Annotated in this window: 54 protein-coding genes, 4 tRNA genes and 4 pseudogenes (2 of these 62 cut by a window edge); 16 read left to right on the forward strand and 46 right to left on the reverse strand. The window is 59.9% G+C overall.

Annotated elements, in window-relative coordinates; translation table 11 throughout:
* On the reverse strand, window positions 1–737 hold the 5' portion of the coding sequence (locus AC515T_RS19160) for a LysR family transcriptional regulator (protein WP_496529619.1). Its footprint begins 166 nt before the window's first position; 737 of the gene's 903 nt are visible here — the first part of the coding sequence; it begins with the start codon at window positions 735–737; the stop codon falls past the left edge of the window.
* Between the two features lie 130 nt (window positions 738–867).
* Between AC515T_RS19160 and AC515T_RS19165 the strand changes: the two genes are divergently transcribed.
* From AC515T_RS19165 to AC515T_RS19175, 3 genes are read left to right on the forward strand one after another with little or no spacing between them, the layout of a single operon-like run.
* Window positions 868–1,566, forward strand: a complete 699-nt coding sequence (locus tag AC515T_RS19165; protein WP_072406964.1) for a CoA transferase subunit A — start codon at window positions 868–870, stop codon at window positions 1,564–1,566.
* 35 nt (window positions 1,567–1,601) lie between these two features.
* On the forward strand, window positions 1,602–2,267 hold the full coding sequence (locus AC515T_RS19170) for a CoA transferase subunit B (RefSeq protein WP_003180355.1): 666 nt from the start codon (window positions 1,602–1,604) through the stop codon (window positions 2,265–2,267).
* 11 nt (window positions 2,268–2,278) lie between these two features.
* Window positions 2,279–3,460, forward strand: coding sequence for an acetyl-CoA C-acetyltransferase (locus tag AC515T_RS19175; RefSeq protein WP_496529620.1), 1,182 nt, complete (start codon window positions 2,279–2,281; stop codon window positions 3,458–3,460).
* 1,006 nt (window positions 3,461–4,466) lie between these two features.
* Here the strand turns inward: AC515T_RS19175 and ltrA (AC515T_RS19180) are convergent.
* The 7 genes from ltrA (AC515T_RS19180) to AC515T_RS19210 form a co-directional block, all read right to left on the reverse strand.
* On the reverse strand, window positions 4,467–5,834 hold the full coding sequence (ltrA, locus tag AC515T_RS19180; protein ID WP_496529475.1) for a group II intron reverse transcriptase/maturase: 1,368 nt from the start codon (window positions 5,832–5,834) through the stop codon (window positions 4,467–4,469).
* A 432-nt stretch (window positions 5,835–6,266) separates the two neighbouring features.
* Window positions 6,267–8,009, reverse strand: coding sequence for an ABC transporter substrate-binding protein (locus AC515T_RS19185; protein ID WP_122568455.1), 1,743 nt, complete (start codon window positions 8,007–8,009; stop codon window positions 6,267–6,269).
* A 46-nt stretch (window positions 8,010–8,055) separates the two neighbouring features.
* Entirely contained in the window at window positions 8,056–8,328 is a 273-nt protein-coding gene (locus AC515T_RS19190) for a DUF2160 domain-containing protein (protein WP_053184018.1), read from the reverse strand.
* A 10-nt stretch (window positions 8,329–8,338) separates the two neighbouring features.
* Window positions 8,339–9,139: a carbohydrate ABC transporter permease gene (locus AC515T_RS19195; RefSeq protein WP_092167007.1), complete on the reverse strand. Its 801-nt coding sequence runs from the start codon at window positions 9,137–9,139 to the stop codon at window positions 8,339–8,341.
* 10 nt (window positions 9,140–9,149) lie between these two features.
* Window positions 9,150–10,016 (reverse strand): carbohydrate ABC transporter permease, encoded by an 867-nt coding sequence (locus tag AC515T_RS19200; protein WP_496529621.1) that lies wholly within the window; start codon window positions 10,014–10,016, stop codon window positions 9,150–9,152.
* On the reverse strand, window positions 10,013–11,122 hold the full coding sequence (locus AC515T_RS19205; protein ID WP_496529622.1) for an ABC transporter ATP-binding protein: 1,110 nt from the start codon (window positions 11,120–11,122) through the stop codon (window positions 10,013–10,015). The genes AC515T_RS19200 and AC515T_RS19205 overlap by 4 nt, the downstream gene beginning before the upstream one ends.
* Complete coding sequence (locus AC515T_RS19210) at window positions 11,122–12,216, reverse strand: ABC transporter ATP-binding protein (protein WP_496529623.1); 1,095 nt, start codon at window positions 12,214–12,216, stop codon at window positions 11,122–11,124. Before AC515T_RS19210 ends, AC515T_RS19205 begins: the two co-directional genes overlap by 1 nt.
* Before the next feature lie 421 nt (window positions 12,217–12,637).
* On the opposite strand from AC515T_RS19210, the gene AC515T_RS19215 reads away from it, so the two are divergent.
* Entirely contained in the window at window positions 12,638–14,482 is a 1,845-nt protein-coding gene (locus AC515T_RS19215; RefSeq protein WP_496529624.1) for a sigma-54-dependent Fis family transcriptional regulator, read from the forward strand.
* A 228-nt stretch (window positions 14,483–14,710) separates the two neighbouring features.
* Here the strand turns inward: AC515T_RS19215 and AC515T_RS19220 are convergent, their stop codons facing one another.
* The gene (locus AC515T_RS19220) at window positions 14,711–15,223 is read right to left on the reverse strand and encodes an anti-virulence regulator CigR family protein (protein ID WP_496529625.1); all 513 of its coding nucleotides are present in this window, start codon (window positions 15,221–15,223) and stop codon (window positions 14,711–14,713) included.
* A 127-nt stretch (window positions 15,224–15,350) separates the two neighbouring features.
* On the opposite strand from AC515T_RS19220, the gene AC515T_RS19225 reads away from it, so the two are divergent.
* Both AC515T_RS19225 and AC515T_RS19230 read left to right on the forward strand, forming a co-directional pair.
* The gene (locus AC515T_RS19225; protein ID WP_496529626.1) at window positions 15,351–16,562 is read left to right on the forward strand and encodes an MFS transporter; all 1,212 of its coding nucleotides are present in this window, start codon (window positions 15,351–15,353) and stop codon (window positions 16,560–16,562) included.
* A gap of 233 nt (window positions 16,563–16,795) precedes the next feature.
* Complete coding sequence (locus AC515T_RS19230; protein ID WP_192260888.1) at window positions 16,796–17,002, forward strand: hypothetical protein; 207 nt, start codon at window positions 16,796–16,798, stop codon at window positions 17,000–17,002.
* Window positions 17,003–17,055: 53 nt separating this feature from the next.
* On the opposite strand, the gene AC515T_RS19235 is transcribed toward AC515T_RS19230, so the two are convergent.
* Window positions 17,056–17,364, reverse strand: a complete 309-nt coding sequence (locus AC515T_RS19235; protein ID WP_496529627.1) for an AzlD family protein — start codon at window positions 17,362–17,364, stop codon at window positions 17,056–17,058.
* Complete coding sequence (locus AC515T_RS19240) at window positions 17,361–18,071, reverse strand: AzlC family ABC transporter permease (protein ID WP_496529628.1); 711 nt, start codon at window positions 18,069–18,071, stop codon at window positions 17,361–17,363. The genes AC515T_RS19235 and AC515T_RS19240 overlap by 4 nt, the downstream gene beginning before the upstream one ends.
* A gap of 204 nt (window positions 18,072–18,275) precedes the next feature.
* Between AC515T_RS19240 and AC515T_RS19245 the strand changes: the two genes are divergently transcribed.
* Window positions 18,276–18,704 carry a GTP pyrophosphokinase gene (locus tag AC515T_RS19245; protein WP_496533164.1) on the forward strand — a complete coding sequence of 143 codons (429 nt, stop codon included), beginning with the start codon at window positions 18,276–18,278 and terminating at the stop codon, window positions 18,702–18,704.
* Between the two features lie 220 nt (window positions 18,705–18,924).
* Window positions 18,925–19,353 (forward strand): DUF2628 domain-containing protein, encoded by a 429-nt coding sequence (locus AC515T_RS19250; protein WP_496529629.1) that lies wholly within the window; start codon window positions 18,925–18,927, stop codon window positions 19,351–19,353.
* A 98-nt stretch (window positions 19,354–19,451) separates the two neighbouring features.
* Here AC515T_RS19250 and AC515T_RS19255 read toward each other — a convergent pair whose 3' ends face one another.
* Together AC515T_RS19255 and AC515T_RS19260 are read right to left on the reverse strand one after the other, a co-directional pair.
* On the reverse strand, window positions 19,452–19,604 hold the full coding sequence (locus tag AC515T_RS19255; RefSeq protein ID WP_496529630.1) for a hypothetical protein: 153 nt from the start codon (window positions 19,602–19,604) through the stop codon (window positions 19,452–19,454).
* 252 nt (window positions 19,605–19,856) lie between these two features.
* Window positions 19,857–20,306 carry a PACE efflux transporter gene (locus tag AC515T_RS19260; RefSeq protein ID WP_496529631.1) on the reverse strand — a complete coding sequence of 150 codons (450 nt, stop codon included), beginning with the start codon at window positions 20,304–20,306 and terminating at the stop codon, window positions 19,857–19,859.
* Window positions 20,307–20,415: 109 nt separating this feature from the next.
* Between AC515T_RS19260 and AC515T_RS19265 the strand changes: the two genes are divergently transcribed.
* A complete protein-coding gene (locus AC515T_RS19265; RefSeq protein ID WP_496529632.1) occupies window positions 20,416–21,354 on the forward strand; it encodes a LysR substrate-binding domain-containing protein in 939 nt (312 codons plus the stop codon).
* A 90-nt stretch (window positions 21,355–21,444) separates the two neighbouring features.
* On the opposite strand, the gene AC515T_RS19270 is transcribed toward AC515T_RS19265, so the two are convergent.
* The 3 genes from AC515T_RS19270 to AC515T_RS19280 all read right to left on the reverse strand — a co-directional run bounded on the left by AC515T_RS19270 (window position 21,445) and on the right by AC515T_RS19280 (window position 23,042).
* Complete coding sequence (locus tag AC515T_RS19270) at window positions 21,445–21,657, reverse strand: hypothetical protein (protein WP_305490812.1); 213 nt, start codon at window positions 21,655–21,657, stop codon at window positions 21,445–21,447.
* Between the two features lie 157 nt (window positions 21,658–21,814).
* Window positions 21,815–22,321 (reverse strand): P-loop nucleotide/nucleoside kinase family protein, encoded by a 507-nt coding sequence (locus tag AC515T_RS19275; RefSeq protein ID WP_496529633.1) that lies wholly within the window; start codon window positions 22,319–22,321, stop codon window positions 21,815–21,817.
* 109 nt (window positions 22,322–22,430) lie between these two features.
* Window positions 22,431–23,042: a hypothetical protein gene (locus AC515T_RS19280; RefSeq protein WP_496529634.1), complete on the reverse strand. Its 612-nt coding sequence runs from the start codon at window positions 23,040–23,042 to the stop codon at window positions 22,431–22,433.
* A gap of 175 nt (window positions 23,043–23,217) precedes the next feature.
* Here AC515T_RS19280 and AC515T_RS19285 point away from each other — a divergent pair, with 175 nt between their 5' ends.
* Both AC515T_RS19285 and AC515T_RS19290 read left to right on the forward strand, forming a co-directional pair.
* Window positions 23,218–23,433, forward strand: coding sequence for a DUF6434 domain-containing protein (locus tag AC515T_RS19285; RefSeq protein WP_496529635.1), 216 nt, complete (start codon window positions 23,218–23,220; stop codon window positions 23,431–23,433).
* 146 nt (window positions 23,434–23,579) lie between these two features.
* Complete coding sequence (locus tag AC515T_RS19290; RefSeq protein ID WP_496529636.1) at window positions 23,580–23,798, forward strand: hypothetical protein; 219 nt, start codon at window positions 23,580–23,582, stop codon at window positions 23,796–23,798.
* 70 nt (window positions 23,799–23,868) lie between these two features.
* On the opposite strand, the gene AC515T_RS19295 is transcribed toward AC515T_RS19290, so the two are convergent.
* The 8 genes and pseudogenes from AC515T_RS19295 to AC515T_RS19330 form a co-directional block, all read right to left on the reverse strand.
* Window positions 23,869–24,069 (reverse strand): hypothetical protein, encoded by a 201-nt coding sequence (locus AC515T_RS19295; RefSeq protein ID WP_207966820.1) that lies wholly within the window; start codon window positions 24,067–24,069, stop codon window positions 23,869–23,871.
* Between the two features lie 111 nt (window positions 24,070–24,180).
* A complete protein-coding gene (locus AC515T_RS19300) occupies window positions 24,181–24,606 on the reverse strand; it encodes a hypothetical protein (RefSeq protein ID WP_496529637.1) in 426 nt (141 codons plus the stop codon).
* Window positions 24,607–24,954: 348 nt separating this feature from the next.
* Window positions 24,955–25,263 carry a hypothetical protein gene (locus AC515T_RS19305; RefSeq protein WP_496529638.1) on the reverse strand — a complete coding sequence of 103 codons (309 nt, stop codon included), beginning with the start codon at window positions 25,261–25,263 and terminating at the stop codon, window positions 24,955–24,957.
* 115 nt (window positions 25,264–25,378) lie between these two features.
* Entirely contained in the window at window positions 25,379–25,597 is a 219-nt protein-coding gene (locus tag AC515T_RS19310) for a hypothetical protein (protein ID WP_496529639.1), read from the reverse strand.
* A gap of 61 nt (window positions 25,598–25,658) precedes the next feature.
* A complete protein-coding gene (locus tag AC515T_RS19315) occupies window positions 25,659–26,204 on the reverse strand; it encodes a hypothetical protein (RefSeq protein WP_496529640.1) in 546 nt (181 codons plus the stop codon).
* 482 nt (window positions 26,205–26,686) lie between these two features.
* The gene (locus AC515T_RS19320; protein WP_496529641.1) at window positions 26,687–27,451 is read right to left on the reverse strand and encodes a hypothetical protein; all 765 of its coding nucleotides are present in this window, start codon (window positions 27,449–27,451) and stop codon (window positions 26,687–26,689) included.
* A 994-nt stretch (window positions 27,452–28,445) separates the two neighbouring features.
* Window positions 28,446–28,970: pseudogene (locus AC515T_RS19325) on the reverse strand (putative metallopeptidase); the annotation flags it as partial.
* A 72-nt stretch (window positions 28,971–29,042) separates the two neighbouring features.
* The gene (locus AC515T_RS19330; RefSeq protein WP_496529642.1) at window positions 29,043–29,480 is read right to left on the reverse strand and encodes a GNAT family N-acetyltransferase; all 438 of its coding nucleotides are present in this window, start codon (window positions 29,478–29,480) and stop codon (window positions 29,043–29,045) included.
* A gap of 407 nt (window positions 29,481–29,887) precedes the next feature.
* Here AC515T_RS19330 and AC515T_RS19335 point away from each other — a divergent pair.
* Together AC515T_RS19335 and AC515T_RS19340 are read left to right on the forward strand one after the other, a co-directional pair.
* Window positions 29,888–30,057: pseudogene (locus AC515T_RS19335) on the forward strand (type II toxin-antitoxin system HicA family toxin).
* Window positions 30,058–30,109: 52 nt separating this feature from the next.
* Window positions 30,110–30,526: pseudogene (locus AC515T_RS19340) on the forward strand (type II toxin-antitoxin system HicB family antitoxin); the annotation flags it as partial.
* Window positions 30,527–31,040: 514 nt separating this feature from the next.
* Here AC515T_RS19340 and AC515T_RS19345 read toward each other — a convergent pair.
* The 3 genes and pseudogenes from AC515T_RS19345 to AC515T_RS19355 form a co-directional block, all read right to left on the reverse strand.
* Window positions 31,041–31,360: pseudogene (locus AC515T_RS19345) on the reverse strand (DUF2388 domain-containing protein).
* Between the two features lie 160 nt (window positions 31,361–31,520).
* Window positions 31,521–32,888: a group II intron reverse transcriptase/maturase gene (gene ltrA / locus AC515T_RS19350; RefSeq protein WP_496529475.1), complete on the reverse strand. Its 1,368-nt coding sequence runs from the start codon at window positions 32,886–32,888 to the stop codon at window positions 31,521–31,523.
* Between the two features lie 442 nt (window positions 32,889–33,330).
* Window positions 33,331–33,407, reverse strand: a tRNA-Val gene (locus tag AC515T_RS19355).
* Between the two features lie 183 nt (window positions 33,408–33,590).
* Between AC515T_RS19355 and AC515T_RS19360 the strand changes: the two genes are divergently transcribed.
* Window positions 33,591–34,874, forward strand: a complete 1,284-nt coding sequence (locus tag AC515T_RS19360) for an NAD(P)/FAD-dependent oxidoreductase (protein ID WP_014337463.1) — start codon at window positions 33,591–33,593, stop codon at window positions 34,872–34,874.
* Window positions 34,875–35,082: 208 nt separating this feature from the next.
* Here the strand turns inward: AC515T_RS19360 and AC515T_RS19365 are convergent.
* The 19 genes from AC515T_RS19365 to leuC all read right to left on the reverse strand — a co-directional run bounded on the left by AC515T_RS19365 (window position 35,083) and on the right by leuC (window position 54,180).
* A tRNA-Asp gene (locus tag AC515T_RS19365) sits at window positions 35,083–35,159 on the reverse strand.
* Between the two features lie 89 nt (window positions 35,160–35,248).
* Window positions 35,249–35,325, reverse strand: a tRNA-Asp gene (locus AC515T_RS19370).
* Window positions 35,326–35,383: 58 nt separating this feature from the next.
* A tRNA-Val gene (locus tag AC515T_RS19375) sits at window positions 35,384–35,459 on the reverse strand.
* Between the two features lie 103 nt (window positions 35,460–35,562).
* Window positions 35,563–36,336, reverse strand: a complete 774-nt coding sequence (locus tag AC515T_RS19380) for an SDR family oxidoreductase (protein WP_063320321.1) — start codon at window positions 36,334–36,336, stop codon at window positions 35,563–35,565.
* Window positions 36,333–37,544: an O-succinylhomoserine sulfhydrylase gene (locus AC515T_RS19385; protein WP_305481880.1), complete on the reverse strand. Its 1,212-nt coding sequence runs from the start codon at window positions 37,542–37,544 to the stop codon at window positions 36,333–36,335. The genes AC515T_RS19380 and AC515T_RS19385 overlap by 4 nt, the downstream gene beginning before the upstream one ends.
* A 56-nt stretch (window positions 37,545–37,600) precedes the next feature.
* Window positions 37,601–39,106 (reverse strand): amidophosphoribosyltransferase, encoded by a 1,506-nt coding sequence (gene purF, locus AC515T_RS19390; RefSeq protein WP_053123453.1) that lies wholly within the window; start codon window positions 39,104–39,106, stop codon window positions 37,601–37,603.
* 40 nt (window positions 39,107–39,146) lie between these two features.
* Window positions 39,147–39,707 carry a CvpA family protein gene (locus AC515T_RS19395; RefSeq protein ID WP_030142022.1) on the reverse strand — a complete coding sequence of 187 codons (561 nt, stop codon included), beginning with the start codon at window positions 39,705–39,707 and terminating at the stop codon, window positions 39,147–39,149.
* Between the two features lie 89 nt (window positions 39,708–39,796).
* Window positions 39,797–40,468 carry an SPOR domain-containing protein gene (locus AC515T_RS19400; RefSeq protein ID WP_496529643.1) on the reverse strand — a complete coding sequence of 224 codons (672 nt, stop codon included), beginning with the start codon at window positions 40,466–40,468 and terminating at the stop codon, window positions 39,797–39,799.
* Complete coding sequence (gene folC / locus AC515T_RS19405; protein ID WP_496529644.1) at window positions 40,452–41,759, reverse strand: bifunctional tetrahydrofolate synthase/dihydrofolate synthase; 1,308 nt, start codon at window positions 41,757–41,759, stop codon at window positions 40,452–40,454. Before folC ends, AC515T_RS19400 begins: the two co-directional genes overlap by 17 nt.
* Window positions 41,756–42,676 (reverse strand): acetyl-CoA carboxylase, carboxyltransferase subunit beta, encoded by a 921-nt coding sequence (gene accD / locus AC515T_RS19410; RefSeq protein WP_496529645.1) that lies wholly within the window; start codon window positions 42,674–42,676, stop codon window positions 41,756–41,758. The genes folC and accD overlap by 4 nt, the downstream gene beginning before the upstream one ends.
* 265 nt (window positions 42,677–42,941) lie before the next feature.
* Entirely contained in the window at window positions 42,942–43,565 is a 624-nt protein-coding gene (locus AC515T_RS19415; RefSeq protein WP_496529646.1) for a phosphoribosylanthranilate isomerase, read from the reverse strand.
* 63 nt (window positions 43,566–43,628) lie between these two features.
* On the reverse strand, window positions 43,629–44,453 hold the full coding sequence (gene truA / locus AC515T_RS19420; protein WP_003203852.1) for a tRNA pseudouridine(38-40) synthase TruA: 825 nt from the start codon (window positions 44,451–44,453) through the stop codon (window positions 43,629–43,631).
* 371 nt (window positions 44,454–44,824) lie between these two features.
* Window positions 44,825–47,407 carry a FimV/HubP family polar landmark protein gene (locus tag AC515T_RS19425; protein ID WP_496529647.1) on the reverse strand — a complete coding sequence of 861 codons (2,583 nt, stop codon included), beginning with the start codon at window positions 47,405–47,407 and terminating at the stop codon, window positions 44,825–44,827.
* A 210-nt stretch (window positions 47,408–47,617) separates the two neighbouring features.
* Entirely contained in the window at window positions 47,618–48,628 is a 1,011-nt protein-coding gene (locus AC515T_RS19430) for an aspartate-semialdehyde dehydrogenase (RefSeq protein ID WP_496529648.1), read from the reverse strand.
* 252 nt (window positions 48,629–48,880) lie between these two features.
* On the reverse strand, window positions 48,881–49,993 hold the full coding sequence (gene asd / locus AC515T_RS19435; RefSeq protein WP_024779161.1) for an aspartate-semialdehyde dehydrogenase: 1,113 nt from the start codon (window positions 49,991–49,993) through the stop codon (window positions 48,881–48,883).
* A gap of 54 nt (window positions 49,994–50,047) precedes the next feature.
* Window positions 50,048–51,130, reverse strand: a complete 1,083-nt coding sequence (leuB, locus tag AC515T_RS19440; RefSeq protein WP_060741441.1) for a 3-isopropylmalate dehydrogenase — start codon at window positions 51,128–51,130, stop codon at window positions 50,048–50,050.
* A 66-nt stretch (window positions 51,131–51,196) separates the two neighbouring features.
* Window positions 51,197–51,961, reverse strand: coding sequence for a class I SAM-dependent methyltransferase (locus AC515T_RS19445; RefSeq protein WP_496529649.1), 765 nt, complete (start codon window positions 51,959–51,961; stop codon window positions 51,197–51,199).
* Window positions 51,962–52,105: 144 nt separating this feature from the next.
* Window positions 52,106–52,750 carry a 3-isopropylmalate dehydratase small subunit gene (gene leuD, locus AC515T_RS19450; RefSeq protein ID WP_003203864.1) on the reverse strand — a complete coding sequence of 215 codons (645 nt, stop codon included), beginning with the start codon at window positions 52,748–52,750 and terminating at the stop codon, window positions 52,106–52,108.
* Between the two features lie 11 nt (window positions 52,751–52,761).
* Window positions 52,762–54,180, reverse strand: coding sequence for a 3-isopropylmalate dehydratase large subunit (leuC, locus tag AC515T_RS19455; protein WP_496529650.1), 1,419 nt, complete (start codon window positions 54,178–54,180; stop codon window positions 52,762–52,764).
* A 157-nt stretch (window positions 54,181–54,337) separates the two neighbouring features.
* On the opposite strand from leuC, the gene AC515T_RS19460 reads away from it, so the two are divergent.
* Window positions 54,338–55,228 (forward strand): LysR family transcriptional regulator, encoded by an 891-nt coding sequence (locus tag AC515T_RS19460; protein ID WP_207966795.1) that lies wholly within the window; start codon window positions 54,338–54,340, stop codon window positions 55,226–55,228.
* 70 nt (window positions 55,229–55,298) lie between these two features.
* Window positions 55,299–55,759 carry the 5' portion of a PAS domain S-box protein gene (locus AC515T_RS19465; protein ID WP_496529651.1) on the forward strand. 2,818 nt of this gene lie beyond the right edge of the window, so only the first 461 of its 3,279 coding nucleotides appear in the window; it begins with the start codon at window positions 55,299–55,301; its stop codon lies off the right edge, out of view.

A 55,759-nucleotide genomic window follows, 5' to 3' on the forward strand; every position in this document is an offset into this window, starting at 1 on the left:
CCGACGCACAGCGCCGGCACGGCACTCACCCCCAGCCCACTGGCGACCATTCGCCCGACGGTCGCCAACTGGTGACTCTCGAACTCCACGGGCAGTTTCATCCCTCGGGCCTGCAGATGCTCTTCCAGCATCACCCGTACGGTGGAGGGCCGTTGCAAAGTGATGAACGGTTGCTCCAGCAGGGTCTCCCAGTGGATTTCGTCGCGCTGGGCAAAGGCTGAATCCAGCGGCACCACCGCGACGAAGCGATCGAGGTACAAAGGCGTGAACGCCAGTGACGAACCCTGCATCGGCTCGAACGCCACGCCCAGTTCGACATGGCGATCACGGACCATTTCCAGCACCTGTTCATTGATCACATCGTTGACCGTGACGTTGACATTCGGATAGCGGGCGCGGAAGGTCTTGAGGATTGGCGGCAACAGGTTGCCAGCAAACGAAGGCATCGCCGCCAGCGTCACGCGGCCACGCTGCAAGGTGAAGCGCTGGCGCATTTCGTCCTCGGCGTTGTCCCAGTCGGCCACCAGCCGGCGGGCCAGTGGCAGCAGCGACTCACCTTCGGGGGTCAACGCCACGTTGCGGGTATTGCGACTGAATAGGCGGCCACCGAGGCCTTCTTCCAAGGCCTTGATGGTCAAGCTCAAGGCCGATTGGGACAGGTGCAGCCGCTCGCAGGCCACGGCGAAGCTCAGGCTCTGGGCCACTGCGAGGAAGGCGCGGATTTGCTTGAGGGTCATGCTCGCTACGCTCCGAGGGCTATTGTTGAGTTTTATCAATCAATCCAATCTAAAAATCAACTTAACAAATATATGACTTGACGCAACACTGCATTCCATTGCGACCCCATCAAGAATAAAAGAGGTGTCTATGGCTGGTTTCGACAAACGTGTGAGCTCTTATGAGCAAGCGCTGGAAGGCTTGAAGGATGGCATGACCGTCATCGCCGGCGGCTTCGGTCTGTGCGGTATCCCGGAAAACCTGATCGCCGAGATCAAGCGCAAGGGCATCCGCGACCTCACCGTGGTCTCCAATAACTGCGGCGTCGACGGTTTCGGCCTCGGCGTACTGCTGGAAGACCGGCAGATCCGCAAGGTGGTCGCCTCCTATGTGGGCGAGAACGCCCTGTTCGAGCAGCAACTGCTGAGCGGCGAGATCGAAGTCGTGCTCACGCCCCAAGGCACCCTCGCCGAGAAAATGCGCGCCGGCGGCGCAGGCATCCCGGCCTTCTTCACCGCCACCGGCGTCGGCACGCCCGTGGCCGAAGGCAAGGAAGTACGTGAATTCCATGGTCGCCAGTACCTGATGGAAGAATCCATCACCGGCGACTTCGCCATCGTCAAAGGCTGGAAAGCCGACCATTTCGGCAACGTGATCTATCGCCACACCGCCCAGAACTTCAACCCGCTGGCTGCCACGGCGGGCAAGATCACCGTGGTGGAAGTCGAAGAAATCGTCGAACCCGGCGAGCTGGACCCGACGCAGATCCACACCCCAGGCATCTACGTCGACCGGGTCATTTGCGGCACGTTCGAAAAACGCATCGAACAGCGCACCGTGCGCAAGTGATCCCCTGCCCCCGGCCCGAATGAAGGAATAACAACATGGCACTTTCCCGCGAACAAATGGCTCAACGCGTCGCCCGCGAAATGCAGGACGGCTACTACGTGAACCTGGGTATCGGCATTCCGACCCTGGTCGCCAACTACATCCCCGAAGGCATGGAAGTCATGCTGCAATCGGAAAACGGCCTGCTCGGCATGGGCGCATTCCCGACCGAGGCCGAGGTCGATGCCGACATGATCAACGCCGGCAAGCAGACCGTCACCGCGCGCATCGGTGCCTCGATCTTCTCTTCGGCCGAATCGTTTGCCATGATCCGTGGCGGCCACATCGACCTGACCGTGCTCGGCGCGTTCGAGGTGGATGTCGAAGGCAACATTGCCTCGTGGATGATCCCCGGCAAGCTGGTCAAGGGCATGGGCGGCGCGATGGACCTGGTGGCCGGCGCCGAGAACATCATCGTCACCATGACCCATGCGTCCAAGGACGGTGAGTCGAAACTGCTGCCGCGCTGCAGCCTGCCGCTGACCGGCGCCGGTTGCATCAAGCGGGTGCTGACCGACCTGGCCTACCTGGAAATCCAGGACGGCGCCTTCATCCTGAAAGAACGCGCTCCAGGCGTCAGCGTCGAGGAAATCGTCGCCAAGACCGCCGGCAAATTGATCGTGCCGGACCACGTGCCTGAAATGCAGTTCGCTGCCCAGTGAGGAGAGATTCGATGCAAGAAGTCGTGATTGTCGCCGCCACCCGTACTGCCATTGGCAGTTTCCAGGGTTCCCTGGCTGCCATTCCCGCGCCGGAACTCGGTGCCGCGGTGATTCGTCGCCTGCTGGAACAGACCGGTTTGTCCGGCGAGCAGGTCGATGAAGTGATTCTCGGCCAAGTGCTGACCGCAGGCTCTGGGCAAAACCCGGCGCGCCAGGCGTCGATCCTCGCCGGCCTGCCCCACGCGGTGCCGGCGCTGACCCTGAACAAGGTCTGCGGCTCGGGGCTCAAGGCATTGCACCTGGGCGCCCAGGCGATCCGCTGTGGCGACGCCGAAGTCATTATCGCCGGTGGCATGGAAAACATGAGCCTGGCCCCCTACGTCCTGCCGGTCGCTCGCACCGGCCTGCGCATGGGCCACGCGAAGATGATCGACAGCATGATCACCGACGGCTTGTGGGATGCCTTCAACGATTACCACATGGGCATCACCGCCGAGAACCTGGTGGACAAGTACGGCATCAGCCGCGAAGAGCAGGACGCCTTCGCCGCCGCGTCCCAGCAGAAGGCCGTCGCCGCCATCGAGGGCGGTCGGTTCGCCGATGAGATTACACCGATCCTGATTCCCCAGCGCAAAGGCGATCCCGTGGCGTTCTCCACGGATGAACAACCGCGCGCCGGTACCACCGCCGAATCCCTGGGCAAGCTCAAGCCTGCCTTCAAGAAGGACGGCAGCGTCACCGCGGGCAATGCCTCCTCGCTCAACGATGGCGCCGCCGCCGTGATCCTGATGAGCGCGGAAAAAGCCAAGGCCCTGGGCCTGCCGGTGCTGGCGAAAATCAGTGCCTACGCCAATGCCGGCGTCGACCCGGCCATCATGGGCATTGGTCCGGTCTCGGCCACCCGTCGCTGCCTGGACAAGGCTGGCTGGTCGCTGGAGCAGCTGGACCTGATCGAAGCCAACGAAGCCTTCGCCGCCCAGTCGCTGGCCGTGGCCCGGGAACTGAAATGGGACATGGACAAGGTCAACGTCAATGGTGGCGCCATCGCCTTGGGCCACCCTATCGGCGCGTCGGGTTGCCGGGTCCTGGTGTCGCTGCTGCATGAAATGATCAAGCGCGACGCCAAGAAAGGCCTCGCGACCCTGTGCATCGGCGGCGGCCAAGGCGTGGCCCTGGCGCTGGAACGGGCATAACCGACACGGGTTCAACGGTGGCTGCACGGACCCACGAATATCCGCGCAGCCACTGGCACCACCCCCGGCGCGACTTCGGTTGCGCCGGTTTTTTTTGCCTGCTGGTTTATGTGGATGGCTGGCCGGCCCCATCGCGAGCAGGCTCGCTCCCACAGGGGACCAGGGGTTACACAACATCTGCGTTCACCACCAAACCCTGCGGGAGCCGGGCTTGCCCGCGATGGCGGCGGTACATTCAGCATCCCAGTGACAGATACACCGCTTTCGCGAGCAAGCCCGCTCCCACAGGAGACCAGGGTGTACGCAACATCTATGCTCGCCACCAAACCTTGTGGGAGCGAGCCTGCTCGCGATGGCGGCGGTACATTCAGCCTCCCAGTGACAGATACACCGCTTTCGCGAGCAAGCCCTCTCCCACAGGAGACCAGGGTGTACGCAACATCCATGCTCGCCACCAAACCCTGTGGGAGCCGGGCTTGCCCGCGATGGCGGCGGTGCATTCAGCCTCCCAGTGACAGATACACCGCTTTCGCGAGCAAGCCCGCTCCCACAGGAGACCAGGGTGTACGCAACATCCATGCTCGCCACCAAACCCTGCGGGAGCCGGGCTTGCCCGCGATGGCGGCGGTACCTTCAGCCTCCCAGTGACAGATACACCGCTTTCGCGAGCAAGCCCGCTCCCACAGGGGACCAGGGTGTACGCAACATCCATGCTCGCCACCAAACCCTGCGGGAGCCGGGCTTGCCCGCGATGGCGGCGGTACCTTCAGCCTCCCAGTGACAGATACACCGCTTTCGCGAGCAAGCCCGCTCCCACAGGGGACCAGGGGTTACACAACATTTACGCTCACCACCAAACCCTGTGGGAGCGAGCCTGCTCGCGATGGCGGCGGGTCTGTCTGCCGCGGTAAGCCCAGGATCGGCATAGGGGACGGCCTTCATAGGCCGTTCCCCTGCCACACCACCCGGCATGCGGGTCCGCACCGGGCGGTTCGAGAGATTGAGGTCAGGAGAGACGCGGTAAACCCAAGCTGTCGAACCAGGCGATACTCAGCACACGGTTCAGCTCATACCGGCTGTTGCTCCACCAACGGCGAGCATTCCCCGCGATCTTCCTCGCGACTTCCACACTCGCCCCCAGTGCCCGCAACGCCCGGTAGGTCGTCGTTCCGCGCTTCCATTGCTTGAGCTGGATTGCTCGTAATCGGTGCCGTATCCATTCGTCCAGCTCGCGCCAGACGGCTGGGGTTTGCGACAGTCCGAAATAAGCTTTCCAACCCAGAATGTAAGGGCGCAGATCATCGACGATCTGCTGCAAACTACGGCCACATGAGCGTCGGGTGTGCCAGCGTATTCGCTGCTTGAACTGCTTTTGCGCTTTAAATGAGACGGCTCGCTTGGCTTCGCCCTGAGAGGCCCAGAAGGCGTATCCCAGAAACTTGCGACCAAACGCACTCGTCACCGCACTCTTGCTCTCGTTGACGCTCAAGTGCAGCTTTTCATACAGACACTTGAGCAAGGACATCACTCGCTGCCCGGCCTTCTGACTGCGAACGTACACATTCGCATCATCGGCATAGCGCACAAAACTATGACCTCGGCGTTCAAGCTCTCGATCCACTTCGTCCAGCAGCACGTTCGCCAGCAACGGCGACAGCGGGCCGCCTTGCGGCGTCCCCAGGCGGCTTTTCTCGACCACGCCATTGATCAGCGTTCCCGCATCCAGATACGCACGGATCAGGCGAATGACCGCCTGATCTGCTATCCGTTTGCGTAAGCGATCCATCAAGATGTCGTGGTCGACCCGGTCGAAGAACTTCTCCAGATCAACATCCACTACCACCTTGAGCCCCGCAGACACATGGCGCTGAGCCGCCAGGATGGCGTCCTGCGCACTGCGCCCCGGACGAAAGCCGTAGCTGTGTTCACTGAAGGTTGGATCGAGCAGTGGTTGCAGGACTTGCAGCAGCGCTTGTTGAATCAACCGGTCGGTGACCGTTGGAATGCCTAACTCGCGTTCACCGCCGTCAGGCTTGGGAATGACCACGCGCCGTACCGGACTGGGCCGGTAGACGCCTGAAAGAAGCTGTTCGCAGATCACAGGCCATCGGGACTGCAAAAGTTTGGCGGTCTGTTCAATGTCCAAACCGTCGACTCCAGCAGCTCCTTTGTTGGCCCTGACTCGTCTCCAAGCCCGTTTCAGGTTCGCTCTCGCAAAGGCCCGTTCCAGCAGCCCTTGCCCTGCGTTGTAGGATTCATCTTGCGGGCAATTGACCTCGTCGCTGATGGAGGCACTCACGGCTTCACCGCTCGCGTCCCTCCCATCCGCCCCGCGTTTGGCAGGCATCTGACTTCCGGTCTTTCGCATCAACATGGCCTATGACGCTTTCTCTCGTTCGGCCCTTCGTCAAAAAAAAGAAAAAAAGACTACTACGGCCTCTGCTGACTTCTCGCTCCGGTTTGCACCGTCGCCCTTTCAGGCATAAGGCGAGATCTCCCCAGGTAAGAACGCAATCCTTCACCGCACAGCCGCCGGATCTACGCAGCCGCCCTTTGACCACAAGAGTTTCGCGGTTTTTGGCCCGCTCACCCTGGTCGGCTTCGCCTTATATCCGGTTCTTGTTCATCGGCTCACGGCTTCGCTCCACGCTTCCTCCCCACACTCGGTCGCCCTCATGCAGTTGCGCTTCACTTCATTCGCTGTGGTCAGCTTACGGCGGGACTTTCACCCACAAGATTGCGCCCATGCTGGGCGCACCAAAAAAAACGGCACCTTTCGGTGCCGTTCGTTTTCACATTCGGGGCTTTACTTGCGTGCCGCCTCCCATGATTTCAACAGCTCGGTGTAGCTCACGGTTTCGCCTTTAGGCTTCTCGTTCGCCAGTTTCGGCTTCGGTGCGCCCGGTTGGTCGAACCAGTATTGCGCGTCGCGCTCAGGGTTCATCTTAGGTGCACAGGTGGCTTGGGCCTTGGAGCGTTCCAGGCGGGTCATGATTGCGTCCTGGTCCTTGGCCAACCCGTCGAGGGCCTGCTGCGGCGTTTTCTCGCCACTGGCGGCTTCGGCGATGTGGCTCCACCACAGTTGCGCCAGGCGCGGGTAGTCCGGCACGTTGGTCCCGGTCGGGGTCCATTGCACACGGGCCGGGCTGCGGTAGAACTCCACCAGGCCACCGAGCTTCGGTGCCAGGTCGGTCAGCGCCTGGGAGTTGATGTCCGACTCACGAATCGGCGTCAGGCCCACGATGGTCTTCTTCAGCGATACGGTCTTGGATGTCACGAACTGCGCATAGAGCCAGGCCGCGAGTTTCTGCTTCTCAGGCGTGGACTTCATGAACGTCCAGGAACCCACGTCCTGATACCCCAACTTCATGCCCTCTTCCCAGTACGGACCGCGTGGCGAAGGTGCCATGCGCCATTTCGGCGTGCCATCGGCGTTCATCACCGGCAGGCCCGGCTTGGTCATGTCGGCTGTGAAAGCGGTGTACCAGAATATCTGCTGGGCGATGTTGCCCTGGGACGGCACCGGACCGGACTCGGAGAAGGTCATGCCCGCCGCCTCCGGTGGCGCGTACTTCTTCATCCAGTCCACGTATTTGGTGGTGGCGAACACGGCCGCGGGACCGTTGGTGTCGCCGCCACGGGTCACGCTGGAACCGACCGGATGGCAGTCTTCGACGCGAATGCCCCACTCGTCCACCGGCAAACCGTTGGGCAGACCCTTGTCGCCACCACCGGCCATGGAGAACCAGGCATCGGTGAAGCGCCAGCCCAGGGACGGGTCTTTCTTGCCGTAGTCCATGTGACCGTAGACGCGCTTGCCGTCGATCTCCTTGACGTCTTCGGAGAAGAACTTGGCGATGTCTTCATAAGCCGACCAGTTTACCGGTACACCCAACTCGTAGCCGTATTTCTCCTTGAACTTGGCCTTCAGGTCCGCACGCTCGAACCAGTCGGCACGGAACCAGTACAAGTTGGCGAATTGCTGGTCGGGCAGTTGATAGATCTTGCCGTCCGGCGCGGTGGTGAAGGAAATGCCGATGAAATCCTTCAGGTCGAGGGTCGGCGAGGTGTAATCCTTGCCTTCATTGGCCATCAGGTCGGTGATCGATTCGGTCTTGCCGTAGCGAAAGTGCGTACCGATCAAGTCCGAGTCGTTGACCCAGCCGTCATAGATATTCTTGTCCGATTGCATCTGGGTCTGCAGCTTCTCCACCACGTCGCCTTCCTGGAGCAGGTCGTGGGTCAGCTGGATCCCTGTGATTTCGCTAAAGGCCTTGGCCAGTACCTTGGATTCATATTCGTGGGTGGCGATGGTTTCCGACACCACGTTGATTTTCATCCCGCGAAACGGCTGGGCGGCCTTGATGAACCACTTGAGTTCTTCGAGCTGCTGCTCGGCTGTCAGGGTCGACGGCTTGAATTCACTGCCGATCCATTTTTTAGCGGCGTCTTCATAGGCGTCGGCCCAGGCCGTAGCGCTCAGCCCGCTGAGTGCCAGCATGGCTGCCAATGAAACGCTATGTCGCAGCTTATTGTTTTTATCGAACATAGAGACCTCCTGTTTGGGTTTGAGAGCTTTCGTCGAACCTTTGCGACTAGCCCCACCGCATCACTGCCAACAGCCACACCCAAGACAACGCGAACGCTATCCAGATGCTCCAGTCGGTGGCGCCGATCACCAGCAGGTGCAGGTAGGCGCTACCGAGAAGACCGATAAACAACCGATCGCCACGGGTGGTGGCAATCGGCAGGAAACCACGCCGAGGGATGCTCGGCGAACGCAGTTCCCACGTGGTCATGCCCGCCAGCAGCAAGGCGATGACCGCAAAAAAAGCCGCCGTCGGGCCGGTCCAGTTCATCCATTCCATCATCGACTCCTCAGACCCGGCCCAGGGCAAAGCCCTTGGCCACATGGTTGCGAACGAACCAGATCACCAGCATGCCCGGCAGGATGGTCAACACCCCCGCCGCCGCCAGCACGCCCCAGTCGATACCCGACGCCGACACGGTGCGGGTCATGACCGCCGCGATCGGCTTGGCATTCACCGAGGTGAGCGTGCGCGCCAGCAACAGTTCGACCCAGGAAAACATGAAGCAGAAAAATGCCGTGACACCGATGCCGGAGCCGATCAACGGAATGAAGATCTTGGCGAAGAACTTGGGGAAACTGTAGCCGTCAATGTAGGCGGTCTCGTCAATTTCTTTTGGCACCCCGGACATGAACCCTTCGAGGATCCACACCGCCAACGGCACGTTGAACAGGCAGTGGGCCAGGGCCACCGCGATATGGGTATCGAACAACCCGATAGACGAATACAGCTGGAAGAACGGCAACAGGAACACCGCCGGTGGGGCCATGCGGTTGGTCAGCAGCCAGAAGAACAGGTGCTTGTCCCCCAGGAACCGATAGCGGGAAAACGCATAGGCCGCTGGCAACGCGACGCCCAGGGAAATCACCGTGTTCAGGCTCACGTAGTACAGCGAGTTGAGGTAACCGGTGTACCAGCTCGGGTCGGTGAAGATCACCTTGTAGTTGTGGAAGGTGAAATCCTGCGGCCACAAGGTCAGGCTGCCAAGGATCTCGGTGTTGCTCTTGAACGACATGTTCAGCAGCCAGTAGATGGGCACCAGCAGGAACAGGATGTAGATCAACAGCGGTATCAGCTTCTTCTTGCTCATTGTGCGGGCCTCAACGGTTGGCGTCGGAGTGCGTCATGGCGGTGTAGAACAGCCAGGACACCAACAGAATGATCAGGAAATACACCAGGGAAAACGCCGCCGCCGGGCCCAGGTCGAATTGGCCGATGGCCATCTGCGTCAGGGTCTGGCTGAGGAACGTGGTGGCGTTGCCCGGCCCGCCGCCGGTGAGTACGAACGGTTCGGTGTAGATCATGAAGCTGTCCATGAAGCGCAGCATCACGGCGATCAGCAGCACGCTCTTCATCTTCGGCAACTGGATGTGACGGAACACGGCCCAGTTCGATGCCCGGTCGATCCGCGCGGCCTGGTAGTACACGTCGGGAATCGCCCGCAGCCCCGAATAGCACAACAGCGCCACCAACGACGTCCAGTGCCAGACGTCCATCACCAGCACGGTGACCCAGGCATCCATGGTGTTGGCCGCGTAGTTGTAGTTGATGCCCATGCCGTTGAGGGTCGAGCCCAGCAAACCGATGTCGGCGCGGCCGAAGATCTGCCAGATGGTGCCCACCACGTTCCACGGGATCAGCAGCGGAATGGCCAGGATGATCAGCACCAGAGACGACCATTTGCCCTTGGTGGGCATGGTCAGGGCGATGGCGATGCCCAGGGGAATTTCAATCAGCAGCACGCACGCCGAGTAGATGAACTGGCGCAGCAACGAGTCGTGCAAGCGTGGATCGAGCAGCACCTGCTTGTACCAGTCGGCGCCGACGAAATAGCGGCTGGACTGGTCGAAGATGTCCTGCACCGAATAGTTGACCACGGTCATCATCGGGATCACGGCGCTGAAGGCCACCAGCAGGAACACCGGCAATACCAGCCACCAGGCCTTGTTGTTCTGCACCTTGTTCATGGCTGCACCTCGCTCAACGGTTCCAGCAAATACTCATCGGCATAGACCATCAGCCATTGGGCCGGAAAACTGATGTACGCCGTGCCTTCGGGCACGGGCTTGTCTTCGGCCAGGCGGACCTTCAGCGGTGCACCATCGAGGTTGAGGGTCATGATCTTGTAGGTGCCCAGGTCTTCGACGTGCACCACGTCGGCGCGCATCGCGTCGTCGTAAGGGCCATCCCAGACATGCACGAACTCGGGACGGATGCCGACCTTCAGGCTCTTGCCCTCGGCTTCGGCGATACGCCGTTGCAAGGTTTCCGACAGCGGCAAGTGGGTCGAGGCGAAGCCGACGCCACCGGGCTGCGCCGTGACCTCGATCAGGTTCATCCCCGGGCTGCCGATGAAGTAGCCGACAAAGGTGTGGCTCGGGCGCTCGAACAAATCCCGGGGCGTGCCGAACTGTACGATCTGGCCGCCGTACATCACCGCGATCTTGTCGGCGAACGTCGAGGCTTCCAACTGGTCGTGGGTGACGTAGACCATGGTGATGTTGAACTGCTCGTGGATCTGCTTGAGCTTGCGCCGCAGTTTCCATTTCAGGTGCGGGTCGATCACCGTCAGCGGCTCGTCGAACAGGATCGCCGACACATCGTCGCGCACCAGCCCGCGGCCCATGGAGACTTTCTGCTTCTCATCGGCGGTGAGGTTACGGGCTTTTTTGTCCAACAGGTTCTGCAGGTCCAGGACCTCGGCGATTTCCTGCACTTTGGTGTGGATCCGCGCCTCGGCCATGCCCTGGTTGCGCAGCGGGAACGCCAGGTTGTCGAACACCGTCATGGTGTCGTACACCACCGGGAACTGGAACACCTGGGCAATGTTGCGGTGTTCCGGGGTCAGGTCGTTGACGACTTTGCTGTCAAACATCACCTGCCCTTCGGAGGGGCTGAGCAAGCCGGAGATGATGTTGAGCAAGGTGGACTTGCCGCAGCCCGAAGGCCCGAGCAACGCATAGGCGCCGCCCTGCTCCCAGATGTGGTTCATCTCGCGGATCGCGTAATCCTCGGGGCCCGCCGGGGTACTGGTGTAGCTATGGGCGAGGTTCTGCAAACGAATTTCAGCCATCAGGCAACCCTCGCAATACGCAGGCCCGGGGCCTGGACCAGCTTGCCTTGGGCATCGAAGACAAACAGTTTATGGGTCGGAATGTAGATGCGAATCGGCGCGTCCACGTCGTACTCATGCACCCCTGGCAAGTGCAGCACCAGCAGGAAGTGTTCGTTGCGCACGTGCAGGAACGTCTCCGAGCCGCTGATCTCGGCCACTTCGACGGTCACCGCCAGTTCGAGATCGTCGTCGTTGCTCGGCACCAGGGAGATATGGCTGGGGCGCACGCCGAAACGGAACTCACCCTCGCCCACCGGCCGCAGGTCGACGTTCAGCGGGAAGTGCACGAAGTTGGCGAAGCTGACTTCATTGCCAGCGATACGCCCCGGCATGAGGTTGATCGGTGGCTCGGAAAACAATTCGGCGGCCAGCACGGTTTGCGGCTGGTGATAGACGGAAGACGACTTGCCGCTCTGAATCACCCGGCCCTCATGCAGGATCGTCGTGGTACCGCCCAAGGCCAGCGCTTCGTTAGGCTCGGTGGTGGCGTAGACGGCGATGGTGTGGCGGGCCTGGAACAGCTCGCGCATTTCCTGGCGCAGCTCTTCACGCAGCTTGTAGTCCAGGTTCACCAGTGGCTCATCGAACAGGATCAGCTCGGCGTCCTTGACCAGCGCCCGGGCCATGGCCGTGCGCTGCTGCTGGCCGCCGGACAGCTCCAGTGGATGACGCTTGAGGAATTTCTCGATCCGCAGCATTTTTGCGGTTTCCAGGACCTTGCCCTGGATGATTTCTTCGGACACCCCGGCCTGGCGCAACGGCGAGGCGATGTTTTCGAAAACGGTCATGGTCGGGTAGTTGATGAACTGCTGGTAAACCATCGACACGTTGCGCAACCGCACCGGGCGGTGGGTGACGTCGACGCCGTTCATCAGGATGCGGCCGCTGTCGGGCTTGTCCAGACCGGCCATCAGGCGCATGAGGCTGGTCTTGCCGGACAGCGTGCGGCCCAACAGGACGTTGAAGGATCCGGGTTCGAAACTCAGATTGGCATCGTCGATCCAGGTCTGGCCTTCGACGGTGCGACAGATGTGCTCAAGCGTTAATGACATGGCTCGGCCTTTTTATTATTTGGAGTCAAGCGACCCTGGTTTAAAAGCGAAAGCCGTGCCAGAAATCATAAGCCTCTGATCAGATTGGTTTTTCCTAAAATCCTTCAGAAAAATACGTTCGTTGATGAACAGAAGTGAACAACCATGATTGAACAACTGAACAATTCGCGGGTTGACAATGAACAATTTTGAACAACACTGAATGAACGTTTCCGGTTAGCCTGGCAGCGATTCTGTGGGAGCGGGCTTGCTCGCGAAGGCGGTGTGTCAGTCAACATAAATGCTGCTGATCCAACGCTTTCGCGAGCAAGCCCGCTCCCACAAGGATCTGTGTATGAAGTGGTATTCAGGCCTGCCCCAGCACAAGGAGTCTGTGCGAGACTTGCCACAACAATAAAAACAGCTCCTGCGAGAGTGCCCCATGGCCGCACCAGCTCCTGCCTTGTCCCACGAGGCCATCATCCAGGCCTCCTGGTCCCGTTGCCGCGCCTTTGGCCTGAATCACCAGAGCGTGCCGGCCTTCGATCAGTTGCCCGCCCAAGGCATCGCCCAATTGCTGGAAAGCCAGCATTCGCTGGTGCAGACCACCCATCAGGAGGTCTTGCCGTATTACGAGAACATCCTGAGCAATTCCAACTGCCTGATCATGCTGGCCGACAACCAGGGCCAAGTGCTGACCTCCTGGGGCACCCAGCGCTTCATCGAGCCGAAACTGGCCCATGGCTTCAGCGCCGGGGCGAGCTGGATGGAGCGCTGCACCGGCACCAACGCCATTGGCACCGCGCTGGCCTGCGAACAGGCGGTGCACATCGAACACGATGAACACTTCCTCAAGGCCAACCGCTTCATGACCGGCTCCGCCGCGCCGATCTTCGACGCCGAGCGCAAGGTCATCGCCGTGTTGGACGTCTCCAGCGACAGCTACCTGCCACCGTCCCACACCCTGGGCATGGTCAAGATGATGAGCCAGACCGTGGAGAACCGGCTGATCCTCAACCTGTTTCGCGGTGAACATTTCCAACTGACGTTCAACACCGGCTTGAATAACCTCGACAGCCAGTGGGCCGGGTTGTTGATCTTCGACGAGAGCGGCCAGGTCCTGTCGGCCAACCGCCGGGCCGACAACCTGCTAGGCCTGAGCCTGTCACGGGTCAGTATCGAAAGCCTGTTCAAGGTTTCGTTGCTGGAACTGCTGAACCAACCCGACGGCCTGCCGTTCGCCCTGCAAGCGTCCGGCAGCAATCGGTTCCAGTGCTTGCTCAGGCGCCCGAGCCAGGTCTCGATCAGAGCACGCGTCTTCACCGAGGCAACGCCTGCGCCGACTCCCGCCAGCCACGCTATCAGCCTCAACACCCTGCACTTCGGTGACAGCCGTGTGGAAAAAGCCGTGCGCCAGGCCGAGCGCTTGTTGGAGAAAGACATTCCGCTGCTGATCCACGGCGAGACCGGCGTCGGCAAGGAAGTGTTCGTCAAAGCCCTGCACCAGGCCAGCTCGCGCTGTAAGCAGCCGTTCATTGCCGTCAACTGCGCCGCGATCCCCGCCGAGCTGGTGGAATCGGAACTGTTCGGTTATGAAAAAGGCGCGTTCACCGGCGCCAACCAGAAAGGCAGCATCGGCCTGATCCGCAAGGCCGACCGCGGTACGCTGTTCCTCGATGAGATCGGCGACATGCCCCTGCCGACCCAGGCCCGACTGCTGCGGGTCTTGCAGGAGCGTTGCGTGCAACCGGTGGGCAGCGCCGAGCTGTTCCCGGTGGACATCCGTATCATCTCCGCCACTAACCGCTCGCTGCGCGAACAGGTGCAGCTGGGGCGGTTTCGCGAAGACTTGTACTACCGCATCGGCGGCCTGACCCTGGAACTGCCGCCCCTGCGCGAACGCAGCGACAAGCAGGCGCTGTTCAAACGCCTGTGGGAGCACCATCGCGAACCGACCCAATGGGCCGGCCTGAGCCGCGAGGTACTGGACCTGTTCGAACGCCATCCCTGGCCGGGCAACCTGCGCCAGGTCAGCAGCGTGCTGCAAGTGGCCCTGGCGATGGCCGAGGAACAGCCGATCCGTCCGGAGCACCTGCCCGATGATTTTTTTGTCGACCTGGAAATGGAACCGGTGGAAACACCGGAGCCGCTGACCGTGGACCTCAACGATGCCGAAGACCTGAACCGCCAGTTGCAGGCCGTGGGCGGGAACATTTCACACCTGGCGCGACGGCTGGGGGTCAGCCGCAATACCTTGTACAAACGCCTGCGACAACTTGAAAGCTGATACAAAACCTGTGGGAGCAGGCTCGCTCCCACAGGGGATTTTTGGTGAATGCCGATGACTTGAACACCCGTGACAACTGTGGGAGCGAGCTTGCTCGCGATAGCGTCAGTTCAGCCGATGATGAAGTGAGTGACAAGACGCCATCGCGAGCAAGCTCGCTCCCACAGGAGGTTCGTTTCACTGATTGGCATCACTTCGAAGAAGCTGCCCTTTGATTGAAGCACCAGGTCAGTCGAACGCACCATTGAGCACTTCATAAATGATGCCAGTAGCGATCGCCACCAGGATCAGGTCCGTCCCGACCTGCTGCCATTCATAACCGTCATAGTGGGGCAACCGCCCCAGCAACCGGCCGTCGAGCTTCTTGGCGATGCCAGGTGGCAACGGTTTGCCGCGGGCCAGGTTTTTCTGGATACCCGGCGGCAATGCCGGGCCGGGGCTCCAATAATCGCGATAGCCGCCAATCACCCCCAGAATACCGCCACGGTCGATGCTCGGGCCGTTATGCCAATCGCCGCCGCCACCGCCCTGGTTTCCCTTGCCGCCCTGGTTGCCCTTGTTGCCAGGATTTCCTTGACCACCCTTGTTGCCCTGCCCGCCCTTACCTCCCTGTCCCTGACCGGCGCCTTGATCGAATTGAGCGTTTCCCTTGCCGTTGCCCGGGTCTGCGACAACAATGCCAGGGCCCGTCGCCAGGGCGAAACAGGTCACTGCAGCAATCAACGAGCGCGATTTGAACATGGCAGTTCTCTCAAAAAAGGGATGGCCCCTGTAAAGATATAGAGACTAACGGTGATATTAGTTCCATATCACACTGTGCGCCGCTTACCGACTGGATTACACCTGAACGCCGCAATCAAGGAGCGCCATGCGCAAGGATTACCTGGCTTTTTTCGTCTCGATGTTCCTCTCTCGGTTGGCCGACCAGATCTTGCTGTTCATCGTCCCATTGATTGTGTTCCAGACCACTAACAGCGTCGCCTGGGCAGGCCTGGCCTTTTTCGTCGAATCCTTGCCACGCTATCTGGCGTTCCCGATCTGCGGCGCGTTGTGCGACAAGTTCCCGCCGATTCGCATCCTGCACATCAGCCAGGTATATCGCGCCGTGGCCTGCGGCGGGGCGGTGGTGCTGTATGGGGTCTTCGGTGGCATCTATTGGATCGTGGCGCTCTCGGCCCTCTGCGGCGTGTTGACCACCCAGGGCATCATGGCCCGCGAAGTGGTGATGCCTTACATCTTCAAGCATTACACCTACACCAAGACCCTGTCCTACTCGCAAATCGCCGACCAGACCGGCTTGGTACTGGGCCCGCTGATCGCCGCGCTGTTGCTTGAGGTGTGGGCGTGGCACTGGGTAGTGCTGGCGATTGCCGGGCTGTTCCTACTGGCGGACCTGGCCATGGGGTACTGGCAGCGCAATAGCTCAGTCACCCTGGAAACCTTCGAGCAACATCACGACCTCTGGCTGAACCCACTGCGCGTTGCCTTCGGCCACATTCGCAGCCTGGCGGAACTGAAAAAAATCATCAGCCTGGCGGTGGGCGTCAACCTGATCATCGGCGTCACCCTCGCCACGTCGGCGGCCATGGTCATCGGCCAGTACGGCGCCAGCAAGGATGATTACGCCGGGTTGCAGGCAGCCGGTGCGCTGACCACCATTGTCATCCTGTTCCTCCTGGCCCGGGTGACCTTGCCCTTGAAACTGCTGGGAGCCCTCTCCTACACCCTGATTGCCGTCGGCGCCTTCGTCACCGCCCTCAGCCCGAACACAGGGGGCTACGTCGTCGGTTTCTTGCTGATCGTCGGTTTCGACAAAATGTTCAACGTCTACTTCCGCACCCTGCGCCAACAAGTCATTCCACCCCAGGACTTCGGCAAGACCGTCGGCGTCATTACGCTGCTCAACAACCTGTCGCAACCGCTCGCGGGCCTGCTCGTCGCGGTGCTGGCCGCGCCGGCTGGCACGCAGCAGGTGATTCTGCTGCTGGCGGTTGTCACCAGTCTGATCGGAGCCGCGGTGGTCTTGGTGAACAGGCATTCAACCCTCGGAGCAAGCGTCTACCGCACCGATACCGACTGACCCTGCCGGCGCGTCGGTTTGTATTATCAGTGACTTATTGTTGAGGCATGGTTGAAACGTTGCCAGCGTCGAGGTACGTCTGCCCCTCCATTCGTCACCTGTCAAATGTCGGGGCCAACAAGCGGCCCTGTCTGGCTCAGGGTTTGCACTGGCCTGTCTTAGCAGCCAAGAACGACGTAATTCTGACGCGGCGGCAAATTAATCAATGCTTGGTCAGCAAACGGAGATGTACCGTGTCAACTCTCAACGAAATCGCAGCGAACCACGCGAGAATGGCAAAGTTAAAGGAAGAAGAGTCGATGCGGCTGAGCGCGCTTCAGGGCCAGGTGGTGGGGAGTTTTGAAATTCCACCCATCGAGGCGCCACAGGAGATGTCTCTGCACTTCATGACGGGGGGGCAGGATCACTCGTTTGGAGAAGCGGCTGCGCTGAGTTTTTGACCTGAGTGTTGATGGGGCTCCGTCGCCCGCTTGTGGGCGGGCGACTCGGCCGTTCAGAACTGCCTGGCTAAAGCCGCTGCAAATATGCCGGCCGCAATCGCCGGCAGCGGTTTTTTAAGGATCAACATGACAATTGCCGTGATCAGCAGCGCCCAGCGCGAACCGTGATCACCTTTAACGGCCAGCGGAGCCAGCACCGCCACCAACACCGAACCCGACATGGCCGTGATGAACTGCTGCACCCGATAGTTGATCGGCACAAACGACATCACGAAAACGCCGCCCCACCGAGTCGCCAATGTCACGGCGGCCATTATCAAGATGACCAGCAAGGTGCCATAACCCGCCGTTTCAATGTTCATTGTTGTTTCTCCATCCACAATGCGCCCAGAACGCCTCCCGCCAAAGCCCCCACCACGACATGACTGTTAGCCGGCAAATACCAGTAAGCCAACAGCGATGAGCAGGCCGCCACGGTCCAGATGATGAACATGCGCAGGTTCTTCTTCCCGCCCACGACCATCGCCAACAAGAAACAGCCCATCACCATATCGAGCCCGAAACTGACCGGGTTCTCGATGGCGCTGCCAAAATGAAGCCCCAGCCAACTCCCCAAAATCCAAGTGACCCAGAGTGCAATGCCGCCGCCGAACAGAATCCCCAGCCCCGGCTTGCCCCGATTGAACGCCTGCATCGCCATGGCCCAGTTGGCGTCCGAGACAACCAGCATCACACCGTAGCGTTTGGCAACGGGTAACTCACGCAACCACGGGTAAAGCGTCGCGCCCATCAACAAGTGCCGGGCGTTGATGGCGAAGACGGTGATCATCAGCGGAACGACCGGCACTTGCTGCCCCCACAGATCCAGCGCGGCAAACTGAGAAGCGCCGGCAAAAACCAGGGTACTCATGAGCACGGCCGACGTATCGCTCAAGCCCGTTTGCGCAGCCGCCAGGCCGAAAGCAACGCCGAACACGACGACAAAAAGAGAAATGGGGATCAGTTGCTTGAAACCGTCGTAAATGTGCTTCAGCTTTAGCTCATGCAAATGGGGTTGATCGCTCGACAAAACATCGCCTCTTCTGGTTATCCACGGTGTAAAAGCTGGGAGTATGAGGCTGAATCTTCATGTGGAAAACTTCTTGGCGGACCTATACCCGTCAACCCGGCGAATCCTACTCGTCGTAAAGCCTGCGTTGAGCGCGTACCGTGCCCCATTCCCCGATTCAAAATGGACGTCATTCAAATTGCCACCACGCCACAGGTGAATGCCATGAGCACCCTTGAAAAAGCGATATCGATTTCCGCGCTGGCCCATGAAGGGCAAGTGGATAAGGGCGGCTCCCCTTACGTTTTGCACCCCCTGAAGGTCATGTTGCGCCTGGCCCATGACGAAGAGCGCATCGTGGCGGTGCTGCATGACGTGGTCGAAGATACCGCGATAACCCTCGGCGACCTGCGCGATGAAGGCTTCAGCGAGGCGGTCCTTGGCGCAATCGACGCGCTCACCAAACGCGAAGGTGAGACTTACCAGGCCTTTATCGAGCGGGCTGCACGCGACCCGATGGCGCGCCGAGTGAAGCTGGCGGACCTTGCGGAAAACAGCGATTTATCTCGCCTGAACGAGCCAAGCCAGAAAGACTTGGATCGAATTGAAAAGTACCGCAAGGCGACTGATTACCTGACGGCCTTGGAGCAGTAGGCACCCGTGAAACAAATAAGGTGAAGCGCGTCACAGACCAGGCGACCGCTCAAGCTGCCCGTGCGGAATGTTCCACATCAACGGTCATAAAGCGGCAAAATAAACGCCCAGACAACTCGCTCGAATCTTCGACAAAACCAAAGCAACCAATGCTCTGAAACCAGGGCACAGGATTTCTTGGAAGAAAGACAACTATTTATGGAAAACAGGAGCCTTGAAAATGAGCACGACTGAACAAGTACAAAGCACTGGCAAATACAGCGCCAAATGGCAGGAACGCTTCGACTTCTTTGACACCTACGGTGCGCCAAACGACCCGCGCTACAAGGAAGCCGTCAAGACACTGCCTGGTTTCAAGAAGAAGATATTGATCAACGCCAACGTGATTGCGTTTTTCTTCGGCCCTATCTACCTGTTCGTCCTGGGTCTGTGGAAGAAAAACCTGGCCCTGTTTGGTATTTTTCTGGCGATCCACATCGCATTGAGCGTGATTTTCGCCATCATCGGCATGGAGTTTCCTCGGCCATTGAGCACTGGCCTGAGCATCGCCATGTCGATGATGTATGCACTCATGGCCAACTACGCGTACTACCTCAAGGAAGTGAAAGGCGAACAAGGCTGGAACCCGTTCAAAGGCATGCGTCTCTGATTGCAGGCTTGGGTCATCAAGAGCCCGCACCTCGTCATGAGTGTGCGGGCTTGTTGTTTCTGAGCCTTGAATTCTTGAGGAGCAGTATCAGCCGATGCTCAACTGTCCCGATGACCTAAATGTTGTTTTTTTACACCATTTTTAGCCTTTCGTTCGAAATAGGCATGAACAAACCACAGAGCCAGGGCAAACCCGGCAAAGCCAAAAATGAAGAGCAACACTTCTATTGCAGTACCTTCATGAGAAAACATTGTGTTCACCTCGTCCTTAAGTGGGTTGACCGAAAATCGCCACGCTCGAAATCTCTCGTAACAATCCGAACATTTTCAGGGTAGTCGTCATCAACCTGCGTGACAACCCTTTATCCCCGTACAACCCCCGGTCTAGACGAGTCGCCGACCAATGACACCCTGCCCCGGCGGGCCAATGCGTGGTTTCATAACGGTCGGTCCAGCCTCTCCAAGGAGATGTGGCGGCCTCCCATACAAATTCCTGCAACTGACTCAGCGGGGGCTAGAGACAGAAACCTGATCGGCCTGCGCCGAAAGCGGAACATCAAACACCCGATCGAACACCCATTGAAAAACCAGCGCGTAAAAAAAGAAAAACACGAACAACCCCAGGTTGGTCACCAGCGCCAGCCACAGGCTGATGCCCAACCATGCGCCGATCACCGGAGTGAGGATCAGCGTCAAGCCGCCTTCAAATCCCAGGGAGTGAAGCAGCCGTCGCTGCCAGTTGCGATGGCGGCTGGGTTGACGGCGCTCCCACCACTCGAACAGGCCGTTGAAAAGCATGTTCCAGGCCAGCGCGACGGCAGAAATCACCAGCGACAGCAGGGTTGAATAGCCCATCCCTTGTTCGTAGGTCAGCGCAAGCGCCGGGGCCACGAACAGCACGCCGCCGGCCTCGTAGAGGATGGCCTGGAGGATTTTACGGGGTGTGCCTTGCATCGCTGGGCTCCTGGGCTGAGGGGTTGGAAGACCACAGCCTGGCAAGTTGAGCACTCGCGCACAATTGAGCTAAATTGAGCCACGCTCAACCTGAGTAACCCACCCGCCCATGTTCGCCAAACTGCCCCTCACCGCCTTGCGCGGCTTCGAGTCCGCCGCACGGTTGGGCAGCTTCAAGGCGGCGGCCCAGGAACTGAACGTCAGCCCGGCGGCGATCTCCCATCAGGTCAAAAGCCTTGAAGCCTTCCTTGGCGTGCGCCTGTTCGAACGCTCCAGCCAAAACGTGCGCCTGAGCGCCGACGGCGAGCGCCTTCACCCTTACATGCACCGCGCCCTGCTCGATATCCAGCAGGGCCTGCAAGTGCTGTCACCGTCGTGTGCCACGCAGTCCCTGGTGGTGAGCACAACGCCAGCGTTCGCCAGCCTGTGGCTGATCCCTCGCCTCGGGGACTTTCATCGGTTGCACCCGGAGATCGACGTCAGCCTGCACAGCAGCAATGACGTGGTGGACTTGCGACGTGACGCCAGTATCGACCTGGCGATCCGCGCCTTGTTCAGGCCGGACCCACAGCTGTTCGAACAGCCTTTATTGGATGAGTACTTTGGCGTTTATTGCCGCCCCGGTTGGCAACCACCCGCAGCGGGCTCGCCTATCGAACTGATCGACGTGCCATGGCTGAGTAGCACGAGCGTAGCGGTTGACTGGCCTACATGGTGCGCCAAGGCCGGTACCCCGGGTTGGCTGGAGAACGCGCGCGTGCGGCGTTATGACGAGGAACAGCATGCACTGCAGGCCGCGATCGCCGGGCACGGGCTGGTGCTCGCCAGCAATGTGCTGGTTGCTGAGGCTGTTGCGCGTGGGCAGTTGGTTGATTACCGGCCTGAGGTTCGCTTGGCGGGTGCGCGGTATACCGTGGTGTGTGTGCCGGGGCGGGAGCGGCAGGTGGAGGTGCGGGTGTTCAGTGAGTGGTTGTTGGGGCGGAGCGTCGCAGAACCGGATGCTCCTGCCAGCCTCACCCCGGACCAGGAAAGGAAATCTATCCCCTGAATCTGTGGCCGTACGAGCCTAACTGATCCCTGCGGCCTCTTCTGCACAGAAGAACAGCGAGGCTCGATCCGTCCTCTTCCTTCCGCGCCCTCAGGGAAGAGGCGGATTCGCCGCGAAATTCGTAGGGATATTGAGAAAGGCATGCCAAGCATCCACAGCGTCATGATGCCGCTGGGTAGCATCCTCCCAAGAAGGACCGGATACCTCTTTCGCAGAAACCAGCATCATCATTTTTATCGTTGCGGCATCGAGCTCTTTGAGAAGCTCATGGGATGTGGCCCTGAATTCTTCGAACGACGTCATTCCATTTACCTCGGGCGGTGTTCACCGCCATTGAGGAATACATATTCCTCGATGAGTGGAGTCCCCCGGGCGGCAGTAATTCCAAAGGGTCGGACCGCCGGTCAATTCATTACGAGGCGATGCTCACTGCCTGCTGGGGCCTGACACTGGATTTGCGCTACTCATTGGGCAGGAATCGGTCAATGACCATCGAGACCGCTTGCACCGCAGAGACCAGGGCTGTGTCTATGCAAAACGGAACTTCATCCCACGGCTCATATTCATGATCCAGTACAGACTGCCAGGTGGGTGGCGTCAGTCCAGGAATATCACCTCTCCTGGTTTCTACCCGGCGCTGATGTTCATGTTTATCGGAGCAGATCACTTGGATATTTGCCAACCGGCTACCCGCCCGCGAGGCAACTTCGCTCCACGCGATTCGGCTTTCGAGGACGGGATTGACACAATCAACGATGACGGTGTGCCCCAAACGAAGATTACTCAGGGCAAGCTCATTGGCAACCCTGTAACCACTGCTCCCCACATATTGCGCAAGCGCGCCCGAGCCTCGAATCGCCTGCTCAATCGTATCGATCCGCAGGTACACGGCGCCAATTGTAGCGGCGAGATCATGGGCGATGGTGGTTTTTCCGGTGCCGGGGAGGCCGCTGAAGACGATGAGCATTCAATGTCCTTCGATGAGTGAGCTATCCAGTGTAGGCAACCGTTTTTCCCGAGTGGCCTCAAAATCGCGGGCTACCTCCCTCCCCATAAAAACCAAGACCGAACGAAACTCAATCGGTGGCCTTATCAACGGCCAAACCAACCAGCACCAACGGCAACAGGGCGATGGTGAACACCGTCATCCAGGCGGCCCCGTAGGCGTCATGGATCTTATCGCCCAGGCCTCGTTTCGATGGTGGAGCGAGAATGCTCTCGGACAGGCTCAGGGCATAACGATAGGTTGGGGATTGATCGTGCCGATTGAAATTGCATTTCGTAGTGTACAAGCCGACATAACGATCACCCGGCACTGGTGTACGGCTTTCGTGACTGGCAAGGAGCTGCTCCAACTGGGCGACCTGCGCCTCAAACTCAGCCTCACATTCAGGCTGACTTGTAAAAGCACGACTCTTCTTCCTAATGGAATCCGGGCGAACCTGATGATCGAGAACGACCTCGTAAGTATCGCCTTGGTCATCGACGCGCTTGTAGACCTTGTAGCCCGTGAGCGACTCTGCTCCGGTAGCGGAAAGCGCCTTGAACTCATCGCTGGACAGCGGTTGGTTCAAGGTATAGCCGTAAATCTGGGGGGCTTTGAACGGTTCCCTCACAGGTTTCGTGGCGCACCCAGCAGATGACGTAATAATCGAAAGGCTCAGCGCGGTACAGAGCGTCCTGTTCATGACTCTTCCTTGAATGGCTTGGGTTACCTGAGGGCAGGCGTGGGAGAGTATCGAAAATGGGCAGTGGGCGCCGCTATCAGAGGTCTTAAACTGCTTATTGGACATGAGTACGAAGTGCTCTCGTCACCGCCTGGCGACGTCACTTCAACCTATCATTCAGCATGGAGCCCGCCCCATGAGTTTTAATTGGCACAGTGATCAGCTCACAAGAGATACGCCAGTTTGCAAGCATTACCGAAACACACAGAACGTCCGCAGATTCATGGTGGAGCACTGCGGCGCGAAGTTTAAATTTGATAGAGGCTTTATGGCCTGGATACGTAATGGCCCCCCTAAAACGCTCGGAGAAGCCGTCGATGAGTGGCTGCAGCGCAATCGCGATGGCCATTGAACAAGCGGGCATGACTAAAACCGGAGCCAGGTCACGATTTGAGCTCACCTGCAAATCAGCCCGTCTCATAAGTGGGCGTCCGTTTACTACGCGAGGCGTGCTTGCGATACGCTTACCGAGGATCGCATGTGCGAGGGGGAGCTACGATGTTGGACGCATTATTGGAATTCGTTCTCGAACCTGTAGGGCGGGCTATTTTCTTTCCAATCGGTTGGCCGATAGTCAAGCTCATCAGCTTGGGGCGTTACCCGCGTAAAGGTATGTGGTTCAAGGATACGCCCGAGTCGAACTGGACGATGGGATTAGGAATTGCTGCGGTGATGATTGCGATGATGGTGGCGCTGCACCAGTTTCAGGCCCCGTAGCCGACCACGATTTGGACCCCGCGTCATCGGCTCGTTTCATATCGTGGGCGCCCCCCTTTCCCTTCAAGCATTAATGAAGAACCCTGCGGCTCTCCCCAATCCTGATCCTGTCGAGCGCCCTGTTTAAAGCATCCAAGGCATCGAGCAGGGCTTTCGCCTCAGCCTCCCGACCATCACCCCAGAGGCGTTCAGCCATTTTGTTCAGTGCCTGGATAGAGCGTTCAATGTCAGCAGCTGTCGCTGTTTTGCTTTCCTGAAGTTTCTTGGGCATTGATTAATCGTCCTCGGGCGCGTTGCTTCATCAGCTTCGACGCGAATACATCGATCGCACGGCAGAACGCTATGCAGGGTTCCATACCCACCCCACCGCCGATGCCCCCAATCAGCGCTTCATGGACTCACACTGAGCACGCAGATCATGATTGTCGATGTTCCCGCAACTACTGCTGCCGGTCGTGGCATTGCAGTAGGCGCGCTGGTCACGGTCATCAATGTTGCCGCAGGAACTGTTACCCGTCTCCGCGTTGCACCGCGCACGCAAGTCATGATTATCGATGTTGCCGCAACTGCTGCCGCTCTGCTTGGCATTGCAATAGGCGCGCTGGTCATGATCATCGATGTTGCCGCAAGAACTGCCCCCTATCTCTGCGTTACATGCCGCACGCAAATCGTGATTATCGATGTTCCCGCAGCTGCTGCCACTCTCCCTGGCATTGCAATAGGCGCGCTGGTCATGATCATCGATGTTGCCACAACTGGCAAAGGCGTAGCCGCTGAACATCAATACCATCGCAAGAATCACTTTCATTTCATACGTTCCTGAGCCTGCCAGGAAACAGCCTGGCACTGGTTGATCCTGCGTTATTGAGCGTCGCGACAGGCCATCAAATTGACATCATCTAATGAAAAAGTTCCGAGGCCGGATTGTGTGAAGCTGGAGGGATGCAGCCGGGCATGAGATGGGAAAACTGGGAACTGACCGCGACTCCAATAACCGTGGTATGCCCGGTCCCTCTCTGACCCGGGCTCGATGGCACGCTGACCTACACCCGAAAGTGGCCGCATGACGCACATCGACCTCGGCGGCCAGTGCGCTGCCGAGGATGGCCCTAATCCGGGATAATCCAGAAAGACCAAAAAATAAAGCACCTGCAGCTTAAGGAAGTTTCTTCTTTCCGATTACCACAGCTCCTCGCGTAACCGAGAACGCAACATCTCCAACGTAGGCCCCGCCTCTCTGAGTACATTCTTCTGATAGAGCCGTGGAAATCGGAACTACGTTCACAACGTCATACCCCTGCTCATCGAATGTCTCATACGTCTCCAGAAGCAAATCCGCATAATTATCCAAGTCCACCGTTTTTTTGTCATAAACCGTTTCAGTTTTGCTTCCAGGCAAACCGGTCGGCCTGGTTGTACTTTCCATCGAAGCATAGAACCAAGCCGATATGAATTTTTCAGACATCTGAAAACCCTTAATTTTAGACAAACCAAAAAGATAACAAAAAACTCACATCAAAGAATAGCCACTACCGCTCATTAAAACTCAACCGCTATAGCGGCAAAGGAATCGCTATGCCTCAACTACTCGCACCATAGAAATGATTCAGCGCTATCAGTTCAAACACAGCCACCAACGCACAGAACGCCATGAAGCCAAGGCTGAAGACCCGCTTGGGCTTGGATGAGCCGTCGCCCAACCAACTCGCATCGGAATCAGTGATAAACCCTATGAGAAATAGCAACAGCGTATAGATCCAAGCCCTGCTCCAGAATCCCTGTGTTTTCCATTGACTCATCCGTGCTCTTGCGCAACCTGCTTTATTCGTTCACTCATGACGCCAGTTAACCAGGATCGCATTACTTGGCTTTTGCGCTCTTGATATCACTTATGATTTTCTGAGAAATCGCCTGAACCTGCTCCTGGGTCATAGCCGACATGACGCCCTCCCAGGCAGACGACGACGTGTCGTATGTCCGAGTTCCAATCAGGCGGCCTGATTTCAAGTCCGAGTAATCTGCACTGGAATTGACCCACGCATTTCCCACCATGACCCCTGCTCCGTAGCGAGCGCCTGGGGTCAGGTAACGGAAATTGGTCACGTTGATCTTGATACCGACACCGTCCTTGCCCGCCTGGCTTGATGCCTGAGCCTCTGTAAGCCTGTAGCCGGCGCGAGTCGCTTCGACTTGCAGGGCGTCATTCCACTCTTGCTTCAAGCGAGGCCAGTCCTCGTTTTGTTGAACCTTGCTGTTGCCTTGAAAGTTTACGACCAGGTTCTGCTTGGCTGACTCCTGAATGACGAGCGTTTCAGTCCCGCCGCTTTTTACAGAGGCAGCGCATCCGCTCAACATCAAGACAGCAACAGCACAGGCCAGCGCAATCGAAAGCTTGGATGCGTTCATTGAATTTCCATATCCACAAAATCGTTGAGAGAGGCGTTAACTATCCCCGCCGGGCCAGATGGGCCCACAGGCTGGACGCGCAGAATTTAGCACCATTACTTCGCTGCTACGAGCCAAGGGCGGGGTCAAAGGCGGGGACACACCACGATATTGCGTACATTAATTTGGCGGTGCATTCGGGGATTGTCCCTTCTTCCCGGCACGAAATCGGCCCTTACACAGGCGCCTATGGGCAGGTAATAGCCTTTCGAGACTGCTTCTTGGTCCACAGAAGACGACCGTTGATTCGTCCATCAGACCATGACTCGGTAACCAGAGAGCAATTGCCGCTCAGGTTCTCAACAAACGTCCTTGGATAACCTTCAGGCTCATGTCCACCCAGACGCATCCAATTTGGATCTGGCGAGGTCACTGATTGATAAGGCATGCAGGCTGCCAGTGTGACCAGTGAGAGTGCCAAAACTGCGTTTTTCATATAAGTCTCAATCAATTTGGCGAGTGTCCTGGCAAAAACGCGGAGTGTAGATTGATTGGATGCTTTCCCAGCGTGAGCTACGACGAGGACTTGCTGCGAGTGTCGCTATACAACCCACCACAATCGGCGGAAACCAGAAAGCTGGGAATAGGCCACGATTTGAGTTCACCTGCAATCGGACCGCCTCATAATCGTGGTCTGCCCGCGTTTTCCTTGCATCCGCAGCCCGCAAGACCATTGTCGCGAGTGCCGATGAGGAAATCGGGACAGACTTCGATTTGAACTCATAATCACTTTCCAATCCACTGTAACGCCACCCTAGCGATGCTCGCTCCCTGCGGGCTCGGCTCGTGAAGAAGGCACGGAAACGGCGCAAAGGGTTTAAATTGGACCAGGCCATATCCAAGCGTGCCTGTACCATCTCATTTTTCGCCTGGACGATCTGCCCTGCCAAACTTAGCGCCCTCCTTTTGAACTCCCTGTGAAGCGCCTGCTCCTCGGTCTCGTTTCCCAGTGGCTTAACTTTCATCTCGGAAAATGTGAAAAGCGTTTTGTCGCTGAGCACACAAAACGTGCCGCGACATTTTTGTATAGTGCCCTGAAAGGTAAAATCGATTGAACAGAACGCATGTTCGTCCATGTCTATGTAGTACAGCGGCTCACCCTGGAGGTTTCTAACTTTTCCGTCCTGATGAATCCGGCCCAAGGGCGCCCCATCGCTGTCTCTGCCTTTGAAGACCAGGTAGCGGCCGTTCGTGTAGTTGTACGGCATTAACGGTCCTCATTCCGAATAGACATCGGAACACATGGTTTGCCCCTTCGCTGTACCCATCCATGTCCCTTTCACGCAACGCTAACAGGTCAGCACTACTGATGCTCAATTTCTTCTGGCGACTGATCGCCGGGCTGCTGGCGCCGACAATTGCATTCATTCCGTTAGCATCAGCGCTGCCGCGAGTTCTAAAGATAATTATCTTTGGTGTGATGCTTCGTGTTTAGCACTTGAAAAGTACATCGCACCGGGTACACCACCCTTCAGCTGCGCTCCGGTTCATTGGAAAACGGAGGGGAGGATGACTTGTATCGGCAACCGTCAAAACCAGTGAGAATCCTATGAATCTACGCCGAATCTCGTCGGCTGGAACGCTCATGCCTGCCCCATCGACTATCTGAAGAACCCCGCCCGACACCCTGCTGTCAACCTGTTTCCACTCACACTGCCAGCCTGTTACCCACGTGAAGTCTCGAATTTGATAGTCGCCGGTGGCGCTTTGGCATTGAGCGAGCTTCTTGTTGGAGAGGTCAAAGGCAAGAAATATGGGACTTGGATAGCCGAGCAGTTGAGTATCGTCAAGGCTCAGACCTTCTTTTAGGTTGATGGATGCTACAAGTGCTTTTGCTCGTCTCTTGCGCCATATCAAGTACCATATGGCGAGGCAAAAAATAGAAACAGAAGCCAGGAAGAGCTGACGTCCTTCGACTGTAAGCTTACCGGGCGAAAACTCTATCATGCCCCACAAGAGTCCTATCATCGCAAGCCCCGATACCCAAGCGGCGGGAATCACTATTCTGTTAGCGAGGCTAGCTCCGAGCGTCCTCACACAGCTTTTCATAATTGGCCAATATCATTTATAGAAGAGCTCGTAGGTTATCACTCACGGAGCGCTCACTTATAGGACTTGGCCCGCAATGCGCGGGTACGTGCCTTGGAAAGACTGGGGACAGACCACGGTTTTGAGTTCACTCATCATCAGTCAGTTGCCCCCGTCAGGGCTCGCACCGTACCGACGCACGACACCGACGAACTCTTCAACGTCGTGTCCGCGCATCTCAAGCTTGGGCAAGCCTTCCTAGGTGAACTTGGGTGCGCCGTACTGATCCCTAGCCTGAGCAATGTGGCACAGCCCCATGCTCGACCAATGTGCAGAAGTCAGCGTCGTAGCATTGAGCGCAGTAGTCGGCAGCCAAGGTGATGATGTAGGCCGGCACATTGCCGAACCAATCACGCATCTGCTGTTCCATTCGGGCTTTCTGCCAGCCACCGGCGCGGAACGCTACCTGCTCGGCCTGCCCGACAACTGTGCGGCCCTTCTTCGTGAATGCAGCAGATGCCCACATGACTCTCACGTCCGCATCGATCAGATGGGCGTGGTCTTCGTTGTGCTACCGGTGTCGGCAAGGATCTCTTGCTGAAGCCATTCCCAGATCTCAGGGGCGGGAGCCAGGCGGATGCCGAAGTCAGACAGCTCCGACAATTCAAGCAATGACGTCGGAGGGTACGGCCTGTACATGACTCCCCCCAGATTTGAACATCAATGGTAAGCCGCTATCGATGAAGATGAATCAGAGAAATGCAGGCATCTCTAATGTTCAAGAACCTTCATAAAAATCAGCTCCGGATCACCAGGATCAAGATTTTCCACTACACCGCTAGATTGGTATCCAAGCTGCACAAGCAATTCCCGCATGGGTGTGTTGGACATATTGGTCGAAGTAAAGATCTTTTTGGCAGAGGAACAATGCTCTAAGTGAGCAATGATCTTCCTACCTATCCCGCATCGCCTGTGTGTATCCGAGACGACCACGAGCGGAACAAACCACTCACCGAAAAAACTTTTATCCAAGCATCCGTAACCGACAGGGGCAGCGGGATCGTCCGCATCACAAGCGACCCAGCATTCGCCCTGCCTTATCGCTCTTGCGATTTGAGCCCGACGACCATGGTCGTTTTCCGCTAAAGAATCCACGCGCACCAAACTTTCTAAGTCGCTGAGGACGGCTTGTCTAATTTGCCAACTCATGATCGCAATCCCTACGGTCAAATTCAGAGTTTAATTCATCGTCGTTGCCATGAATGCCATTACGCCTGACTGGGTATTTTGCGGAAAGCGCTCCAGCCCGGTAGGCTCGCTCGATCGCCTCCCAGTCGGGTTGCTTAGTCGTTTTTGATCCTTAGCTTACTTTTCTTCAGCGGCGTAATAGCCTGGGTCTGTAGCAATTGGAAAGACTGGGGACAGACCACGGTTTTGAGTTCACTCATCATCAGTCAGTTGCCCCCGTCAGGGCTCGCACCGGGAAACCGGGGACAGACCACGATTTGAAGTAACTTTACTTGGCTCTCAATCGTGGTCTGTCCCGGTTTTCCCACAAAAGTATTGTATTACTACATAAGTGTTGTAGAGTAGATCCATCCAAACAACGATCCGAGGTGAAGACGTTCAGCGAGTTCAGACCATGGTTGAAGGCCCAAGGGGTGACCTTCGAAGTAGGCAAAGGAAGCCACGTCAAAGCTACCGCCCGAACGGCAACAGGACAACCTTCGCGGATCACGGCTCCAAGGAAATGCCGGAACCAATCCGTAAACAACTGGGGCTCTGAAGAGCCCCTTCACCACATCTGAATGCTGAACGATCACCTCCAAGGAGCGACCATGTACGACTATGCAATCCGCTTCGAACAGGACTGTAGCGCTCCAAGCGTTGCCGTTTTCTGCCGTGATCTGCCAGAGCTAAACAGCTACGGGGATGATCGGGGACACGCAATCCGTGAAGCCCTGGACGGAATCGAATCCGCCCTCTCCATCTACGTCGATGAGCGTCGTGCGATTCCGCCAGCGTCCGCCCCCCAGGATGGCGAGCACGTCGTGCATCTACCCGCGGTGACTGTGGCGAAGATCGCGTTGTGGAACGCCATGATGGAGCGAAATATGCGAAAGGCCGACTTGTGCCGGCTGCTTGGCGTACATCAGGCCCAAGGTGATCGCTTGGTTGACTTTCTTCACACCTCCAAGATGGATCAGGTTGAACGCGCCTTGGAAGCTCTTGAACTCTACGTTGATGTTAAGGTAATGACCCAGAACCCAACCAAATTGTTGATTCGCCGAATTCAAGAGCCGACGGCCACCCGTTACCTCGTGCATCTTGCCAGTAAAAGCTTGGATGAATTGAACTTGCCAACTGGTCTGGCACAGGAGTACGCCACTGTTCCACCAAAGATCGCAACCGTAGCTCTAAACGGTGACGACGATGAGTTTTGGTGGCTAAGTGAAAGCGCTAAACGCCTCAGCAAACTTGGCTGGGACGCTTTTAGCCTTGCGAGATTGAAACATGAAGACCTGGGGCCCACTCACGACGAGGATGTGGAGCAACAAAAAAACCGGCTCGGCTAAAAACGAAAAGGCCCCGATCAATGTCGGGGCTCTGGATAGGCGCGCTGTTTTCCAGTTCCGTTGAATCCCCTCTCAGCACCGATGCCTCTATGTATTCGGTAAAAGGGACGGATTTATTTTCTAGTCGACTGTTAGTTGATCCAAACGAACTCATTCGATGGAAGTGCAACGCAGCGAAGTATCTAGTCCCTGCTCAATACGAAGTTACGATCGCTAAGGCAAGCTGCTGGTCCGTCATCATCGCCGGCCTGTATGTCGTACGGTAATAGCGTACGGCTTGCTCAAACTAAGCGCCGCGAATTTCGCCATCAGAGCCAATGAATGCAAGCGCATCGGCCTTGGCAGGCTTGAAGTTTTTGCACCCAGCGCGGAAAGCCCCGTAGTCCCCGAGAGGAGGACGGTTGGAACCAACGTTATCATCATCGAGTTTTGATACGAGCCCTTATCTTCCGCATTGGCTTGGGCGCTGATCGATACCGTGACCGCGATTACCAAGGTCTTCCATGAGCCCATACTTTGATACTTCCATTGCGATCAAAGGGTTGCTATCCGTGGCCGCTTTTCCAAAGCGTTTCCAAACAACAAATCGGCATAGGGGACGGCCTTCATAGGCCGTTCCCCTGCCACACCACCCGGCATGCGGGTCCGCACCGGGCGGTTCGAGAGATTGAGGTCAGGAGAGACGCGGTAAACCCAAGCTGTCGAACCAGGCGATACTCAGCACACGGTTCAGCTCATACCGGCTGTTGCTCCACCAACGGCGAGCATTCCCCGCGATCTTCCTCGCGACTTCCACACTCGCCCCCAGTGCCCGCAACGCCCGGTAGGTCGTCGTTCCGCGCTTCCATTGCTTGAGCTGGATTGCTCGTAATCGGTGCCGTATCCATTCGTCCAGCTCGCGCCAGACGGCTGGGGTTTGCGACAGTCCGAAATAAGCTTTCCAACCCAGAATGTAAGGGCGCAGATCATCGACGATCTGCTGCAAACTACGGCCACATGAGCGTCGGGTGTGCCAGCGTATTCGCTGCTTGAACTGCTTTTGCGCTTTAAATGAGACGGCTCGCTTGGCTTCGCCCTGAGAGGCCCAGAAGGCGTATCCCAGAAACTTGCGACCGAACGCACTCGTCACCGCACTCTTGCTCTCGTTGACGCTCAAGTGCAGCTTTTCATACAGACACTTGAGCAAGGACATCACTCGCTGCCCGGCCTTCTGACTGCGAACGTACACATTCGCATCATCGGCATAGCGCACAAAACTATGACCTCGGCGTTCAAGCTCTCGATCCACTTCGTCCAGCAGCACGTTCGCCAGCAACGGCGACAGCGGGCCGCCTTGCGGCGTCCCCAGGCGGCTTTTCTCGACCACGCCATTGATCAGCGTTCCCGCATCCAGATACGCACGGATCAGGCGAATGACCGCCTGATCTGCTATCCGTTTGCGTAAGCGATCCATCAAGATGTCGTGGTCGACCCGGTCGAAGAACTTCTCCAGATCAACATCCACTACCACCTTGAGCCCCGCAGACACATGGCGCTGAGCCGCCAGGATGGCGTCCTGCGCACTGCGCCCCGGACGAAAGCCGTAGCTGTGTTCACTGAAGGTTGGATCGAGCAGTGGTTGCAGGACTTGCAGCAGCGCTTGTTGAATCAACCGGTCGGTGACCGTTGGAATGCCTAACTCGCGTTCACCGCCGTCAGGCTTGGGAATGACCACGCGCCGTACCGGACTGGGCCGGTAGACGCCTGAAAGAAGCTGTTCGCAGATCACAGGCCATCGGGACTGCAAAAGTTTGGCGGTCTGTTCAATGTCCAAACCGTCGACTCCAGCAGCTCCTTTGTTGGCCCTGACTCGTCTCCAAGCCCGTTTCAGGTTCGCTCTCGCAAAGGCCCGTTCCAGCAGCCCTTGCCCTGCGTTGTAGGATTCATCTTGCGGGCAATTGACCTCGTCGCTGATGGAGGCACTCACGGCTTCACCGCTCGCGTCCCTCCCATCCGCCCCGCGTTTGGCAGGCATCTGACTTCCGGTCTTTCGCATCAACATGGCCTATGACGCTTTCTCTCGTTCGGCCCTTCGTCAAAAAAGAAAAAAAGACTACTACGGCCTCTGCTGACTTCTCGCTCCGGTTTGCACCGTCGCCCTTTCAGGCATAAGGCGAGATCTCCCCAGGTAAGAACGCAATCCTTCACCGCACAGCCGCCGGATCTACGCAGCCGCCCTTTGACCACAAGAGTTTCGCGGTTTTTGGCCCGCTCACCCTGGTCGGCTTCGCCTTATATCCGGTTCTTGTTCATCGGCTCACGGCTTCGCTCCACGCTTCCTCCCCACACTCGGTCGCCCTCATGCAGTTGCGCTTCACTTCATTCGCTGTGGTCAGCTTACGGCGGGACTTTCACCCACAAGATTGCGCCCATGCTGGGCGCACCAAAAAAGGGCCCACCTTTCGGTGAGCCCTTCTAGACCGCCCAGCAGAGCGGATTTTGTTTGGTAGGCGCGATTGGACTCGAACCAACGACCCCCACCATGTCAAGGTGGTGCTCTAACCAACTGAGCTACGTGCCTGCTGTGAGGCGGCATTCTACGGAATTCCGGAGGGGTGTCAACACCTTTTTTCCACCTAACCCTATGAATATGCAAAATATTTAATTTCGCCGGGGCAACGAAGATTCGGGGGTGGCTGGCGGCCGATTTTTATCTCGGGTAGGATCGCTGCATTCGTAAAAAATATAAAACAGAGGTTGCAGAATGGCGAACACTTCCTATCCAGCGTCTTATTACGCCGCGTCGGCCAATCCGGTTCCTCCGCGCCCTGCCCTGCAGGATGACGTCGAGACGGATGTGTGTGTGATCGGTGCCGGCTACACCGGCCTGTCTTCTGCGCTGTTTTTGCTGGAGAACGGTTTCAAGGTCACCGTGCTTGAGGCGGCTAAGGTCGGCTTTGGGGCTTCGGGTCGCAACGGTGGGCAGATCGTTAACAGTTATAGCCGCGACATTGATGTGATCGAGCGCAGCGTCGGTCCTCAGCAGGCGCAGTTGCTGGGCAACATGGCGTTTGAGGGTGGGCGGATCATTCGCGAGCGGGTGGCGAAGTATCAGATTCAGTGTGATTTGAAGGACGGCGGTGTATTCGCCGCCCTCACCGCTAAACAGATGGGCCATCTGGAGTCGCAGAAGCGTTTATGGGAGCGTTTCGGGCATACCCAGCTGGAACTGCTGGATCAGCGGCGTATTCGCGAGGTGGTGGCTTGCGATGAGTATGTGGGCGGGATGTTGGATATGAGCGGTGGGCATATTCATCCGCTCAACCTCGCGCTGGGCGAAGCGGCGGCGGTGGAGTCGCTGGGTGGGGTGATTTATGAGCAATCGCCGGCGGTGCGCATCGAGCGTGGCGCCAGTCCGGTTGTGCATACGCCGCAGGGCAAGGTCAGGGCCAAGTTCATTATCGTGGCCGGCAATGCTTATCTGGGCAATCTGGTGCCGGAGTTGGCGGCCAAGTCGATGCCTTGCGGTACGCAGGTGATTGCCACTGAGCCGTTGGGCGATGAGTTGGCTCATAGCCTGCTGCCTCAGGATTATTGCGTCGAAGACTGCAACTACTTGCTCGATTACTACCGGCTGACGGGGGACAAGCGTCTGATCTTCGGCGGCGGTGTGGTGTATGGCGCGAGGGATCCGGCGAACATCGAAGCGATCATCCGACCGAAGATGCTCAAGGCGTTCCCGCAGCTCAAGGATGTGAAGATCGATTACGCCTGGACCGGAAATTTCCTGCTGACGCTGTCGCGTCTTCCGCAGGTCGGGCGGCTGGGGGATAACATTTATTATTCCCAGGGCTGCAGCGGCCATGGCGTGACGTATACGCACCTGGCGGGCAAGGTCCTGGCCGAGGCGCTGCGCGGTCAGGCTGAGCGTTTTGATGCGTTTGCCGACCTGCCGCACTACCCCTTCCCTGGCGGTCAGTTGTTGCGTACGCCGTTTGCGGCGATGGGGGCTTGGTATTACGGGTTGCGGGATAAATTGGGGTTCTGAAGCGCCCAACACCAAGGGCTGCTTCGCAGCCCAGCGGGGATAAATCCCCTCGCCACAGCAAGCTCCCTCGCCACGGGCTTGTTCCAACCTTTCAAATCCCGGAAACAAAAAACCCCGGTCTTTCGACCAGGGTCTTTGCTATCGACTAGAAGTAGCTTTTCAGCTTTCTTCTTAGCTTCAAGGCGTTCAGTGGGCCTCGAAGCAGATATGGCGCAGCGGACGGGACTCGAACCCGCGACCCCCGGCGTGACAGGCCGGTATTCTAACCGACTGAACTACCGCTGCGTATCGCTATGGACTTGCGTCCAGTTAACTCGTCTGACCTAGACCCTTGGATCTGGATCTCGAACCAGGCGAACCTGCTTCGGAAAATATGGCGCAGCGGACGGGACTCGAACCCGCGACCCCCGGCGTGACAGGCCGGTATTCTAACCGACTGAACTACCGCTGCGCGTCGGTGGAGGCTTTTGACAGCTTCCGTCTTGCTTTCGCAAAACTCTCGTAAAACATGGTGGGTGATGACGGGATCGAACCGCCGACATTCTGCTTGTAAGGCAGACGCTCTCCCGGCTGAGCTAATCACCCTTTGCTTCGCTGAGGCCGCGAAATTTACGCAGGTACCGAAGCTAAGTCAATAGCAGGGTTGAAGTTTTTTCAAAACAGTTTCAAACGGCACCCGCGACCGGCCTCACTCATAAATCATTTTCTTGGTCATGCCGCCGTCCACCACGAACTCCTGGCCCGTGACAAAACCGGCATTGCGCGACAACAGCCACGCCACCATCGCCGCCACGTCCTCTACCGTGCCCACCCTGCCCGCCGGATGCTGGGCGTGATCGGCATCGGTCAGCGGCTGCGCACGACGCTGGGATGGGTCCCGTGCATCGATCCAGCCGGGGCTGACGGCGTTGACCCGGATCTCCGGCCCGAGGCTGATGGCCAGGGCATGGGTCAGGGCCAGCAGGCCGCCCTTGCTCGCCGCATAGGCTTCGGTGTCGGGTTCCGATTGCGCGGCGCGGGTCGAGGCCAGGTTGACGATAGCGCCGTTGTGAGCACGCAGATACGGCGCGCAGTGCTTGGCCAGCAGCATCGGCCCACCGAGATTTACCGCCAGGACCCGATTCCAGTAAGCCAGGTCCAAGCTCTCCAGGGTGATGTTGTGCGGGTCGGCGATGGCCGCGTTGCACACCAGCGCGTCGAGCCGCCCGAACTGCCCGAGCACCTCGGCGATACCGGTCGCGACCTGCGCCTCGTCCGCCACGTCCATGGCGATGAACCAGGCGTTATCGCCCAGGGTCTTCGCCACCTTGGAACCGCGCTCGCGATCCAGGTCGGTCAGCACCACCTGCCAGCCTTCACAGATCAGCCAGGCAGCGATGCCCAGGCCGATGCCGCGTGCGGCGCCCGTAACCAGTGCTACCCGGCCATGAGTGCCGCTCGGCGGCGTTGCCAACTCGATCACAAGGCCGCCAACCCACGGGCCAGATCGGCTTGCAGGTCGGCCACGTCTTCCAGGCCGACCGCGACGCGGATCAGGCTGTCGCGGATGCCCGCCGCTTCCCGCTCTTGGGGCGACAGACGGCCGTGGGAGGTGGTGCTTGGGTGGGTGATGGTGGTTTTGCTGTCACCCAGGTTGGCGGTGATGGAGATCAGTCGGGTGGCGTCGATGAAGCGCCAGGCGCCCTCCTTGCCCCCCTTGACCTCGAAGCTCACCACCGCACCGAAGCCACGTTGTTGACGCGCAGCCAGGGCATGCTGCGGATGGCTCTTGAGACCGGCGTAATGCACTTTCTCAATGCCGTCCTGCTGCTCCAGCCACTCGGCCAGGGCCTGGGCGTTGGCGCAATGGGCTTTCATGCGCAGGCCCAGGGTTTCCAGACCCTTGAGGAAAATCCAGGCGTTGAATGGGCTGAGAGTCGGTCCGGCGGTACGCAAGAAGCCCACCACTTCTTTCATCTGCTCGCCACGCCCGGCCACGACGCCGCCCATGCAACGGCCCTGGCCGTCGATGAACTTGGTCGCCGAATGCACCACCACGTCCGCGCCAAGCTTCAGCGGTTGTTGCAACGCCGGGGTGCAGAAGCAGTTATCGACCACCAACATGGCGCCCTTGGCGTGAGCGATTTCCGCCAGCGCGGCGATGTCCACCAACTCGGCCAGGGGGTTGGATGGCGACTCGACGAACAGCAATTTGGTATTGGCCTTGATTGCCGCATCCCAAGCGGACAGGTCCGCCAGGGGCACGTAATCGACCTCTACGCCGAAACGCTTGAAATATTTTTCGAACAGGCTGATGGTCGAACCGAAGACGCTGCGCGACACCAGCACGTGGTCGCCGGCGCTGCACAGGCTCATGACCACGGCCATGATGGCGGCCATGCCGGTGGCGGTCGCCACGGCTTGCTCGGCGCCTTCCAGGGCGGCAATGCGCTCCTCGAAGGCCCGCACGGTCGGGTTGGTGTAGCGCGAGTAGACGTTGCCCGGCACCTCGCCGGCAAACCGCGCCGCAGCGTCGGCAGCCGTGCGGAACACGTAGCTGGAGGTAAAGAACATCGGATCGCCATGTTCGGCTTCCGGTGTACGGTGCTGACCCGCGCGAACCGCCAGGGTATCGAACGCTACGCCTTCAAGGTCGCTGTCCAGCCGACCGGCATCCCAATCCTGACTCATGCTGTCACTCCTTTAATCGGTTAAACGCAAACCGGCCCCTCGGGGCCGGTTCGTACTCAGTTGTTGTACAGGTCGATGATCGCACTGACCGCCTGGGTCTTGGCCTTGGACGCATCGTTACGCGCGTTCTCGATCTTGTTCAAGTAGGCATCGTCGATGTCGCCGGTGACGTACTTGCCGTCGAACACTGCGCAATCGAACTGCTCGATCTTGATCTTGCCGCCGCCCACCGCTTCGATCAGGTCCGGCAGGTCCTGATAGATCAGCCAGTCGGCGCCGATCAGGTCGGCCACGTCCTGGGTGGTGCGGTTATGAGCGATCAGCTCATGGGCACTCGGCATGTCGATGCCGTAGACGTTCGGGTAGCGCACGGCCGGGGCCGCCGAGCAGAAATACACGTTCTTGGCGCCGGCTTCGCGGGCCATCTGGATGATCTGCTTGCACGTGGTGCCACGCACAATGGAATCATCCACCAGCATCACGTTCTTGCCGCGGAATTCCAGTTCGATGGCGTTGAGCTTCTGGCGTACGGATTTTTTCCGTGCGGCCTGGCCCGGCATGATGAAGGTCCGGCCGATGTAGCGGTTCTTCACGAAGCCTTCGCGGAACTTGACGCCCAGGTGGTTCGCCAGTTCCAGGGCGGCGGTGCGGCTGGTGTCCGGGATCGGGATGACCACGTCGATGTCGTGTTCCGGGCGCTCGCGCAGGATCTTGTCGGCGAGTTTCTCACCCATGCGCAGGCGCGCCTTGTAGACCGAGATACCGTCGATGATCGAGTCCGGACGCGCCAGGTAGACGTGCTCGAAGATGCACGGGGTCAAGGACGGGTTGGTCGCGCACTGACGGGTGTGCAGCTTGCCGTCTTCAGTGATGTAGACCGCTTCGCCCGGGGCCAGGTCGCGAATCAGGGTGAAGCCCAGCACATCCAGGGACACGCTTTCGGAGGCGATCATGTACTCGACGCCTTCGTCGGTGTGACGCTGGCCGAACACGATCGGGCGGATGCCATGGGGGTCGCGGAAACCGACGATGCCGTAACCGGTGATCATCGCCACCACGGCGTAGCCGCCCACGCAACGGTTGTGCACGTCGGTCACGGCGGCGAACACGTCTTCTTCGGTAGGCTGCAGCTTGCCGCGCTGGGCCAGCTCATGGGCGAACACGTTGAGCATCACTTCCGAGTCGGAGCTGGTGTTGACGTGGCGCAGGTCCGATTCGTAGATCTCCTTGGCCAGTTGCTCGACGTTGGTCAGGTTGCCGTTGTGCGCCAGGGTGATGCCGTACGGCGAGTTGACGTAGAACGGCTGGGCTTCAGCCGACGTCGAGCTGCCGGCGGTCGGGTAGCGCACGTGGCCGATACCCATGTGACCGACCAGGCGCTGCATGTGGCGCTGGTGGAACACGTCACGCACCAGGCCATTGTCCTTGCGCAGGAACAACCGGCCGTCATGGCTGGTCACGATACCGGCAGCGTCCTGGCCGCGGTGCTGGAGCACGGTTAGCGCGTCATACAGCGCCTGATTGACGTTCGACTTACCGACGATACCGACGATGCCACACATGCGACGCAACCCCTACTTAATGGATCTGAACTGAACACACTTACTGCGGCGTTTTGGCCGTCGGCAAGAGGTGTTCCTTGAACGGTATTTCAGCGGGTACGCTGATACCGCTGGCAAGCCACTGACTGCTCCAACCCAGAATCAGGTTTTTGGACCAGTCTGCGACCAATAGAAATTGTGGCACGAGCCGGGACTCCTGCCACCACGTATCCTGCTGTACCGGCCCCAGGCTCAAGAGCCCGACGGCCACGACCACCAGCAACGCGCCACGCGCCGCGCCAAAGGCCATGCCCAGGAACCGGTCCGTCCCGGAAAGCCCGGTGACGCGAATCAGTTCGCCGATCAGATAATTGATCATTGCGCCAACCAGCAAGGTGGCGATAAACAAGATAGCGCAGCCCGCGATCACGCGGGCCGAGGGAGTTTCGATGTATCCGGCGAGGTACTGGGACAGCGAACCACCAAACATCCAGGCTACGACTCCCGCGATGATCCAGGTCAGCAGCGAGAGGGCTTCCTTGACGAAGCCGCGGCTCAGACTGATCAATGCGGAGATGGCGACGATCGCAACGATCGCCCAGTCAACCCAGGTAAATGGCACGGTGCAGCCTACAGACGGATAAGGCGGCGCATTTTAGCAGAGCCCAGGGCTGTCGGTAAGCTGCGTGATTCAAATCAGCTAAATCGCCGTCAACCGCGCTCTGGCTGGAAGCGCACGACAAACCCCTTGAGGTTCTGCTGGCGGCTGAGCAGGTCACGCAGGCGGTCGGCCTCGGCACGCTCGATCAGCGGCCCGACAAACACCCGATTCTTGCCATCGGCGGAGCGGATATAGGCGTTATACCCCTGGCTGCGCAGGGTTTTCTGCAAGTTCTCGGCACTTTCGCGACTGGTCAGGCTGGCCAGTTGTACCGACCAACTGACCGACAGGCCATTGGCATCCACACGACGCTGGGTCGTGTCCGGCTTGGTCGGCGCGGCGGTGATCGGCTGACTCGGGGCCGGCTTGATCGCCGGTGCCGCCGGAACAGGCACGGGGGCGACAGTCGGTTTACTCGGCGCGGCGGGAGCCGGCGTGGCAGGAGCAGGCGCAATCGGCGTGGAAGGCGCGGTAGGTTGCTCAGCCAGCTCCTCGTCGCTGGGCACCGGTTCCTGGGGCAAGGCTTGGGGCTCGGGCACGGCCACTGGCTCGACCTGCACAGGCGGCACCGCAGGCGCCTGGGGCGCGGCTGGTGCGTCGACCGTGACCTGACGCTGCTCGTCCTGGCGGGAAAACAGCATCGGCAGGAAAATCACCGCCAGGGCCACCAACACCAGGGCCCCGACCATGCGCTGCTTGTACGCTTTATCCAGCAATGCCATCTGCAGCTTCCTCCGTGGAGCGCCGGGCCAACCATTGAAGGGCCTCGGCAACACAAAAAAATGATCCGAACAGCAGGATTTCATCATCGGCCGTCGCCAGGGCACACTGCCCTTCCAGGGCGTCGGCCACGCTGACGTAGGCTTGCACTGAAGCACCGTGACGCTGCAAGGCGTCCTGCAGCTCAGCCGCCGTACGCGAGCGCGGCGAATCCAGTGGCGTTACCGCCCAGTGCTGGACACTAGCACCCAACGCCTCGACAACGCCATCCAGATCCTTGTCGGACAGCAACCCGAACACCGCCAGGCGTCGCCCTGCCACGGGCCGCCGCGCCAGGCGCTCGGCCAGGTACTGCGCCGCATGGGGGTTATGGCCGACGTCCAGCAACAGGTTCAGGCGCTTGCCTTGCCAATCGAACTGACGGCGGTCGAGACGCCCGACCACGCGGGTCGCCAGCAACGCCTGGACGATTTGCCCGGCATCCCAGGGCAAGCCCAGCAACAGGTAGGCCTGGAGCGCCAGCGCGGCGTTTTCCATCGGCAGGTCCAACAGCGGCAGGTCGCGCAACTCCACTGGGTTGCCGCGCAGGTCGCTGCCGCGCCATTGCCAGTGCTGCTCGGTCATCGCCAGGTCGAAATCCCGCCCGCGCAGAAAGAACGGGCAGCTCAGCTCGCGAACCTTGTCCAGCAATGGCTGAGGAGGATTGAGATCGCCACAGAGCGCAGGCGCACCCTGGCGGAAGATGCCGGCCTTCTCGAAGGCCACGGATTCACGGGTATCGCCCAGGTAATCGGCATGGTCCACGCCAATGCTGGTGACCAGCGCAATGTCTGCATCCACCAGGTTGACCGTATCCAGCCGCCCGCCCAGGCCGACTTCCAGCACGACCGCATCGAGACCGGCACGGGCAAACAACCAGAACGCCGCCAGGGTGCCCATCTCGAAATACGTGAGGGTTGTATCGCCTCGCCCGGCTTCCACCGCGGCAAAGGCTTCGCACAGCTGGGCGTCAGTGGCTTCGACGCCGTTCACTTGCACCCGCTCGTTGTAGCGCAGCAGGTGCGGCGAGCTGTAGACACCGACGCTCAGCCCCTGGGCCCGCAGCAGCGAGGCCACGAAGGCGCAGGTCGAGCCCTTGCCATTGGTGCCGGTGACGGTGATGACCCGGGGCGCCGGCTTGGCCAGTCCCATGCGGGACGCTACCGTTTGCGAGCGCTCCAGCCCCATATCGATGGCCGATGGATGCAACTGCTCGAGGTAGGCAAGCCAGTCGCCCAGGGTCCGTTGGGTCATAGCCCGGCAGGCACTGGCGGAACCACGATCGGCTCGATCGGTGCGGCGACGAATTTCGGCGTCGGCAGGCCCATCAGTTGCGCCAGCAGGTTGCCCAGGCGCGGACGCAGATCCTGGCGATGGATGATCATGTCGATGGCGCCGTGTTCCAGCAGGAACTCGCTGCGCTGGAAGCCTTCCGGCAGTTTTTCACGCACGGTCTGCTCGATCACACGTGGACCGGCAAAGCCGATCAGCGCTTTCGGCTCGCCGACGATGACGTCGCCCAGCATGGCCAGACTCGCGGAAACACCGCCGTAGACCGGGTCGGTCAGCACCGAGATGAACGGAATGCCTTCTTCACGCAGACGCGCCAGCACCGCGGAGGTCTTGGCCATTTGCATCAGGGAGATCAGCGCTTCCTGCATCCGCGCACCGCCGGAAGCGGCGAAGCAGATCATCGGGCAACGGTTTTCCAGGGCATGGTTGGCGGCGCGAACGAAACGCTCGCCGACGATGGCGCCCATGGAACCGCCCATGAAGGAGAATTCGAAGGCCGAGACCACCACTGGCATGCCCAGCAAGGTGCCGCTCATGGACACCAGGGCGTCCTTTTCACCGGTCTGCTTCTGGGCAGCGGTCAGGCGATCCTTGTATTTCTTGCCGTCGCGGAATTTCAGGCGGTCCACCGGCTCCAGCTCGGCGCCCAGCTCCACGCGACCTTCTGCGTCCAGGAAAATATCGATACGGGCGCGCGCGCCGATGCGCATGTGGTGGTTGCACTTGGGGCAAACGTCCAGGGTCTTTTCCAGCTCGGGACGGTACAGCACCGCCTCGCAGGATGGACATTTGTGCCACAGACCTTCAGGCACCGAGCTTTTCTTCACCTCGGAACGCATGATCGAAGGGATCAGTTTGTCTACTAACCAGTTGCTCATGCTTTCTTTCTCCAGTACCGGCGGCCCGAACGCTCTGGTTCGCGGCCCCGCGTATGCCCTTGAGCTAAATTCATTGTGCGGCGAGGGTCGAACGGCCACCACGGTCAGCGCGAAACATGACCTGCGTGCAGCCCAACCTCCTCAGCCATCCCGGCAACCGCTGCACTGCGGTTGCCCCTACGCTATCGGCCCACCCGGAGGCGGTGCCTGCCTGCTTTGTACAGTGCAGGTATGGACGGCGGCAGTCTGCCAGCCGTCACATTGACTACTGGCTGTTGCGAACAGCAGCCATGAACGCACGAATCTTTGCCGGGTCCTTGATGCCCTTGCCCTGCTCTACCCCACCGCTCACGTCCACCGCATAAGGACGAACCTGACGAATGGCCGCGGCAACGTTTTCCGCCGTCAGGCCACCGGCCAGGATGATCGGCTTGGCCAGGCCTTGTGGTACCAGCGACCAGTCGAATGCTTCGCCGGTACCGCCGGGCACGCCTTCCACATAGGTGTCCAGCAAGATACCGCTGGCACCGGCAAAGGCTTCGCAACCGGCGACAATGTCGTCACCGGCCTTGACCCGCAACGCCTTGATGTACGGACGATGCCAGCCTTCGCAATCGGCCGGGGTTTCGTCGCCATGGAACTGCAACAAGCCCAGCGGCACCGCATCGAGGATCTCGCCCAGCTCGCAACGACTGGCATTGACGAACAGCCCTACGGGCGTCACGAACGGCGGCAAGGCCTGAACGATCGCCCGCGCCTGCTGCACCGTCACCGCCCGTGGGCTCTTGGCGTAGAACACCAGCCCGATGGCATCGGCCCCGGCCTCGACCGCCGCCAACGCGTCCTCGACGCGGGTGATCCCGCAAATCTTGCTGCGAACGACGGGCATGGTGGCTAAAACCTCAGGCAAATCCGTGAAAGTCCCGGATGGTAACAAATGCTGCGGAGGGCGTCAGCCGTCGAGTTCCGAGAAGCCAGTGAGGAAATGTGGCCCGATGTAACGCTCCGGCAGCTCGAACTCATCGCGATATTCGACCTGTACCAGGTACAAGCCAAACGGATGCGCCGTGACACCACCGGAACGGCGGATGCGACTGTCGAGCACTTCCTTGATCCACTCCACCGGCCGCTCGCCGGCGCCAATGGTCATCAGCACGCCGGCGATGTTGCGCACCATGTGATGCAGGAAAGCGCTGGCGCGGATGTCGAGCACGATCATCTTGCCGTGACGGGTCACGCGCAGGTGATGCAGCTCCTTGATCGGCGACTTGGCCTGGCACTGGCCGGCACGGAAGGCGCTGAAATCATGGACACCGACCAGGTACTGCGCGGCCTCGGCCATGCGTTCGACGTCCAGCGGGCGGTGGTTCCAAGTGATTTCTTCGTTCAGGTGCGCCGGACGGATCTGATCGTTATAGATCACGTAGCGATAACGCCGGGCGATAGCCTTGAAGCGCGCATGGAAATGCGCCGGCATCACCTTGGCCCAACTGACGCTGACATCGTGGGGCAAGTTGATGTTGGCGCCCATCACCCAGGCCTTCATCGAACGCTCGACCTGAGTATCGAAATGCACCACCTGGCCGCAGGCATGCACGCCGGCATCGGTCCGGCCGGCGCAATGCAACGACACGGGCGAGTCGGCGACTTTGGACAGCGCGTTTTCGAGGGTTTCCTGCACCGTCAATACACCGGACGCCTGGCGCTGCCAGCCACGGTAGCGCGAGCCTTTGTATTCAACGCCCAAGGCGATCCGGAAAAAGCCGTCGGCCGCCATTTCGGCGGCCGGGTTGTCTATGTTTGCCAAGGAATTACAGCCTGCTGAGGTACGCAAAGGCGGGCATTATAAGGCCGTCGGGGTGGGATGCCAGTGCAACCAGTGGTCCTGGGTCGAATCGACTGGCGCCATCGCGAGCAAGCTCGCTCCCACAGAGGCTCAGGTGATTTCTCAGGCAAGGACAAGTCCTTGTGGCGAGGGAGCTTGCTCCCGCTGGGCTGCGAAGCAGACCCTCTCCATGGCGCGTCGAACACTTTTGCGAGCGCTACGCACTCGAGCGGGAGCAAGCTCCCTCGCCACAAGAGCTGCACGAATGACCTGCAAACAAAAACGGCAGCCTCACCGGCTGCCGTTTTTGTTTAACTGCTGACTCACACCAAACGCGACAACATCTCCTGCGCTTCGCTCTTCTGAGTGGCATCGCCTTCGCTGAGGACTTCGCCGAGGATGTCGCGGGCGCCGTCGTTGTCGCCCATGTCGATGTAGGCCTGGGCCAGATCGAGCTTGGTCGCCACCTCGTCAGTACCGCTGAGGAAGTCGAAGTCCGGCTCGTCTTCAGCACCAACCAAGGCATCTTCGGCGGTGAAGGTCGGTTGGCCCAGGCTGTCGGACAGGCGATCCAGTTCGGCGTTTACATCGTCCAGCTCGGATTCGAAGGCATCCTTTGGCCGGTCAGGGGCATCCATCTCGTCGGCAAGGGACAGATCAAAATCTGCCGGCAGTTCGAGATCGTCGGCCGGCGTATCGTCCAGGGCCGGCGTTTCGGCTGCTGGAAGATCCAGGCCCTTGAGGTCGTCGTCCAGATCCAGGAGGAAGTCTTCGTCATCGAGCGCCGCGACCGGGGTTGGTGCGTCGGCGCCCAGGTCCAGGTCGAATTCCGACAGGTCGTCCAGGCTTTCGTTGGCTTCAGTCTGCTGCTTGAGCACCGACTCGAAACTCAGGTCGTCGTCTTCCGGGAAGGCGTCCAGCTCGGCGACTGGCTCCGGTGCCGGCGCAACCGGGGTCTCCAGGTCATCCAGGCTCAGGTCGAAGGCGCTGTCCAGCTCCTCGTCGGTGGGCGATTTGTCTTCCAGCAGATCCTTGACGTACTGCGCGTCCAGCTCCGCGGCCACTGTCGCCGCGGCCAGGCCAGCAGCGGCGGTGGCGACCACCATGGCCGGGAAACGGCTTTTCAGCTGTTCGACCTGGGCATAGTTGTCGCCATTGGCCACCAATTGGCGTTCCTGGGCGACAAAGGCGTCGCGGTCGCCCTGCTGGCCATAGACTTCCATCAGTTTCAGACGCAGGTCGCTGCGCTGGGGTTCGGCCTTGATGCCCTGCTCAAGCAGGTCAGCGGCCTGGTTCAAGCGGCCGCGGTCGATATGGGACTGGGCCTGGGGCAGCACGTCGTCGGAACGCTCGGCGGCCGGAGCCACCAATGGCGCGGCGATAGGCGGCGTGACCACCACAGGCGCGATCACCGGGGCCGGCTTGGGCGCTGGCGCAGGGGCCGGTTTTGGCTCGAGTTTTACGCTAGGTGGTGGAACCTCAATGCCCTCGAAGCTGCTCGGGGGCAGATCGAGCTCCGGGGAGAAGTCAGCCTCCTCCTCGAGGGCGCGAGCCATGCGCAAGTGTTTTTCCGCTTCCTGTTGGGCCTTGCGGCGACGGGCGAGCAACAACAGCAGCAACAGCAGGAGCAGCGCGCCACCGCCAATCAACCCCAGCAGGATCGGATTGGTCAGCAAGTCGTTGTATTTTTGCTCGTTGGACGCGGCAGGCGTCGGCTCGACCGGTGCGGCAGGCGGCGTCGCTTCCGGGGTCGCTTCTGGCGCAGGAGCAGTCGTCGGGGCCTGTGCCGCTGGCGCAGGGGTCAGCTCCGCGGACATCGCCGCAGGCGCCTCGCCAGCAGGTGGAACGGCGGCACCTTCGGCCTGCATCTTGGCCAGTTGATTGTTCTTCAGCTCGATCAGGCGCTGCAGTTTGTCCAGTTGGCTCTGCAGGTCCGCCATGCGGCTTTTCAGTTCTTCGTTGTCCCGGCGCGCCGAATCGAGGCTTTCCTGGGTAACCGCAAGCTTGTTGGTCAGCGCCTGGGCATCACCGGCAGCGCCCTTGCCGCCCGCCTTCGCCGAGTCGGCCGACACCAGGCTCAAGTTGTCGCGACCAGCCGCCTGCGCCGGCGCGCCTTCGCCACGGCCACGCTTGGTGGCATCCAACTGCTGCTTGCCAGCACCCGCCACGCCACGACGCCCCGAGCGCCAGGCGGCGTTCTGCGCAGCCACTTCGGCGATGGCCTGTGGTTGCGGCAGTGCCGTGCTTTGCACCGGGTCCGGCAGGCGCAACACCTGGCCGGTCTTGAGCAGGTTGATGTTGCCGTTGATGAACGCGTTCGGGTTCAACGCCTGGATCGCCAGCATGGTTTGCTGGACCGACCCACCGTTGCGCACCTTGGCGGCGATTTCCCACAGGGTATCGCGCGGCGTGGTGGTGTACTGGGAAGGCTTGGTGGCCCCGGTGACCGGCGTGGCCACGACCTGGGGCGGTTTCGCCCGGGCAGCGTCGGCGGCCTGTGGCGAGAATTTGGAAGGATCGAGCAATACGCTGTAGTCGCGCAGCAGACGGCCGTTGGGCCACATCACCTGCACCAGGAACTTGACCATGGGCTCGGACAGCGGCCGACTGGACGTGACCCGCAGGACACTCTTGCCGTTGGCGTTGATCACCGGAGTGAAGGTCAGGTCATTGAGGAAGGCCTGGCGGTCGACCCCGGCCTTGGCGAAGTCGTCGGGCGAGGCCAGGCTCGGCACGACTTCGGCGGCGGTCAGTTGCTGGACGTCGAGCAACTCGATCTCGGCGACCAGGGGCTGGTTCGGCGTCGACTTCAGGGTCAATTCCCCGAGCCCGAGCGCTTGCGCCATACCGGAGGACAGCGCCGAGGCGGCCGCTATTGCTAACACCAGTTTGCGAACTTGAACCATAGCCTCTTCCTTTGTTTGAACATTCCTCGGCCAGCGAGAAGGTATTGATGCCGCTGCCGTAAGGCATTGCGCGCAGCCCCGAAGCGACGGTGCGCGCGATCATTTCACTCATGCCCCGGGAAAGTCCCCCAGAGGGATGTTCGCCTTCAGCACTCCGGCCAAGCATAGCGCCCAGCTAGAATCATTCGACAAATTGATGCCAAGTATCTTTTACAGCAAGTCTTTTATCAACAACTCAGCCACCTGCACGGCATTGAGCGCCGCGCCCTTGCGCACGTTATCCGACGTCAGCCACATATTTAGTTCAGCGGGATCGTCGATCCCACCGCGTACACGACCAACGTAGACCACATCCTGCCCCACCGCATCACCTACCGCAGTCGGGTAATCGCCCGCCTCCACCAACTCGATGCCGGGCGCCGCTTCCAGGGCCGCGTTGACCTTGTCCAGGTCGACAGCGTTCGCAGACTGCACGGTCACGCTAAAGCTATCGCCAAAAAACACCGGGGCTTGAATGCAAGTGACGGAAATCTTTAATAAAGGTTGATCCAGCACCTGGCGCAACTCACGGACCAGGCGCTTTTCCAACGACGTATGACCCTGCTCGTCCGGGGCGCCGACCTGGGCCAACAGGTTGAACGCCATCTGTCGGTCAAAGAACTTCGGCTCCAGCGGGCGGGCATTGAGCAGCTCGGCGGTCTGGCGCGCCAGCTCGCTCACGGCTACGCGGCCCTGGGCGGACACGGCGAGGCTGGCGGTCAGGCTGATGCGTTGCAGATCGAGGCACTCGCGCAGTGGCGCCAGCACGACCGCCAAGGCCGTGGCCGATGCGCTGGGGCTGCTGACCTGCAACGGCTTGCCCAAGCCGGCCAGGACCTGGGCGTTGGCTTCCGGCACGATTTGCGGCGCCTGCTCGGGCGGCAAGGCGCCGGACAGGTCGATCAGCGCACAGCCGGCCGCCGTGGCCCGTGGGGCGAAACTCAGGGTCACCGCCGGGCCAGCGGCGAAGAACACCAGTTGGACTTTGCTGAAATCGAATTCATCGACCTCGCGCACCCGCACGTTTTTGCCACGAAACATCACCGAGCTGCCTGCCGATTCGCTGCTGGCCAGCAGGTGCAGGTTGCCGACCGGGAAGTCCCGCTCTTCGAGAATCTGGACGAGGGTTTCGCCGACAGTACCGGTGGCGCCGATCACGGCAATATCAAAGGACTGGCTCATGGGTCTACCTCAGGTAAAACGTGGGGAGCGGCACTTTACCGGGTGGTCGGTATGCAGGCAATTGGCAGGCGGATTTGCAGTGCCTGGATTGACCTCATCGCGAGCAAGCTCGCTCCCACAGGTTTTGCGGCCACTGAAGATCCTATGTGGGAGCGAGCCTGCTCGCGATGAGGCCAGCCCTGACACACAACTGCCCCCAATAAAAAACCCGCACCTCTCACAAGGCACGGGTTCTTTCACAGCGACATCCGATCAACGCTCGAGCAGGATCCGCAGCATGCGACGCAGCGGTTCGGCCGCGCCCCACAGCAGTTGGTCGCCGACGGTGAAGGCACCGACGAATTGCGACCCCATGTTCAGTTTGCGCAGACGACCCACCGGTACATTCAGGGTGCCGGTGACCTTGGTCGGGCTCAGCTCCTGCATGCTGGTTTCGCGATTGTTCGGCACCAGCTTGACCCAAGGGTTGTGCTGGCTGATCAGGCCTTCGATGTCGGCGATCGGCACGTCTTTGTTCAGCTTGATGGTCAACGCCTGGCTGTGGCAGCGCATGGCGCCGATGCGCACGCAGATGCCATCCACCGGGATCGGGCTCTTGAAGCGACCGAGGATCTTGTTGGTTTCGGCCTGGGCCTTCCACTCTTCGCGGCTCTGGCCGTTGGGCAGTTCCTTGTCGATCCAGGGGATCAGGCTGCCGGCCAGCGGCACACCGAAGTTCTCGGTCGGATAGGCATCGCTGCGCATCGCCTCGGCGACCTTGCGGTCGATGTCGAGGATAGCGCTGGCCGGGTTGGCCAGGTCATCGGCGACGGCGGCGTGGGTGGCGCCCATCTGCTTGATCAGCTCACGCATGTTCTGCGCGCCGGCACCGGACGCCGCCTGGTAGGTCATGGCGCTCATCCACTCCACCAGGCCGGCTTCGAACAGGCCACCCAGGCCCATCAGCATCAGGCTGACGGTGCAGTTGCCGCCGATGTAGTTCTTGGTGCCCGCGTCCAGTTGCTGGTCGATGACCTTGCGGTTGACCGGGTCAAGGATGATCACCGCGTCGTCCTGCATGCGCAGGCTGGAAGCGGCGTCGATCCAGTAACCCTGCCAGCCGGCTTCACGCAGCTTGGGGAACACTTCGCTGGTGTAGTCGCCACCCTGGCAAGTCAGGATCACGTCGAGGGTCTTGAGCTCTTCGATGCTGTAGGCATCCTTGAGCGCACCGGTGTCCTTGCCCACGGACGGGCCCTGGCCACCGACATTGGAAGTGGTGAAAAACACCGGCTCAATGAGATCGAAATCCTGCTCTTCCAGCATTCGCTGCATGAGCACGGAACCGACCATGCCGCGCCAACCGATCAGACCTACACGTTTCATCGCAACTACACCTATACAAAAGTGGGCCACCGTCGAGGCGGTGGGCCCGAAAGATTACAGATTCCGCAGCGCGGCGACTACTGCATCGCCCATTTGCTGCGTACCGACTTTGGTACAACCTTGCGACCAGATATCACCGGTGCGCAAGCCTTGGTCCAAGACCACGCTGACGGCTTTTTCGATCGCGTCGGCGGCATCGTTCAAGTTGAAGCTGTAGCGCAGCATCATCGACACCGACAGGATGGTCGCCAATGGGTTGGCGATGCCCTGCCCGGCGATGTCCGGCGCCGAACCGTGGCACGGCTCGTACATGCCCTTGTTGTTGGCGTCCAGGGAGGCCGACGGCAGCATGCCGATGGAACCGGTGAGCATCGACGCTTCGTCGGACAGGATGTCGCCGAACATGTTGTCGGTGACGATCACGTCGAACTGCTTGGGCGCACGCACCAGTTGCATGGCGGCGTTGTCGACGTACATGTGGCTCAGCTCGATGTCCGGGTAATCCTTGGCCACCTGCTCGACCACTTCACGCCACAGTTGGCTGGAGGCCAGCACGTTGGCCTTGTCCACCGAGCACAGCTTCTTGCCACGCACGCGGGCCATGTCGAAGCCGACCCGGGCGATACGGCGGATTTCGCTTTCGCTGTACGGCAGGGTGTCGTAGGCCTGGCGCTCGCCATTATCCAGCTCGCGGGTGCCACGCGGGGCACCGAAGTAGATACCGCCGGTCAGCTCACGGACGATGAGGATGTCCAGGCCCGAGACGATTTCCGGCTTCAGGCTCGATGCGTCGGCCAGTTGCGGGTAAAGAATCGCCGGACGCAGGTTGCCGAACAGCCCCAGTTGCGCGCGAATCTTCAGCAGGCCGCGCTCAGGACGGATGTCACGTTCGATCTTGTCCCACTTCGGGCCGCCCACGGCACCCAGCAACACGGCATCGGCGGCACGGGCACGGTCCAGGGTTTCATCGGCCAGGGGCACGCCGTGCTTGTCGATGGCGGCGCCGCCGATCACGTCGTGGCTGAGTTCGAAGCCCAGGCCGTACTTGTCGTTCGCCAGCTCCAGGACCTTGACCGCCTCGGCCATGATTTCCGGGCCAATGCCATCACCTGGGAGAATCAGAATCTGTTTGCTCATGCTTTCCTCGTTTGTTCTGTCGACACGGGCCTGGGCTTCGTACCCAAGGCCGAATCGGGAAAAATGCTATCGCTCGGCCCACAGCACCAGTACATCTGTACTGAACGAACCATCGGCCTCAATCTCAAAATATTCACGCACTTCATCGCCCATCGAACGCTGCAGCTGGAGGATCGCCCCACGCATCACCTCGGGCGTGCGCATGCGTTCGACCCAGGAGTGGTACTCCAGGCGCAGGCGTTGGCGCGAGGTGCTGCGGGTGTGCAGCCCTGCTTCGCTGACCTGGCGCAACCACTCGCCAGCCGAATAATCGCGCACATGACTGGTGTCGCGCAGCACTTCGATGCTTTGCAAGTAGGTGTCCAGCAATGGCGTACCCGGCGACAGGATGTCGATGAACGCCATCACCCCGCCCGGCTTGAGCACCCGTCGCACTTCCCGCAACGCCAGGCCCAGGTCGCTCCAATGATGCGCCGAATAACGGCTGAACACGAAGTCGAACTCGGCGTCGGCGAACGGCAGGCGCTCGGCGGCGCCCCGGACCGTGCTGATGTTGCCCAGGCCACGCTCGGCCGCTGCCGCGGTCACGACATCCAACATCTGTTGGGACAGGTCGTAGGCCACCACTTCGCCGGCCAGCGGCGCCACGTGGAAACTCACATGGCCGGCGCCACAGCCCAGGTCCAGCACACGAGCATCGCCACGACCGGCCAATGCCGCCTGTAGCAGCGCGAACTCAGCGCCCTGGGCGTGCACGGCACTGCTCAGATAGGCCGAAGCCTGCTCACCGAATTGCTTTTGCACAACCTGACTGTGGGCGGTGCTGGTCATGGATGGTTTCCTTTTTGGTGTTGTGTTGCCTGGGCGGGCCCCATCGCGAGCAAGCTCGCTCCCACAGGTGTCTTGTGAACACCATAGATCCCCTGTGGGAGCGAGCTTGCTCGCGATGAGGCCGGTACTGCCTACATCAATCCATCAAGCATCGCGAAACAACCAAGGCTGGCTCGCCCGGTGCTTGGCCTCGAACGCGGCAATCGCCTCGCCGTCCTGCAAGGTCAGGCCGATGTCATCCAGGCCGTTGAGCAGGCAATGCTTGCGAAACGCATCGATCTCGAACCCCAACACCTTGCCGTCAGGACGGGTCACGGTCTGGGCCGCCAGGTCGATCTGCAGTTGATAGCCCGGGTTGGCCTCGACCTGCTGGAACAGTTCATCCACGTCAGCATCGCTGAGGATGATCGGCAGCAAGCCGTTCTTGAAGCTGTTGTTGAAGAAGATGTCGGCGTAGCTCGGCGCGATGATGCTGCGGAAACCGTACTCTTCCAGGGCCCATGGCGCGTGTTCGCGGCTCGAACCGCAGCCGAAGTTCTCCCGGGCCAGCAACACACTGGCGCCTTGGTAACGCTCGGCGTTGAGCACGAAATCCTTGTTCAATGGCCGCTTGGAGTTGTCCTGGTACGGCTGGCCGACATCCAGGTAGCGCCACTCGTCGAACAGGTTGGGGCCGAAACCGGTGCGCTTGATGGACTTCAAGAACTGCTTGGGAATGATCTGGTCGGTGTCGACGTTGGCACGATCCAAAGGCGCGACAAGACCGGTGTGCTGGGTAAAAGCTTTCATGCTGCGCTCCTTCAGATCAATTCGCGGACGTCGACGAAACGGCCGTTGACAGCCGCCGCCGCGGCCATCGCCGGGCTCACCAGGTGCGTACGGCCACCGGCGCCCTGACGGCCTTCGAAGTTACGGTTGGAGGTGGAGGCGCAATGCTCGCCCGACTCCAAACGGTCCGGGTTCATCGCCAGGCACATCGAGCACCCCGGCTCACGCCATTCGAAACCGGCCTCGAGGAAAATCTTGTCCAGCCCTTCCGCTTCGGCCTGGGCCTTCACCAGGCCCGAGCCCGGCACCACGATGGCCTGCTTGATGGTCGAGGCGACCTTGCGGCCCTTGGCGATCAGCGCAGCGGCGCGCAGGTCTTCGATCCGCGAGTTGGTGCAGGAGCCGATGAACACGCGGTCGAGCTGGATGTCAGTGATCGCCTGGTTGGCGCTCAAGCCCATGTATTTCAGGGCGCGGACGATGGAGTCGCGCTTGACCAGGTCCATTTCCTTGGCCGGATCCGGTACATGCTGGTCCACGGCCAGAACCATTTCCGGGGACGTGCCCCAGCTGACTTGCGGCTTGATCTGCGTCGCGTCGAGCTCGACGACCGTGTCGAACTGGGCATCGGCATCGGAGACCAGGTCTTTCCAGGCCTCGACCGCCATGTCCCATTCCGCGCCTTTTGGCGAGAACGGACGCCCTTTGACGTATTCCACGGTTTTTTCATCGGCGGCCACCAGGCCGACACGGGCACCGGCCTCGATGGACATGTTGCAGATGGTCATGCGGCCTTCGACGGACAAGTCGCGGATCGCGCTGCCGGCGAACTCGATGGCGTGGCCGTTACCGCCGGCGGTGCCGATCTTGCCGATCACGGCCAGGACGATGTCCTTGGCGGTCACGCCGAACGGCAGCTTGCCTTCGACGCGCACCAGCATGTTTTTCATTTTCTTGGCGACCAGGCACTGAGTCGCGAGCACATGCTCCACCTCGGAGGTGCCGATGCCATGGGCCAGGGCGCCGAAAGCACCGTGGGTCGAGGTGTGCGAGTCGCCGCAGACCACGGTCATGCCCGGCAAGGTCGCGCCCTGCTCCGGGCCGATGACGTGGACGATGCCTTGGCGCACATCGTTCATCTTGAATTCGACGATGCCGTATTCGTCACAGTTATCGTCGAGGGTCTGGACCTGCAGGCGCGAGACCTGGTCGGCAATCGCTTCGATGCCGCCCTTGCGCTCCGGCGTGGTCGGTACGTTGTGGTCCGGGGTCGCGATGTTGGCATCGATGCGCCACGGCTTGCGCCCGGCCAGGCGCAGGCCCTCGAAGGCTTGCGGCGACGTCACTTCGTGGATGATGTGACGATCGATGTAGATCAGCGCCGAGCCATCGTCGCGCTGCTTGACCAAATGCGAATCCCAGAGCTTGTCGTAGAGCGTTTTGCCGGCCATCAGACGGTTTCCTCATCAGCTTGTTTCTATGCCCCGGGCCTTGAACGAATCAATAACCCCTTGGCTTGTGAGGCTGATCCTATGGGGTTACATTAAATAACTCAAATTCATATTTTTCATGCTTTGCATAACCAACTGGAATCCTACTGGAACCGCCATGGACCTCGCCAACCTCAATGCCTTTATTGCCATCGCCGAGACGGGCAGTTTCTCCGGCGCCGGCGAACGCCTGCACCTGACCCAGCCGGCCATCAGCAAGCGCATTGCCGGCCTCGAACAACAACTCAAGGTGCGCCTGTTCGACCGACTGGGGCGTGAAGTGGGCCTGACCGAGGCCGGCCGGGCCCTGTTGCCACGGGCCTATCAGATCCTCAACGTACTGGACGACACCCGCCGCGCCCTGACCAACCTGACCGGCGAAGTGACCGGGCGCCTGACGCTCGCCACCAGCCACCACATCGGCCTGCACCGCCTGCCACCTTTATTGCGGGAGTTCACCCGGCGTTATCCCCAGGTGGCGCTGGACATCCAGTTCCTGGATTCGGAAGTGGCCTACGAAGAAATTCTCCACGGCCGGGCGGAACTGGCCGTCATCACCCTCGCCCCCGAGCCCCACACGCTGGTACGGGCCACGCCGGTGTGGGACGACCCCCTGGATTTCGTGGTCGCTCCGGAGCATGCCCTGCTGGAGAACGGTGCGGTGAGCCTGGCGGATATAGCCTTGCATCCGGCGGTGTTCCCGGGAGGCAACACCTTCACCCACCACATCGTGCAACGACTGTTCGAAGCCCAGGGCCTGACGCCGAACATCGCCATGAGCACGAATTATCTGGAAACCATAAAAATGATGGTTTCCATCGGCCTGGCCTGGAGCGTTCTGCCGCGCACCATGCTCGACGAACAGGTCGCGCGCATTCCTTTGCCGGGCATACAGCTCAGTCGCCAGCTAGGCTATATCTTGCACACCGAACGGACGCTATCGAATGCCGCACGGGCTTTCATGGCCTTACTGGACGCACAAATCGATTTGCCAGGGACAAAGGCATAGGTTGTGCCGCGCCTGTAGGGCCTTGGATGCTTGTGCTTAATGCCCAAACCCGCTCAAGGCTCGCGAGATAATGCCCAAACCCGCTGACCACCTCCCGCCCATGCCGCGCATCCAGGCGCTCGACCCGAAGCGGTCCGAGCAAAGCTGGGACAGCGCGCCACAGTTACTGGCAGCCCTGAACGGTGCGCGGCTGGGCGCCTGGTCGTGGGACATCGAGACCGGGCAGATCAGTTGGTCCCGGGGCACCCAGGCGCTGTTCGGCTTCGATCCACGCCAGCCATTGCCGGCGGACATGGATTACCTCGACCTGTTGCTGCCTGAAGACCGGGCCAAGGCCCTGCGTGCCTTTCATGCTGCAGTCGCCGGTGCGCCGCTGGAACAGGCGATGCATCACCGCATCGTCTGGCCCGACGGCAGCCTGCACTGGCTGGAAATCAGTGGCAGCGTGTTGCCCGACAAGCACGGCCGGCCGCGCATGATCGGGGTGATTCGTGAAATCACCCATCAGCGCGAGCGGGAACAGGCGCTGCG

The sequence above is a fragment of the Pseudomonas sp. FSO-7 genome, assembly GCF_059579345.1.

What these genes read in the sequence shown, in the direction of transcription:
- truA (WP_003203852.1), bottom strand. Translation starts at nt 44,453, where the DNA reads ATGGCGGCCGACGGCTTTTTCCGGATCGCCTTGGGCGTTGAATACAAA.
- AC515T_RS19310 (WP_496529639.1), bottom strand. Translation starts at nt 25,597, where the DNA reads ATGAGTCAATGGAAAACACAGGGATTCTGGAGCAGGGCTTGGATCTAT.
- AC515T_RS19400 (WP_496529643.1), bottom strand. Translation starts at nt 40,468, where the DNA reads ATGGCATTGCTGGATAAAGCGTACAAGCAGCGCATGGTCGGGGCCCTG.
- accD (WP_496529645.1), bottom strand. Translation starts at nt 42,676, where the DNA reads ATGAGCAACTGGTTAGTAGACAAACTGATCCCTTCGATCATGCGTTCC.
- AC515T_RS19275 (WP_496529633.1), bottom strand. Translation starts at nt 22,321, where the DNA reads ATGCTCATCGTCTTCAGCGGCCTCCCCGGCACCGGAAAAACCACCATC.
- AC515T_RS19265 (WP_496529632.1), top strand. Translation starts at nt 20,416, where the DNA reads ATGTTCGCCAAACTGCCCCTCACCGCCTTGCGCGGCTTCGAGTCCGCC.
- AC515T_RS19245 (WP_496533164.1), top strand. Translation starts at nt 18,276, where the DNA reads ATGAGCACCCTTGAAAAAGCGATATCGATTTCCGCGCTGGCCCATGAA.
- AC515T_RS19165 (WP_072406964.1), top strand. Translation starts at nt 868, where the DNA reads ATGGCTGGTTTCGACAAACGTGTGAGCTCTTATGAGCAAGCGCTGGAA.
- AC515T_RS19190 (WP_053184018.1), bottom strand. Translation starts at nt 8,328, where the DNA reads ATGGAATGGATGAACTGGACCGGCCCGACGGCGGCTTTTTTTGCGGTC.
- AC515T_RS19215 (WP_496529624.1), top strand. Translation starts at nt 12,638, where the DNA reads ATGGCCGCACCAGCTCCTGCCTTGTCCCACGAGGCCATCATCCAGGCC.
- AC515T_RS19460 (WP_207966795.1), top strand. Translation starts at nt 54,338, where the DNA reads ATGGACCTCGCCAACCTCAATGCCTTTATTGCCATCGCCGAGACGGGC.
- AC515T_RS19225 (WP_496529626.1), top strand. Translation starts at nt 15,351, where the DNA reads ATGCGCAAGGATTACCTGGCTTTTTTCGTCTCGATGTTCCTCTCTCGG.
- AC515T_RS19235 (WP_496529627.1), bottom strand. Translation starts at nt 17,364, where the DNA reads ATGAACATTGAAACGGCGGGTTATGGCACCTTGCTGGTCATCTTGATA.
- AC515T_RS19285 (WP_496529635.1), top strand. Translation starts at nt 23,218, where the DNA reads ATGAGTTTTAATTGGCACAGTGATCAGCTCACAAGAGATACGCCAGTT.
- AC515T_RS19430 (WP_496529648.1), bottom strand. Translation starts at nt 48,628, where the DNA reads ATGAGCCAGTCCTTTGATATTGCCGTGATCGGCGCCACCGGTACTGTC.
- AC515T_RS19315 (WP_496529640.1), bottom strand. Translation starts at nt 26,204, where the DNA reads ATGAACGCATCCAAGCTTTCGATTGCGCTGGCCTGTGCTGTTGCTGTC.
- AC515T_RS19445 (WP_496529649.1), bottom strand. Translation starts at nt 51,961, where the DNA reads ATGACCAGCACCGCCCACAGTCAGGTTGTGCAAAAGCAATTCGGTGAG.
- AC515T_RS19320 (WP_496529641.1), bottom strand. Translation starts at nt 27,451, where the DNA reads ATGCCGTACAACTACACGAACGGCCGCTACCTGGTCTTCAAAGGCAGA.
- AC515T_RS19305 (WP_496529638.1), bottom strand. Translation starts at nt 25,263, where the DNA reads ATGTCTGAAAAATTCATATCGGCTTGGTTCTATGCTTCGATGGAAAGT.
- AC515T_RS19255 (WP_496529630.1), bottom strand. Translation starts at nt 19,604, where the DNA reads ATGTTTTCTCATGAAGGTACTGCAATAGAAGTGTTGCTCTTCATTTTT.
- AC515T_RS19290 (WP_496529636.1), top strand. Translation starts at nt 23,580, where the DNA reads ATGTTGGACGCATTATTGGAATTCGTTCTCGAACCTGTAGGGCGGGCT.
- AC515T_RS19250 (WP_496529629.1), top strand. Translation starts at nt 18,925, where the DNA reads ATGAGCACGACTGAACAAGTACAAAGCACTGGCAAATACAGCGCCAAA.
- AC515T_RS19200 (WP_496529621.1), bottom strand. Translation starts at nt 10,016, where the DNA reads ATGAACAAGGTGCAGAACAACAAGGCCTGGTGGCTGGTATTGCCGGTG.
- AC515T_RS19175 (WP_496529620.1), top strand. Translation starts at nt 2,279, where the DNA reads ATGCAAGAAGTCGTGATTGTCGCCGCCACCCGTACTGCCATTGGCAGT.
- ltrA (WP_496529475.1), bottom strand. Translation starts at nt 5,834, where the DNA reads ATGTTGATGCGAAAGACCGGAAGTCAGATGCCTGCCAAACGCGGGGCG.
- AC515T_RS19330 (WP_496529642.1), bottom strand. Translation starts at nt 29,480, where the DNA reads ATGAGTTGGCAAATTAGACAAGCCGTCCTCAGCGACTTAGAAAGTTTG.
- AC515T_RS19195 (WP_092167007.1), bottom strand. Translation starts at nt 9,139, where the DNA reads ATGAGCAAGAAGAAGCTGATACCGCTGTTGATCTACATCCTGTTCCTG.
- purF (WP_053123453.1), bottom strand. Translation starts at nt 39,106, where the DNA reads ATGTGTGGCATCGTCGGTATCGTCGGTAAGTCGAACGTCAATCAGGCG.
- leuB (WP_060741441.1), bottom strand. Translation starts at nt 51,130, where the DNA reads ATGAGCAAACAGATTCTGATTCTCCCAGGTGATGGCATTGGCCCGGAA.
- AC515T_RS19415 (WP_496529646.1), bottom strand. Translation starts at nt 43,565, where the DNA reads ATGCCCGTCGTTCGCAGCAAGATTTGCGGGATCACCCGCGTCGAGGAC.
- AC515T_RS19170 (WP_003180355.1), top strand. Translation starts at nt 1,602, where the DNA reads ATGGCACTTTCCCGCGAACAAATGGCTCAACGCGTCGCCCGCGAAATG.
- folC (WP_496529644.1), bottom strand. Translation starts at nt 41,759, where the DNA reads ATGACCCAACGGACCCTGGGCGACTGGCTTGCCTACCTCGAGCAGTTG.
- AC515T_RS19425 (WP_496529647.1), bottom strand. Translation starts at nt 47,407, where the DNA reads ATGGTTCAAGTTCGCAAACTGGTGTTAGCAATAGCGGCCGCCTCGGCG.
- AC515T_RS19185 (WP_122568455.1), bottom strand. Translation starts at nt 8,009, where the DNA reads ATGTTCGATAAAAACAATAAGCTGCGACATAGCGTTTCATTGGCAGCC.
- AC515T_RS19270 (WP_305490812.1), bottom strand. Translation starts at nt 21,657, where the DNA reads ATGACGTCGTTCGAAGAATTCAGGGCCACATCCCATGAGCTTCTCAAA.
- leuC (WP_496529650.1), bottom strand. Translation starts at nt 54,180, where the DNA reads ATGGCCGGCAAAACGCTCTACGACAAGCTCTGGGATTCGCATTTGGTC.
- asd (WP_024779161.1), bottom strand. Translation starts at nt 49,993, where the DNA reads ATGAAACGTGTAGGTCTGATCGGTTGGCGCGGCATGGTCGGTTCCGTG.
- AC515T_RS19300 (WP_496529637.1), bottom strand. Translation starts at nt 24,606, where the DNA reads ATGAAAGTGATTCTTGCGATGGTATTGATGTTCAGCGGCTACGCCTTT.
- ltrA (WP_496529475.1), bottom strand. Translation starts at nt 32,888, where the DNA reads ATGTTGATGCGAAAGACCGGAAGTCAGATGCCTGCCAAACGCGGGGCG.
- AC515T_RS19260 (WP_496529631.1), bottom strand. Translation starts at nt 20,306, where the DNA reads ATGCAAGGCACACCCCGTAAAATCCTCCAGGCCATCCTCTACGAGGCC.
- AC515T_RS19385 (WP_305481880.1), bottom strand. Translation starts at nt 37,544, where the DNA reads ATGAGTCAGGATTGGGATGCCGGTCGGCTGGACAGCGACCTTGAAGGC.
- AC515T_RS19210 (WP_496529623.1), bottom strand. Translation starts at nt 12,216, where the DNA reads ATGTCATTAACGCTTGAGCACATCTGTCGCACCGTCGAAGGCCAGACC.
- AC515T_RS19280 (WP_496529634.1), bottom strand. Translation starts at nt 23,042, where the DNA reads ATGAACAGGACGCTCTGTACCGCGCTGAGCCTTTCGATTATTACGTCA.
- AC515T_RS19295 (WP_207966820.1), bottom strand. Translation starts at nt 24,069, where the DNA reads ATGCCCAAGAAACTTCAGGAAAGCAAAACAGCGACAGCTGCTGACATT.
- AC515T_RS19360 (WP_014337463.1), top strand. Translation starts at nt 33,591, where the DNA reads ATGGCGAACACTTCCTATCCAGCGTCTTATTACGCCGCGTCGGCCAAT.
- AC515T_RS19220 (WP_496529625.1), bottom strand. Translation starts at nt 15,223, where the DNA reads ATGTTCAAATCGCGCTCGTTGATTGCTGCAGTGACCTGTTTCGCCCTG.
- leuD (WP_003203864.1), bottom strand. Translation starts at nt 52,750, where the DNA reads ATGAAAGCTTTTACCCAGCACACCGGTCTTGTCGCGCCTTTGGATCGT.
- AC515T_RS19205 (WP_496529622.1), bottom strand. Translation starts at nt 11,122, where the DNA reads ATGGCTGAAATTCGTTTGCAGAACCTCGCCCATAGCTACACCAGTACC.